The sequence below is a fragment of the Streptomyces azureus genome, from assembly GCF_001270025.1.
Lineage (GTDB): Bacteria > Actinomycetota > Actinomycetes > Streptomycetales > Streptomycetaceae > Streptomyces > Streptomyces azureus.
The window spans coordinates 1-57,195 of record NZ_DF968198.1 but is presented as its reverse complement, the minus strand read 5'-3'; the positions used below and the strand labels follow the sequence as shown (position 1 = coordinate 57,195).

The 57,195-nt window shown below is 70.4% G+C and carries 49 protein-coding genes, 1 tRNA gene and 1 pseudogene (1 of these 51 only partly in view); 21 read left to right on the top strand and 30 right to left on the bottom strand.

Annotated elements, in window-relative coordinates:
• Window positions 1-295, bottom strand: partial view of a GNAT family N-acetyltransferase gene (locus AOQ53_RS03050; protein WP_059414738.1) — the start only. Its footprint begins 572 nt before the window's first position; 295 of the gene's 867 nt are visible here — the first part of the coding sequence; the start codon lies at window positions 293-295; the stop codon falls past the left edge of the window.
• Between the two features lie 553 nt (window positions 296-848).
• On the opposite strand from AOQ53_RS03050, the gene AOQ53_RS03045 reads away from it, so the two are divergent.
• On the top strand, window positions 849-2,381 hold the full coding sequence (locus tag AOQ53_RS03045; protein ID WP_236711537.1) for a globin domain-containing protein: 1,533 nt from the start codon (window positions 849-851) through the stop codon (window positions 2,379-2,381).
• 12 nt (window positions 2,382-2,393) lie between these two features.
• Here the strand turns inward: AOQ53_RS03045 and AOQ53_RS03040 are convergent, their stop codons facing one another.
• The 5 genes from AOQ53_RS03040 to AOQ53_RS03020 all read right to left on the bottom strand — a co-directional run bounded on the left by AOQ53_RS03040 (window position 2,394) and on the right by AOQ53_RS03020 (window position 6,207).
• Entirely contained in the window at window positions 2,394-2,876 is a 483-nt protein-coding gene (locus tag AOQ53_RS03040) for an NUDIX domain-containing protein (protein ID WP_059414736.1), read from the bottom strand.
• Window positions 2,877-3,009: 133 nt separating this feature from the next.
• Entirely contained in the window at window positions 3,010-3,915 is a 906-nt protein-coding gene (locus tag AOQ53_RS03035) for a LysR family transcriptional regulator (RefSeq protein WP_059414735.1), read from the bottom strand.
• Between the two features lie 196 nt (window positions 3,916-4,111).
• Window positions 4,112-5,335 carry a cystathionine gamma-lyase gene (locus AOQ53_RS03030; protein ID WP_236711536.1) on the bottom strand — a complete coding sequence of 408 codons (1,224 nt, stop codon included), beginning with the start codon at window positions 5,333-5,335 and terminating at the stop codon, window positions 4,112-4,114.
• A complete protein-coding gene (locus AOQ53_RS03025) occupies window positions 5,332-5,823 on the bottom strand; it encodes a low molecular weight protein-tyrosine-phosphatase (RefSeq protein ID WP_059414734.1) in 492 nt (163 codons plus the stop codon). Before AOQ53_RS03025 ends, AOQ53_RS03030 begins: the two co-directional genes overlap by 4 nt.
• 6 nt (window positions 5,824-5,829) lie before the next feature.
• Entirely contained in the window at window positions 5,830-6,207 is a 378-nt protein-coding gene (locus AOQ53_RS03020; RefSeq protein ID WP_059414733.1) for a phage holin family protein, read from the bottom strand.
• A 60-nt stretch (window positions 6,208-6,267) separates the two neighbouring features.
• Between AOQ53_RS03020 and AOQ53_RS03015 the strand changes: the two genes are divergently transcribed.
• The 4 genes from AOQ53_RS03015 (at window position 6,268) to AOQ53_RS03000 (ending at window position 8,551) form a co-directional block, all read left to right on the top strand.
• Entirely contained in the window at window positions 6,268-6,585 is a 318-nt protein-coding gene (locus AOQ53_RS03015) for a cupin domain-containing protein (protein ID WP_059414731.1), read from the top strand.
• Window positions 6,586-6,750: 165 nt separating this feature from the next.
• Window positions 6,751-6,963 carry a DUF5326 family protein gene (locus AOQ53_RS03010; protein WP_059414730.1) on the top strand — a complete coding sequence of 71 codons (213 nt, stop codon included), beginning with the start codon at window positions 6,751-6,753 and terminating at the stop codon, window positions 6,961-6,963.
• Window positions 6,964-7,303: 340 nt separating this feature from the next.
• Complete coding sequence (locus AOQ53_RS03005; RefSeq protein ID WP_059414728.1) at window positions 7,304-8,017, top strand: IclR family transcriptional regulator; 714 nt, start codon at window positions 7,304-7,306, stop codon at window positions 8,015-8,017.
• A 99-nt stretch (window positions 8,018-8,116) separates the two neighbouring features.
• Entirely contained in the window at window positions 8,117-8,551 is a 435-nt protein-coding gene (locus AOQ53_RS03000; RefSeq protein ID WP_031115219.1) for an SsgA family sporulation/cell division regulator, read from the top strand.
• Between the two features lie 107 nt (window positions 8,552-8,658).
• On the opposite strand, the gene AOQ53_RS02995 is transcribed toward AOQ53_RS03000, so the two are convergent.
• Window positions 8,659-10,347, bottom strand: a complete 1,689-nt coding sequence (locus AOQ53_RS02995) for a YibE/F family protein (protein WP_063888857.1) — start codon at window positions 10,345-10,347, stop codon at window positions 8,659-8,661.
• Window positions 10,348-10,601: 254 nt separating this feature from the next.
• Here AOQ53_RS02995 and thiC point away from each other — a divergent pair, with 254 nt between their 5' ends.
• Window positions 10,602-12,386: a phosphomethylpyrimidine synthase ThiC gene (gene thiC, locus AOQ53_RS02990; protein ID WP_059414726.1), complete on the top strand. Its 1,785-nt coding sequence runs from the start codon at window positions 10,602-10,604 to the stop codon at window positions 12,384-12,386.
• Between the two features lie 91 nt (window positions 12,387-12,477).
• Here thiC and AOQ53_RS02985 read toward each other — a convergent pair whose 3' ends face one another.
• From AOQ53_RS02985 to AOQ53_RS02975, 3 genes are all read right to left on the bottom strand, one after another.
• Window positions 12,478-13,338: a hypothetical protein gene (locus AOQ53_RS02985; RefSeq protein WP_059414725.1), complete on the bottom strand. Its 861-nt coding sequence runs from the start codon at window positions 13,336-13,338 to the stop codon at window positions 12,478-12,480.
• Between the two features lie 183 nt (window positions 13,339-13,521).
• Window positions 13,522-14,613 (bottom strand): metallophosphoesterase family protein, encoded by a 1,092-nt coding sequence (locus tag AOQ53_RS02980; protein WP_099054514.1) that lies wholly within the window; start codon window positions 14,611-14,613, stop codon window positions 13,522-13,524.
• A 280-nt stretch (window positions 14,614-14,893) separates the two neighbouring features.
• A complete protein-coding gene (locus AOQ53_RS02975) occupies window positions 14,894-16,006 on the bottom strand; it encodes a LacI family DNA-binding transcriptional regulator (protein ID WP_078945115.1) in 1,113 nt (370 codons plus the stop codon).
• Between the two features lie 431 nt (window positions 16,007-16,437).
• On the opposite strand from AOQ53_RS02975, the gene hisC reads away from it, so the two are divergent.
• Window positions 16,438-17,517, top strand: a complete 1,080-nt coding sequence (gene hisC, locus AOQ53_RS02970; protein WP_059414719.1) for a histidinol-phosphate transaminase — start codon at window positions 16,438-16,440, stop codon at window positions 17,515-17,517.
• Window positions 17,518-17,553: 36 nt separating this feature from the next.
• Here hisC and AOQ53_RS02965 read toward each other — a convergent pair whose 3' ends face one another.
• Complete coding sequence (locus AOQ53_RS02965) at window positions 17,554-17,955, bottom strand: cyclophilin-like fold protein (protein WP_059414718.1); 402 nt, start codon at window positions 17,953-17,955, stop codon at window positions 17,554-17,556.
• Window positions 17,956-18,086: 131 nt separating this feature from the next.
• Here AOQ53_RS02965 and AOQ53_RS02960 point away from each other — a divergent pair, with 131 nt between their 5' ends.
• From AOQ53_RS02960 to AOQ53_RS02945, 4 genes are all read left to right on the top strand, one after another.
• The gene (locus tag AOQ53_RS02960; RefSeq protein ID WP_059414716.1) at window positions 18,087-19,595 is read left to right on the top strand and encodes a cytochrome ubiquinol oxidase subunit I; all 1,509 of its coding nucleotides are present in this window, start codon (window positions 18,087-18,089) and stop codon (window positions 19,593-19,595) included.
• A 20-nt stretch (window positions 19,596-19,615) separates the two neighbouring features.
• Window positions 19,616-20,620, top strand: a complete 1,005-nt coding sequence (gene cydB, locus AOQ53_RS02955) for a cytochrome d ubiquinol oxidase subunit II (protein WP_059414714.1) — start codon at window positions 19,616-19,618, stop codon at window positions 20,618-20,620.
• 12 nt (window positions 20,621-20,632) lie between these two features.
• Window positions 20,633-24,166, top strand: coding sequence for a thiol reductant ABC exporter subunit CydD (cydD, locus tag AOQ53_RS02950; protein WP_059414713.1), 3,534 nt, complete (start codon window positions 20,633-20,635; stop codon window positions 24,164-24,166).
• Between the two features lie 104 nt (window positions 24,167-24,270).
• A complete protein-coding gene (locus AOQ53_RS02945) occupies window positions 24,271-25,329 on the top strand; it encodes a M23 family metallopeptidase (RefSeq protein ID WP_059414711.1) in 1,059 nt (352 codons plus the stop codon).
• Between the two features lie 69 nt (window positions 25,330-25,398).
• On the opposite strand, the gene AOQ53_RS02940 is transcribed toward AOQ53_RS02945, so the two are convergent.
• The 4 genes and pseudogenes from AOQ53_RS02940 to AOQ53_RS02930 form a co-directional block, all read right to left on the bottom strand.
• Complete coding sequence (locus AOQ53_RS02940; RefSeq protein ID WP_078945114.1) at window positions 25,399-26,286, bottom strand: Cof-type HAD-IIB family hydrolase; 888 nt, start codon at window positions 26,284-26,286, stop codon at window positions 25,399-25,401.
• A 152-nt stretch (window positions 26,287-26,438) separates the two neighbouring features.
• On the bottom strand, window positions 26,439-27,341 hold the full coding sequence (locus tag AOQ53_RS02935; RefSeq protein WP_059414708.1) for an LLM class flavin-dependent oxidoreductase: 903 nt from the start codon (window positions 27,339-27,341) through the stop codon (window positions 26,439-26,441).
• A gap of 39 nt (window positions 27,342-27,380) precedes the next feature.
• Window positions 27,381-27,732, bottom strand: a pseudogene (locus AOQ53_RS42610) (RNA 2'-phosphotransferase); the annotation flags it as partial.
• 128 nt (window positions 27,733-27,860) lie between these two features.
• Window positions 27,861-29,618 (bottom strand): SDR family oxidoreductase, encoded by a 1,758-nt coding sequence (locus tag AOQ53_RS02930; RefSeq protein WP_059414707.1) that lies wholly within the window; start codon window positions 29,616-29,618, stop codon window positions 27,861-27,863.
• A gap of 213 nt (window positions 29,619-29,831) precedes the next feature.
• Between AOQ53_RS02930 and AOQ53_RS02925 the strand changes: the two genes are divergently transcribed.
• The 6 genes from AOQ53_RS02925 to AOQ53_RS44045 all read left to right on the top strand — a co-directional run bounded on the left by AOQ53_RS02925 (window position 29,832) and on the right by AOQ53_RS44045 (window position 34,099).
• Window positions 29,832-30,800, top strand: coding sequence for an ABC transporter ATP-binding protein (locus AOQ53_RS02925; protein ID WP_059414705.1), 969 nt, complete (start codon window positions 29,832-29,834; stop codon window positions 30,798-30,800).
• Complete coding sequence (locus tag AOQ53_RS02920) at window positions 30,790-31,707, top strand: hypothetical protein (RefSeq protein WP_059414703.1); 918 nt, start codon at window positions 30,790-30,792, stop codon at window positions 31,705-31,707. Before AOQ53_RS02925 ends, AOQ53_RS02920 begins: the two co-directional genes overlap by 11 nt.
• Entirely contained in the window at window positions 31,704-32,615 is a 912-nt protein-coding gene (locus tag AOQ53_RS02915) for an ABC transporter ATP-binding protein (RefSeq protein WP_059414701.1), read from the top strand. The genes AOQ53_RS02920 and AOQ53_RS02915 overlap by 4 nt, the downstream gene beginning before the upstream one ends.
• 9 nt (window positions 32,616-32,624) lie before the next feature.
• Window positions 32,625-33,344, top strand: a complete 720-nt coding sequence (locus AOQ53_RS02910; protein WP_059414699.1) for an ABC transporter permease subunit — start codon at window positions 32,625-32,627, stop codon at window positions 33,342-33,344.
• 100 nt (window positions 33,345-33,444) lie between these two features.
• On the top strand, window positions 33,445-33,726 hold the full coding sequence (locus AOQ53_RS02905) for an SGM_3592 family protein (RefSeq protein WP_078945118.1): 282 nt from the start codon (window positions 33,445-33,447) through the stop codon (window positions 33,724-33,726).
• A gap of 269 nt (window positions 33,727-33,995) precedes the next feature.
• Window positions 33,996-34,099, top strand: a tRNA-OTHER gene (locus AOQ53_RS44045).
• A 37-nt stretch (window positions 34,100-34,136) separates the two neighbouring features.
• On the opposite strand, the gene AOQ53_RS02900 is transcribed toward AOQ53_RS44045, so the two are convergent.
• The 9 genes from AOQ53_RS02900 to AOQ53_RS02860 all read right to left on the bottom strand — a co-directional run bounded on the left by AOQ53_RS02900 (window position 34,137) and on the right by AOQ53_RS02860 (window position 43,963).
• A complete protein-coding gene (locus AOQ53_RS02900; protein ID WP_059414697.1) occupies window positions 34,137-34,943 on the bottom strand; it encodes an HAD family hydrolase in 807 nt (268 codons plus the stop codon).
• A complete protein-coding gene (gene serS / locus AOQ53_RS02895) occupies window positions 34,940-36,217 on the bottom strand; it encodes a serine--tRNA ligase (RefSeq protein WP_059414695.1) in 1,278 nt (425 codons plus the stop codon). The genes AOQ53_RS02900 and serS overlap by 4 nt, the downstream gene beginning before the upstream one ends.
• Before the next feature lie 542 nt (window positions 36,218-36,759).
• Window positions 36,760-37,692 (bottom strand): prephenate dehydratase, encoded by a 933-nt coding sequence (gene pheA / locus AOQ53_RS02890; protein ID WP_059414693.1) that lies wholly within the window; start codon window positions 37,690-37,692, stop codon window positions 36,760-36,762.
• Window positions 37,693-37,753: 61 nt separating this feature from the next.
• On the bottom strand, window positions 37,754-39,043 hold the full coding sequence (efeB, locus tag AOQ53_RS02885) for an iron uptake transporter deferrochelatase/peroxidase subunit (RefSeq protein WP_059414692.1): 1,290 nt from the start codon (window positions 39,041-39,043) through the stop codon (window positions 37,754-37,756).
• A gap of 6 nt (window positions 39,044-39,049) precedes the next feature.
• Entirely contained in the window at window positions 39,050-41,026 is a 1,977-nt protein-coding gene (locus AOQ53_RS02880; RefSeq protein WP_059414690.1) for a copper resistance CopC/CopD family protein, read from the bottom strand.
• Between the two features lie 13 nt (window positions 41,027-41,039).
• The gene (locus AOQ53_RS02875) at window positions 41,040-41,522 is read right to left on the bottom strand and encodes a copper chaperone PCu(A)C (RefSeq protein ID WP_059414688.1); all 483 of its coding nucleotides are present in this window, start codon (window positions 41,520-41,522) and stop codon (window positions 41,040-41,042) included.
• Window positions 41,519-42,172: an SCO family protein gene (locus AOQ53_RS02870; RefSeq protein ID WP_059414687.1), complete on the bottom strand. Its 654-nt coding sequence runs from the start codon at window positions 42,170-42,172 to the stop codon at window positions 41,519-41,521. The genes AOQ53_RS02875 and AOQ53_RS02870 overlap by 4 nt, the downstream gene beginning before the upstream one ends.
• Window positions 42,173-42,264: 92 nt before the next feature.
• Window positions 42,265-43,005, bottom strand: a complete 741-nt coding sequence (locus AOQ53_RS02865) for a YcnI family copper-binding membrane protein (protein WP_059414685.1) — start codon at window positions 43,003-43,005, stop codon at window positions 42,265-42,267.
• Between the two features lie 142 nt (window positions 43,006-43,147).
• The gene (locus AOQ53_RS02860) at window positions 43,148-43,963 is read right to left on the bottom strand and encodes a hypothetical protein (RefSeq protein WP_059414683.1); all 816 of its coding nucleotides are present in this window, start codon (window positions 43,961-43,963) and stop codon (window positions 43,148-43,150) included.
• A 225-nt stretch (window positions 43,964-44,188) separates the two neighbouring features.
• Between AOQ53_RS02860 and AOQ53_RS02855 the strand changes: the two genes are divergently transcribed.
• Window positions 44,189-44,659 carry an ATP-binding protein gene (locus tag AOQ53_RS02855; RefSeq protein ID WP_059414681.1) on the top strand — a complete coding sequence of 157 codons (471 nt, stop codon included), beginning with the start codon at window positions 44,189-44,191 and terminating at the stop codon, window positions 44,657-44,659.
• 80 nt (window positions 44,660-44,739) lie between these two features.
• Here AOQ53_RS02855 and AOQ53_RS02850 read toward each other — a convergent pair whose 3' ends face one another.
• Entirely contained in the window at window positions 44,740-47,733 is a 2,994-nt protein-coding gene (locus tag AOQ53_RS02850) for a glycine--tRNA ligase (RefSeq protein ID WP_059414679.1), read from the bottom strand.
• Between the two features lie 173 nt (window positions 47,734-47,906).
• On the opposite strand from AOQ53_RS02850, the gene AOQ53_RS02845 reads away from it, so the two are divergent.
• Window positions 47,907-48,788: an intradiol ring-cleavage dioxygenase gene (locus AOQ53_RS02845; RefSeq protein WP_059414677.1), complete on the top strand. Its 882-nt coding sequence runs from the start codon at window positions 47,907-47,909 to the stop codon at window positions 48,786-48,788.
• A 33-nt stretch (window positions 48,789-48,821) separates the two neighbouring features.
• Here the strand turns inward: AOQ53_RS02845 and AOQ53_RS02840 are convergent, their stop codons facing one another.
• Window positions 48,822-50,288: an aminopeptidase P family protein gene (locus tag AOQ53_RS02840; RefSeq protein ID WP_059414675.1), complete on the bottom strand. Its 1,467-nt coding sequence runs from the start codon at window positions 50,286-50,288 to the stop codon at window positions 48,822-48,824.
• Between the two features lie 76 nt (window positions 50,289-50,364).
• Window positions 50,365-51,882, bottom strand: a complete 1,518-nt coding sequence (locus tag AOQ53_RS02835; protein ID WP_078945113.1) for a PP2C family protein-serine/threonine phosphatase — start codon at window positions 51,880-51,882, stop codon at window positions 50,365-50,367.
• Between the two features lie 502 nt (window positions 51,883-52,384).
• Here AOQ53_RS02835 and AOQ53_RS02830 point away from each other — a divergent pair.
• Together AOQ53_RS02830 and AOQ53_RS02825 are read left to right on the top strand one after the other, a co-directional pair.
• Window positions 52,385-53,050 carry a bifunctional DNA primase/polymerase gene (locus tag AOQ53_RS02830; RefSeq protein WP_059414672.1) on the top strand — a complete coding sequence of 222 codons (666 nt, stop codon included), beginning with the start codon at window positions 52,385-52,387 and terminating at the stop codon, window positions 53,048-53,050.
• A gap of 55 nt (window positions 53,051-53,105) precedes the next feature.
• Window positions 53,106-53,741: a hypothetical protein gene (locus tag AOQ53_RS02825; protein ID WP_059414670.1), complete on the top strand. Its 636-nt coding sequence runs from the start codon at window positions 53,106-53,108 to the stop codon at window positions 53,739-53,741.
• 245 nt (window positions 53,742-53,986) lie between these two features.
• Here the strand turns inward: AOQ53_RS02825 and AOQ53_RS02820 are convergent, their stop codons facing one another.
• From AOQ53_RS02820 to AOQ53_RS02810, 3 genes are all read right to left on the bottom strand, one after another.
• Complete coding sequence (locus tag AOQ53_RS02820) at window positions 53,987-54,952, bottom strand: DUF5926 family protein (protein ID WP_059414669.1); 966 nt, start codon at window positions 54,950-54,952, stop codon at window positions 53,987-53,989.
• 140 nt (window positions 54,953-55,092) lie between these two features.
• Window positions 55,093-55,731 (bottom strand): ATP-binding protein, encoded by a 639-nt coding sequence (locus AOQ53_RS02815; RefSeq protein WP_059414667.1) that lies wholly within the window; start codon window positions 55,729-55,731, stop codon window positions 55,093-55,095.
• A 191-nt stretch (window positions 55,732-55,922) separates the two neighbouring features.
• Window positions 55,923-56,750, bottom strand: coding sequence for a glycerophosphodiester phosphodiesterase (locus AOQ53_RS02810; RefSeq protein WP_059414664.1), 828 nt, complete (start codon window positions 56,748-56,750; stop codon window positions 55,923-55,925).
• Between the last annotated feature and the right edge of the window lie 445 nt (window positions 56,751-57,195).

Genomic DNA, 57,195 nt, shown 5'->3' with positions numbered 1-57,195 from the left:
CGTGGCGCATCAGTCGGCGTCCCACCCCCTTTCGGGCGTGCCGTTCGGCGACGAGGACCATGCCGATCGCCGCGAGGGCGGGGCGCTCCTGCGGTCCGTACTCGGTGACGACACAGGCGCTCACGAGGCCGCCGTCGGGGTCGTCGATGCCATAGCCCTTTCCGGCCGTGAGGAGGAAGCCCCACTTGTGCTCCTCCCGTGGCCACCCCCGGTCCTCGGACAAGTCGGCGCAGGCGGCGAGGTCGCGGAACGTCAGACGGCGGATGGGCAGAGAGGCAAGGGAAGGAGTCGGCACGCAGGTCAGGCTGTCCGACCGGAGCCCCTGGCGTCCACCTCTTTCCCTAGAGCCATACGAGATTTTGGCCAGTTGTAGCCGGCTGCACAGAGCGTGGACAGACCCCGGACGTTTCACGTGAAACACAGGTGCGTCGCCCGATATTGACCGTATTGGTGATCGCGCCGTGCCCTCATTCGTGACGGGGCAAGGGGGGACTTGTGTGCACAGCGGTGGCCGGTAGGGTCGACTCCGGTTCACGTCCGGGGCGGGTGACCTGTTCTGTGCGGGCCGCGTACAGGGCAATGCAGCCTAACGGGACGGAGAGATCGAAGACCCGCGTTTCCGGTTATGCGACTGAGGCTCCCAGGCGAGTGGGAAGCTCAGGTGGGAGTACTGCGGTCAATGTCACACTCTCGCCTTACTTGTCCGTACAGAGCCGGAACACGGGTTGAATGTGGCCGCATTGGCCGCGACACGGATGGGAACGCAGTCCGTCCACGGGGGAAAGCAGGCACCTTCCCACTGGGGAAGTGCGCAGACCGACCGAAAGATGCTCGAGGCGAGGCACACCATGGACGCTCCGACCACCACGTCGGCCGACAACGGCACTTCTGGCGGCGGGGGCGGCTGGTTCACGCCCCGCACCAAGCCGACGGCGACGCCCGGAAACGAGCCCGAGACGCCGGACGGCCGTCGCCCGGCTGTGATACGCCCGGTGGGACGGCAGACGGCCGACCCGGAAACGCCGGCAGACGGCACAACTGCTCCACCCGCCTCGCCGGCAGACAGCGCGAGCACCGGTGTGCCGGACCAGGAGCGCGAGTCCCCGTACGCGATACCCGTGCCCGGCCCCATGGCCGCGCCCTTTGCCCCCTCGTCGGAGCCCGTCGCCTCCACCACGGCTTCCCCCGCCGAGCCGCGTGTTCCTCCTCAGCAGCCCGCACCGGTGCCGCCCCCAGGACCAGCAGCCCCCGCCCCGGCCATGGAAGAGTCCCCGGACGCCGTCCTCATTCGCCGCGCCATGGCAGAGGTCACGCCCGTGGCCGACAAGGTCACCTCGTACTTCTACGCCCTGCTCTTCGTCCGCCACCCGGACCTGCGCTCGCTCTTCCCGCCCGCGATGGACACCCAGCGTGACCGGTTGCTCCGGGCACTGCTCACGGCCGCCGAGCACATCGACAACACCGATGTCCTGGTCGACTACCTGCAGAACCTCGGCCGGGGCCACCGGAAGTACGGAACGCGTGCCGAGCACTACCCGGCCGTCGGCGAATGCCTGATCGGAGCGCTCAGCAAGTATGCCGCCGCGGTCTGGGACGAGGAGATGGAGGCGGCCTGGATACGGACGTACACCACGATCTCGCAGATCATGATCGATGCGGCGGCCGCCGACGAACTGCGTGCTCCGGCCTGGTGGTACGCCGAGATCGTCACGCACGACCTCAGGACCCCGGACGTCGCGGTCGTCACCGTCCGCCCCGACCAGCCCTACCCGTTCCTCGCCGGGCAGTACACGAGCCTGGAGACCCCCTGGTGGCCCCGGATATGGCGGCACTACTCCTTCGCCGCGGCGCCCCGCTCCGACGGCCTGCTGTCGTTCCATGTGAAGGCCGTCCCGGCGGGCTGGGTCTCCAACGCCCTGGTGCACCGTGCCCGGCCCGGGGACATCGTCCGGCTCGGCCCGCCCGCCGGCTCCATGACCGTGGACCACACCACCGACAGCGGGCTGCTCTGCCTGGGCGGCGGCACCGGCATAGCGCCCATCAAGGCGCTGGTCGAGGACGTCGCCGAGCACGGGGAACGCCGGCCCGTCGAGGTCTTCTACGGGGCCCGCACCGACCACGACCTGTACGACATCGACACCATGCTCCGCCTCCAGCAGAGCCACCCCTGGCTCTCGGTCCGGGCGATCATCGACCAGCAAGCTCACCAGCAGCTTCCGGACGCGGTACGCGCCTACGGGCCGTGGAACGAGTACGACGCCTACCTGTCGGGCCCGCCCGGAATGATCCGCAGCGGTGTGGACGCCCTGCGCGACATCGGCATCCCGTCGGAGCGCATACGGCACGACTCCGTGGAGGAACTGGTCGCGGCCGGCTCCTGAGCCCCTCCGGTGTCAGCCCAGGTCGGGAGCGTGCATGGCGAGTACGCCCTCGATGTTGCCGTCCAGGTAGTGCCGCAGCGACAGCGGAACGAGATGGACGGAGGCGATTCCGACCCGGGTGAAGGGCACACGGACGATCTCGTACTCGCCGACCGGCTCGTCCACCTCGGGGCCGTGGCGGAGCGAGGGATCCATGGACTCCAGGCGGCAGACGAAGAAGTGCTGCACCTTCACACCGGTCGCACCGCCGTCGTCCCCGATGTGCTCCACGGTGTCCACGAAGCAGGGCACCACGTCGGTGATCTTCGCACCGAGCTCCTCGTACACCTCGCGGTGCAGGGCGTCGACAACGGTTGAATCGCTGGGCTCGAGCCCGCCGCCGGGAGTGAGCCAGTAGGGATCCATGCCCGGCTTGGTGCGCTTGATCAGGATCAGGTCGTCACCGTCCAGCAGAACGGCACGGGCGGTGCGCTTGACCACAGGTCGGACGGTCATGGGTGAAATGTGGCCCGGCTGGTTCCACGTGAAACATCGCGAAACGTCACCGGCCGAGCTCCCAGAGTGAGCCACTGTCCGGGCAGCCGGCATCCGCGCCCGCGCAACCCGGCACCCGCCCTCGGGCGCCTCCTCAGCACCAGGCGCCAGCCGCCCGCTGCAACCACTCGTGTGCCCGCGCGATATGGGGCATCGCGAGCGTCCCGGTCCGCACCACCAGGAAGTACGTGCGCAGCGGCGGCACCGCCGGCTCGTGGAGGGCGACGACGTCACCTCGCTGCAACGCGGCCGCACACAGATAGCGGGGCAGCACCGCCAAGCCCGCGCCCGCGACCGCACATGCCAGAACCGCACGCAGGTCCGGGACGACGACAGTGCCCGGGGCAGCCGGACGCGAGTCGAAGACGGAGGCCCAGTAGCGGGAGACGAAGGGCAGTGACTCGTGCACCTCCACCACAGGTACCTGCTCCAGGGCCGGTTCCGGCTTGCGGTCCGGCTGCCCGGCGCCGATCTGTTCGGCCCAGCGCGGGGCGGCGACCAGAACGTGTTCCTCGTCGCAGAGCGCAGTCGCCGTGAGCAGGGCACCGCGTGGACGGGCCGTGCTGATGGCCAGATCATGATGCCCGGCGGAAAGCCCTTCCAGCGTTTCCTCGGCGTTCCCGAAGGAGGCGCGCAGGGCGAAGCCCTGGCCGTCCTCGCCGGTCAGCTCCGTGAGGGCGGGCAGGGCTCGTTCCGCGGTGAACTCCGGAGGCCCGGCGAGGTGCAGGGTCCGTAAGGAAGAGTCGTCGTCGAGGCCGGTTTCGGTGATCTCCACCAGGGCGTCGAGATGCGGTGCGGCCTTGTGGGCGAGTTCGTCGCCGATGCTCGTCGGGGTCACGCCGCGGGCCTGCCGCAGGAACAGGGGGCGGCCCAGCTGCCGTTCCAGGGTGCGTATCTGCGAGGTGACGGCCGGCTGGGAGAGGCCGAGCAGGGCGGCGGCGCGGGTGAATGAGCCGGCCCGGTGCACGGTCACGAAGGTCCGCAGCAAGGCCAGATCCACACCGCTCTCCCCTCGTCGGCCCCGCTCCCCGGCCCTCGACCGCGCTCAACTATAAATAAGTCGATAGGTCTCTGTCGCTACTGTGATTGGACACTGACAGAGAGTCAACTAGCCTTGGTCGCGCGGTTCTTGCGCGCGGAACCGGGGGACGGTCCGAGCCACGAGGGGGGAGGCTCGGACCGTCCGTGGGGGATGGTCAGGCCGACGCGCCCAGCGCACGCAGCACATCCGCCACCAGATCCTCAGAGTCCTCGGCGCCCACCGACAGGCGGATGAAGCCCTCCGGCACCGCGTCGCCGCCCCAGCGCCCGCGCCGTTCGGCCGTGGACCGCACTCCGCCAAAGCTCGTCGCGTCGTCCACGAGCCGCAGGGCGTCGAGAAAACGGTCGGCACGCGCGCGCGTGGGCAGCGTGAACGACACCACGCACCCATAGCGTCGCATCTGCTGCGCAGCGATCTTGTGCGCGGGATCGTCGGGAAGCCCGGGGTAGCGCAGCCCGGTCACCTCGGGCCGCTCACGCAGCGCCTCGGCGACCGCCAGGGCCGTCGCGCTCTGCCGGTCGACCCGCAGCTGGAGCGTCGCGATCGAACGGTGCGCGAGCCAGGCCTCCATCGGCCCGGGAATCGCACCGACGATCTTGCGCCAGCGGCGTACGACGGCCATGGCCTCGGGGTCCCGGCCGACGACGTAGCCCAGGAGGATGTCGCCGTGACCGGTGAGCTGCTTGGTGCCGCTGGCCACCGCGAAGTCGGCGCCGAGCTCCAGGGGACGCTGGCCGAGCGGCGTCGCGAGGGTGTTGTCGACGGCCACCAGGGCGCCCCGCGCGTGCGCCGCCTCCGCGAGCCGCCTGATGTCACACACGTCGAGGCCGGGATTCGACGGGGTCTCGATCCACAGCAGCTTCGCGCCGTCGAGGACGTCGAGCTGGGCGTCACCCCCGGTGGGGGCGGTGCGCACCTCGATGCCGTAGGCCTCCAGCTGGGCGCGCGCCAGGGGCAGCGCCTGGTAGCCGTCGTCGGGCAGGACACACACGTCCCCGGCACGCAGCTGGGAGAAGAGCACCGCCGAGACCGCGGCCATGCCGGAGGCGAACACGAGCGTCTCGACGCCGTCCCGGCCGGGTGCCTCCAGCTCGCCGACGGCGCGCTCCAGCAGCGTCCAGGTCGGGTTCTCGTCACGGCCGTAGGTGTAGGGGCCGGTGGGCTCGCCCGGCAGGTGGTAGTGGGCGGCGAACACGGGCCCGGGCAGGGTGGGCTCGTACTTGGCAGGCTCGGGCAGCCCGGCCCGCACCGCGCGCGTGCCGTCACCGGCGCCCGCCGCCACCGGGTCGGTCTCGCGCCCCGCCCGGCCCGCGGCACCGGCTGCCGGACCGGCGTCGTCCGTCACCCCGAGGGCGTCGCCCGTCGCGGATTCACTCATGCCGCCTGTCCCTCCACGTCCTCACGCACCGCGGCGAGCAGACCGGCGCTCGCCGACTCCACCATCTCAAGGCACTCCTCGAAGCCCTCGGCGCCTCCGTAGTAGGGGTCCGGTACGTCGAGGTCGTCGCCTGCGGCGGGGTCGTACGAACGCAGCAGGCGCACCTTCTGCGCGTCCTGTTCCGTGGGCGCCAGGCGACGCAGCGCCCTGAGGTGGCCGCCGTCGAGGGCGACGACCAGGTCGAGGCGGGAGAACCACGACGGCTGGAACTGCCGGGCCGTGTGGCCGGTGGCGTAGCCGTTCTCCGTGAGGACGGCCGCCGTGCGCGGATCGGCGCCGTCGCCCTCGTGCCAGCCGACCGTGCCGGCGCTGTCGACCTCGACCAGGCCGTCGAGACCGGCCTCCGCCAGGCGCGCGCGGAAGACGATCTCGGCCATCGGGGAACGGCAGATATTGCCCGTGCAGACGAAGCAGACGCGGTACGTCATGCGCGCTCAGTCCTTGTCGGGCAGGACGACGTTCAGGGCCCAGGAAACGACGGAGATGACCAGGCCGCCCAGGACGGCCGTCCAGAAGCCCTCCACGTGGAAGCTGAGGTCGAACTGGTCGGCCAGCCACGAGGTGAGCAGCAGCATCAGCGCGTTGACGACCAGGGTGAACAGGCCGAGCGTCAGGATCAACAGCGGGAGGCTGAGGAGCTTGACGACCGGCTTGACCAGGAAGTTCACCAGGCCGAAGATCAGCGCGACGGTGATCAGGGTGCCGATCTTCTTACCCGTGCTGTCACCGGTCAGCGTGATCTTGTCGAGCAGCCATACGGCGACCGCCAGGGCACCCGCGTTGGCGATCGTCTTGACTAGGAAATTCATCATGTGTCTGATCGTGGCAGACCTGATCGGACATGGGCACAAGAGGCAGGGGCGGACAAGGCGATGAAGGCATTCCGGCTGGACGAACTGGAGGCGGAGCGCGCCGCCAACGAGGGCGCCTACCTGCAGTTTCTGCGGGAGCAGAACATGTCGGTCGGCCTGTACGCCCTCGATGCGGGCGACCAGGATCCACAGAAGCCGCACAATCAGGACGAGGTCTACTTCGTTGTGAGCGGCCGTGCCGCGATCACCGTGGGCCTGGAGACGACGCAGGTGGCACGCGGCAGCGTGATCTACGTACCGGCCGGCGTCGCGCACAAGTTCCACCACATCACCGAGGACCTGAGGGTGCTGGTGGTCTTCTCTCCGCCCGAGAGGTGACGGTCCGCCTCCGGGTTCCCTAGGGGTTCGGTCAGGGGGAGACAAGGGGCGCGAGGCCCCCGCCGGGGCCCCTCCCGGGCCTAGCATCGAGTGCAGGACATCAGAGATCCGGAAGTACCGACAGGACCCGGCACTCGAACGGGCGGAGAGGTAAGGACGAGGGCGATGCGAGAGATCTTCACGGGACTGCCGTGGTGGGTGAAGTGGATCGCGGTGCCGGTCATCGCCCTGGTCGTGTTCGGCGGGCTGATCGCCAGCGTGGTCGGGTTCGTGATCGGACTGCTTTTCAAGGTGCTGGTCTTCGTGGCGCTGGTCGGTGGACTGATCTACGTCGTACGTAAGTTCATGTCGAACTCCTCGTCGCGCAGCGACTGGTGAGACCGGTGGGAAACCGGTGGGGGTAGCGGGAAACACCCGGCGTCACCGGTTCCCTCGGCCGGGGGAAGTTTCCCTTCCGGGCCGTCTGCGTGCGGTGGCAGACGAATAGAGTCCGGAACTCGACGCGGGGACATCCCCGCGAGCGGCGTACACCCCACCCGTGTCCATCGGCACGGTCTACCCCCTCGCGCTTCGGGAGTGACCCTTGGCCCCGGCTGACACCGCACGTGTCCACCTGCACACCGTCCCCGCGCAACCTCGCTCGGCGCCCCCCTCCGAGCAGTCGCCTCCCCCCACGCCACCCCCTCCGGCCACCCTCATCGGGTCCGTGCAGCGCGCGATGCGCCTGCTGGAGACCGTCGCGGCGCACGAATACGGCGCCCCCGCCAAGCAACTGGCCCGGGAGACGGGGCTGGCCCTGCCCACCACCTACCACCTGCTGCGCACCCTCGTGCACGAGGGCTATCTGTGCCGGGACAAGGGCCTCTTCTTCCTCGGCGAGGCCGCCGAGCGACTGAGCAGCAGCGGGGCGCGGCAGAAACGTCGCAGCACGGTCGTCGACGCCCTCGCGCACTGGCGGGACACGCTCGGTGTGCCCGTGTACTACGCGGTGTACCGCGAGGGCGAGATCGAGCTCATGTGCGTCTCCGACACCCCGGCCAATCCCGCGGTCGAGGAGTGGGCCGACTTCCGGGAGACCGGGCACGCGCACGCCATCGGGCAGTGCCTGCTGTCCCAGCTGGACGAGGAGGCCCGCCGGGACCACCTCGACCGCTATCCGGTGCAGGCCCTCACGCCGTACACCGTGCGCGACAACCACAGCCTGCTGCGCCGTCTGGAGCGAGTACGGCGGATGGAACCTGTGACCGAGCGTCAGGAGTACGCCCTGGGCGTCGTCTGCGCGGCGATTCCGCTCACGCTCGGCACCACGGCCGCCGCGATGGCCATCTCCCTGCCCGCCCACCAGGAGCACCGGCTGCTCCCGGCGGCCCGGCAGTTGCAGAGCGAGATCGGGAGTCTGCTCGGATCGCTCGCGCTCTCTATCAGTATGTGAAAACTCACTCCTTGTGATCTGCTGTGTACGTTCAGCAAGATTCCACCAAGTGTCAGAGGTTCGTTCCCGGCCAGTCCACGGCGAATGACGGGGTTAGCGATGCGAGAGTCCGTACAGGCAGAGGTCATGATGAGCTTTCTCGTGTCCGAGGAGCTCTCCTTCCGCATTCCGGTGGAGTTGCGCTATGAGACCAGTGATCCCTATGCCGTCAGGCTGACCTTCCACTTGCCCGGTGATGCCCCGGTGACGTGGGCTTTCGGCCGGGAGCTGCTGATCGACGGGGTCGGCCGACCGTGCGGGGAGGGCGATGTGCGGGTCACGCCCGTCGAACCGGACGCGCTGGGCGAGGTCCTGATCCGGCTTCAGGTGGGCAGTGACCAGGCGCTGTTCCGGTCGTCGACGGCACCGCTGGTCGCCTTCCTCGACCGCACCGACAAGCTGGTGCCGCTGGGCCAGGAGGGCTCGCTCGCCGACTTCGACGCCCATCTCGACGAGGCCCTGGACCGCATCCTGGCGGAACAGGGCGCCGGTTGAGACATCCGTCGGGCGGCATGGTGGAGGAACGCTTCACCGGATGCCCCCGAGCTGTGCAGGAACGCTTCTCTGTACGACGGGACAGAGGGCTTCGGGGTGCGAGAGCCTCAGCGCTTGCGGCGCCGGCCCTTTCCCCCGCGTGCCGGGGCCGCGGCGGCCTCCACGGCGGGCTGCGCTCCCGGGCGGTCGGCCGAGACCACCAGCGCGGCCAGGGCCGTGGTGACCGGCACCGAGGCCACCAGGCCGATCGAACCGATCAGCGTGCGCACGATCTCCTCCGCGACCAGCTCGCTGTTGGCTACCGTCCCGACACTGCTCTGCGCGATGGAGAACAGCAGGAGCAGGGGCAGGGCGGCACCCGCGTAGGCGAGGACGAGCGTGTTGACGACCGAGGCGATGTGGTCGCGGCCGATCCGGATACCCGCGCGGTAGAGGCCGCGCCAGCCCATGGACGGGTTGGCCTCGTGCAGCTCCCAGACCGCAGAGGTCTGCGTGACCGTCACGTCGTCGAGCACACCCAGCGATCCGATGATGACGCCGGCGAGCAGCAGACCGCTCATGTCGATCGTCGGGTAGAGGCCGTGGATCAGACCGGTGTTGTCGTCGGTGTTGCCGGTGAGCGCAGCCCAGCCGATGAACAGCGAGCCGAGAACGCCGATCAGCAGCAGTGAGATGAGGGTGCCGAGCACCGCCACGGATGTCCGGGCCGACAGGCCGTGACACAGATACAGGGCGATGAGCATGATGGCGCTCGCGCCGACCACCGCCACGAGCAGCGGGTTCGAGCCCTGAAGGATCGCGGGCAGGATGAAGAGGTTCAGCACCATGAAGCTGATGGCCAGCGCTACCAGGGCCATGACACCGCGCAGCCGCCCGACGACCACGACGGCGAGGGCGAAGATGCCGGCGAGCAGCGCCAGGGGCAGGCGGCGGTTGATGTCGGTGACGGAGTACTGGAGGTCCTTCGGCGCGGAGGGCTCGTAGGCGACCACGACCTCCTGGCCCTCGTGCAACTGACGGGACTGGTCCGGCTGGACGATCTCGGTGAAGGTACGGCCCTTGTCCTTGCCGCTGTCGACCCGGATCGTCGCCCGCTTGCAGGTGCCGTTCTCCTGCTGCACGGCGGAGGAGCCCTCGGCAGTGGACGTGTCGCCGGTCGGGGGGACACCCGAGGCGCCGGCCTCCTTGCAGCTCACCTCCACGACCTTGGTGACCGAGGCCTGCTGCGTCTGCCGGTCGAAGCCCACTCCGGTGCGCTCGTGCGGCGGGGCGCCACCCGGCCACAGCACGGCGAGACCGATCAGCACGGCGGCGGCGAAGGGGATCAGGACCGCCGCGATGACCTTGCGCAGGTGCATGGAGACGGGCGTGGCAGGACCGTGGCTGTGACTGTGCGAGTGCCCGCCACCGGGTGCGGGGCCGTTTCCGTGACCGTGCCCGTCGCCGCCACCGTGACCATCGCCCCCACCGTGCCCGTGGCCGCCGCCGGGACCGTGGCCCTCGCCGTGTCCGTCGCCGCCACCGTTCCCGTGGCCTCCGCCGGGCCTGTCACCCTCTCCGGGGCCGGGAGCGTGCCAGCCTCCGGAGCCGGGACCGTACGCACCGGACGGGCCGGACGGGCCGGCACCCTGCCCGTTCTCGGGGCCGGTCCTGTGCCCGTGCGACTGTCCCCGGGCAGGGCCGAGCCCGCCGGGGGCGGCGAAATCGTGCTCGTGCCCACGGCCGTTGCCGTTGCCGGCGCCGGATCCGCGGGGCGGTTCGGGCGGTGGGTAAGGAGGACGCTGCGTCGTGGTCACCGACCGATCATCGCAAGAACGAGGGGGGCCCTCTGTTCACCGCGCCAGAATTGCCGCTAGCGTGGAGGCACCTTTTGTACACGCGGGAGCTCGGAGCACCGGGCTGAGAGGGCGCTGACCTCCGTCCCAGCGATGTTTCACATGAAACATCACCGAAGTCGAGTGATGTTTCACACGGAACGTCGGCAGACGGAAGCCGCTGCGTCGACCGCCGAACCTGTTACCGGGTAATGCCGGCGTAGGGAGTAGGTCTCATGACCAACAAGGACGCACGCACGCCTGCCTCCGTTCAGGACGCACAGTCCGAGGAGGCCGGAAAGTCCATCGGCTGGCACAAGGCGTACGTCGAGGGCACCCGCCCCGACCTGCGCGTGCCGGTCCGTCAGGTGCATCTCACCAACGGGCAGTCGGTCACGCTGTACGACACGTCGGGCCCGTACACCGACCCGCTCGTCGACACCGACGTCCGCAGGGGCCTGCCGCCGCTGCGCGAGAACTGGATCATCGCCCGTGGGGACACCGAGGAGTACGCGGGCCGACCCGTCCGTCCCGAGGACGACGGCATCAAGCACACCTCGCCGCGCGGCGGACTGCGCAACCTCGACGCCGTCTTCCCAGGACGGCCGCGCCAGCCGCGCCGCGGGAGGGACGGCAAGGCGGTCACGCAGCTCGCGTACGCCCGCCGCGGCGAGATCACGCCCGAGATGGAGTACGTGGCCATCCGAGAGAACGTTTCGCCCGAGGTGGTCCGCGACGAGATCGCGGCGGGCCGGGCGGTGCTGCCGGCCAACGTCAACCACCCGGAGATCGAGCCGATGATCATCGGCAAGCGGTTCCTGGTGAAGGTCAACGCCAACATCGGCAACTCGGCGGTGACCTCCTCCATCGAGGAGGAGGTCGAGAAGATGACCTGGGCGACCCGCTGGGGCGCCGACACGGTCATGGACCTGTCCACCGGCCGCAACATCCACACCACGCGCGAGTGGGTGCTGCGCAACTCCCCCGTCCCCATCGGCACCGTGCCGCTCTACCAGGCCCTGGAGAAGGTCGACGGCCGGGCCGAGGAGCTGACCTGGGACATCTACAAGGACACGGTCATCGAACAGGCCGAGCAGGGCGTGGACTACATGACGGTCCACGCGGGTGTCCGCCTGGCGTACGTACCGCTGACGGCCAACCGCAAGACCGGCATCGTCTCGCGCGGGGGCTCGATCATGGCCGCCTGGTGCCTCGCGCACCACAAGGAGTCGTTCCTGTACGAGAACTTCGAGGAGCTCTGCGAGATCCTCGCCGCGTACGACGTCACGTACTCCCTCGGCGACGGCCTGCGGCCGGGCTCGATCGCGGATGCCAACGACGAGGCGCAGTTCGCGGAACTGCGGACTCTCGGGGAACTCAACCGGATCGCGAAGCGTTTCAACGTACAGACCATGATCGAAGGCCCGGGCCACGTCCCGATGCACAAGATCAAGGAGAACATCGACCTTCAGCAGGAGATCTGCGATGAAGCTCCCTTCTATACGCTCGGCCCGCTGACCACGGACGTCGCGCCGGCGTACGACCACATCACCTCCGGCATCGGTGCCGCGATGATCGCCTGGTGGGGCACGGCGATGCTGTGTTACGTCACGCCCAAGGAGCACTTGGGCCTGCCGAACCGTGACGACGTCAAGACCGGCGTGATCACCTACAAAATCGCCGCCCACGCGGCGGATCTCGCCAAGGGACACCCGGGTGCCCAGGAGTGGGACGACGCGCTGTCCGACGCCCGTTTCGAGTTCCGGTGGGAGGACCAGTTCAACCTCGCCCTCGACCCGGACACGGCACGGGAGTTCCACGACGAGACCCTGCCGGCGGAGCCCGCCAAGACGGCTCACTTCTGCTCGATGTGCGGTCCCAAGTTCTGCAGCATGAAGATCTCGCAGGACATCCGCCGTGAACACGGCGGCACACAGGCCGAGATCGAGGACGGCATGGCCCAGAAGTCGAAGGAGTTCGCGGCGAGCGGGAACCGCGTGTACCTGCCCATCGCGGACTGATCCGTCCGCACACAGGCCGAGGGCCGGGGATCGGTGGTCCCTGGTCCCCTGGCCCGCGGGGGCGAATCGGCCTGCGGCACTGACCCGATGGCTACTCCGGCTGGTGTTCCGGTCCTCCGAAGTCCGGGCTGGTGTAGTCCGGGCTGCTGAAGCTCGGCCGTGAGCCGCGGTTGCCGTCCTCCGGGCTGGTGAAACCCGGGCGGTCGTAGCCGAGGTGCGGAATGCGGCTGACCGGTGTGGACGGGGAGGTGTGGTGCAGCGCGGCGGCCGAGCTCGGGCCGACGAGGGCCTCCCGGAGGAACGGCAGGATGCCGCGTTCCAGCAGGGCCTCGCGCCAGGCCTCCCTGGCCCGGTCCACTTCACCTTGCAGTTCGCCGTGCGGGCCGCCCTCGGCCGTCGGCTTGTTGCGCAGGGCGGTGATCAGCAGTCCCACCGCGGCGACGAGGATCGCGACCGCGGTCACGGCGCCGAACACCCAACCCGTGGTGAGCATGGTGCGGGCGAACGCCTGCTCGGGGTTGAGCATCTGGAGGATGTAGCCGACGAGCAGGAAGATCGCCGCGGCGGTTCCGGCCAGGACGGGCGCGAGGACGACGGCGACGGCGCCCGCGCCGGCGGTCTCGGCGACCTCGCCCAGGGTGGCGGCGAGGCCCGCCGCGCCCGCGTCCGGCTCGGAGGAGCCGGATTCGCGCACGGCCGGTTGGCGGGACGGCGCCGGCTGGCGCGTTTCCTCACGGACTTTGACGTAGTGCTGGTATTCGGTCGACGCGGCCGCCGTGATGAGCGCGGTGGCGTTCAGCGCCATGGTGCGCAGTTGTTCGGGGTTGAGCCGCTGTCCGACAGCGGCCAGTTCCGGACGGTGTGGTGCGGAGCGCAGCGCCTCATCGAGGATCCGCTCGTAGTCCTGGCGGTCCTCGCTCAGCAGGTGCTGCGGAACGCTGTTCATGTGCATCCCCCGATGCTCCGTAGGGCTTGGGGCTCGGCATGCTGACGAGCCGTCGGGCAGAAACGGAGGGGAGCCTGCTACGGATAAGCCGATGGTAGAGCCGTGAAGGTGGGCGGTGACAGGGGGTTTACCGAAATTGGCCCTTCACCGGTCCGGTCCTGAGACGGGAAACGCCTGCCCGGTGAACGTTCACGTACCCAGCGGCAGTTGCTGGACCAGCAGCTTTCCGGCCATGGTCACGCCGCCGTCCATGGCGATGGCGAGTCCGTCGGCGTAGACGTGCGGTCCCTCGACCACGGGGTCGGAGTTGTCCTCGTCGTCCTCGGAGCCGACCTCGCCCAGCAGATAGGGAATCGGGCTGTGACCGTGAACGATGCGGGTGCCCCCGTACGTATCGAGCAAAGAGCGTACGGCGTTCGCGCCGCCCTCGTCGCGGAAGGAGAACCGCTTGGTGAACTTGCGGAACAGGTCCCAGACCTCGTCCGCGTCGTTGCGCGTGAGCGTCTCGCGGACGGTGTCGTTGACCTCCTCGATGGAGCGGCCGTAGTCGAGGTAGGCGGTGGTGTCGGAGTGGACGAGCAGGTGGCCGTCGACCTCCTCGACGGCGTCCAGACGGGCCATCCACTGCAGGTGGTGGTCCTGGAGGCGGTCCATGTCGGTCTTCTGGCCGCCGTTGAGCAGCCAGGCCGCCTGGAAAGTGGCGGTGCCCGCGCCGGAGTTGACGGGGGTGTCGCCGAACCGCTTGGCGCCGAGCAGCAGCAGCTCGTGGTTGCCCATGAGCGCCTTGCAGTAGCCGCCCGCCGCGGCGGCCTCGGCGGACAGCCGCATCACCAGGTCGATGACGCCGATGCCGTCCGGGCCGCGGTCGGTGAAGTCGCCGAGGAACCACAGCCGGGCGGTGCCCGCGCACCAGTTGCCGGCGGCGTCGAGGAGGCCCTTCTCCTGGAGGGCGGCCACCAGCTCGTCGAGGTAGCCGTGCACGTCGCCCACGACGTACAGCGGGCCCTGCCCGGTGTCGTCCTGCGGCGCTGCGGCGGCCTCGGGATCGACCGTCACCTGGACGGTGTCGCCCCGGTTGATCACGGGCAGATCGCGCTCGGTCGGCGTGTACCCCTCGGGGTAGGTCTCCTCGGGCGGCGGGGCGACCTCGCCGGGGTGGGCGCTGTGGGCGTACGGACCGGCCTCGTGGACGTACGCGGGCACCCGGAAGTCGCGCAACGTCGCCGTCCGCTCCACCTCGGGTCCCTGACCGGCCCCCTGAGTCATCGACCCCTCCACCATCGCGCCGCATCTGCACCGCATCGGACTGCCTGGTCGTAGCGGCCCGTCGGTGTCGTGGGCCCATCATAGGAATGCGGATCGCGCCATGTGATGACCCAGGGGTGGTGAATCAGAGCAAGAGTCCAGTTCACCGCGGCTTTCGCCCCGATTGGGCCGGGCTTTGACCACCGTGTGACCGTCCTCGCTTTCCTTCTCTTCGCGAGAACGATCCCTTCTCTCCGGGGGACCGGCCCTGTTTCTCCCCAGGAGTGCGCACTTCCCTTTACCCGGGTGTACCGGCCTACGTCTCCTCGGCTGACCGAGGCGGGCTGACCGTCGTGCGCGGCGGGCGCCGCTGGGAGGACGTGCGCACGATCAGCTCCGTCGGTATCACCTGCTCCACCGGACGGTCCGAATCCGCTCCCTCGATGGCGTCGATGAGGAGCTGCACGACCGCTGTGCCGATGCGTCGCGGTTTCAGGGAGAGCGTGGTGATGGGCGGCTCGGTGTTGGCGTACACGGTGGACTCGCTGCAACAGACCAGCAGCAGGTCTTCCGGTACGCGCAGGCCGTAGCGGCGGGCGGCGGCGAGCAGGTCGGTGCCGTTCGGGTCGAACAGCCCGTAGACCGCGTCGGGCCGGTCGGGGCGGGCCAGGAGCCGGTCGGCGGCGACCGCGCCCGCGCACGGATCGTGCGCCGGATAGGCCTCGTACACCGGATCCTGGCCTACGCGCTCGCACCAGCGCAGGTATGCGGTGGTCGACAGGTGGGTGTACGTGTCGGTCGTCGTGCCGGTCAGCAGGCCGATGCGGCGGGCTCCTGCGTCGGCCAGGTGGTCGAGGATGCCGAGGACGGCGGCCTCGTGGTCGTTGTCGACCCAGGCCGTGACCGGCAGCGAGCCGGCCGGGCGGCCGTCGGAGACGACCGGCAGACCCTGCCGGACGAGTTCGCTGACCACCGGGTCCTGGTCGGAGGGGTCGATGACGACCGTGCCGTCCAGGGCGACGTTCGACCACACGTCGTGGCGGGAGGTCGCGGGCAGGATCACGAGGGCGTAGCCGCGGGCGAGCGCGGCGGAGGTGGCGGCTCGCGCCATCTCGGCGAAGTAGGCGAACTCGGTGAAGGTGAAAGGTTCATCCCCGTACGTCGTCACGGTCAGGCCGATGAGTCCCGACTTGCCGGTACGGAGGGTCCGGGCGGCGGCCGAGGGGCGGTAGCCCAGACGGTCGGCGACCTCGCGGACATGGCGCCGGGTGGCGTCCGGGAGCCGGCCCTTGCCGTTGAGGGCGTCGGAGACGGTCGTGATGGACACTCCGGCGGCGGCGGCCACGTCTCTGATACCCGCCCGACCCGACCGACTGCCTCGACGTGAGGTTTCCGCGCGGCTCACCTGGTGCTTCCCTGCTGCTGTCATGGCGAGCCGATAGTAGGGCTCATGCGGTGGGGTAGTGCGGACGCATATGCACGCGTTGACAGGCACGTTTCTGCATGATCATTTAACCTCAATTGCTTGGGAAACCAAGGGCGTTGGGCGCTTCCATGCCAGTAGGTGTCTTGTCGGCGCGCACGGGCCTGCCAAGTGGCCGATGTTGCGAAGAGGTCTCAACTCACCTGCACGGGGGATGCGCGCCACGGCGTGCACCACCGGCGCGTAGATATATGTGCGGCGCGCCCCTGGATTCGTACGCCTTCGTACGGCGATGCCCCTGATGCCGGTGGGATGTACGGGGTCGGTGTTCGTCGCTCCGTCGTGGCTATACGCAGCGGGGCCGAATCCTCATAAGGTGAGGAGTATTGGATGTCGGCGGCGGTCATGGGCCGCCGGTCTTCGCGAGGAGGACTGCGGTGAGCGAGACGAGCCCCAAGCTGCGCGCCGAGCTGGAGGGGATCCCCACCTACAAGCCGGGCAAGCCGGCGGCGGCGGGCGGGCCGGTGGCCTACAAGCTGTCCTCCAACGAGAACCCCTATCCGCCGCTGCCGGGCGTGCTGGAGACGGTGACGGCGGCCGCCTGCAACTTCAACCGCTACCCGGACATGGCGTGTACGGGGCTGATGAACGAGCTGTCCGAGCGGTTCGGCGTGCCCCTCTCCCACGTGTCCACCGGTACCGGGTCGGTCGGTGTCGCCCAACAGCTGATCCAGGCCACGTCCGGCCCCGGCGACGAGGTCATCTACGCCTGGCGGTCCTTCGAGGCGTACCCGATCATCACGCAGATCAGCGGCGCTACCTCGGTGCAGGTGCCGCTGACGTCCGGTGATGTGCACGACCTCGACGCGATGGCGGACGCGATCACCGACCGGACCCGGCTGATCTTCGTCTGCAACCCCAACAACCCGACGGGAACGGTCGTGCGGCGGGCGGAGCTGGAGCGCTTCCTCGACCGGGTGCCCGGTGATGTGCTGGTGGTGCTCGACGAGGCCTACCGCGAGTTCATCCGCGATCCCGAGGTGCCGGACGGTGTCGAGCTCTACCGCGACCGGCCCAACGTCTGTGTCCTGCGGACATTCTCCAAGGCGTACGGCCTCGCCGGTCTGCGCGTCGGCTTCGCCATCGCCCACGAGCCGGTGGCCGCGGCGCTGCGCAAGACGGCGGTTCCGTTCGGGGTGAGCCAGCTCGCGCAGGAAGCGGCGATCGCCTCGTTGCTTGCCGAGGACGAGCTGCTCGGCCGGGTCGGCTCGCTGGTGTGTGAGCGCACGCGCGTGGTCGACGGGCTGCGCGCCCAGGGCTGGACGGTGCCCGAGACCCAGGCCAACTTCGTGTGGCTGCGGCTGGGGGAGCGCACGGTCCCGTTCGCGGAGGCGTGCGAGCAGGCGGGCGTGATGATCCGGCCGTTCCCGGGTGAGGGTGTGCGGGTCACGGTCGGGGAGACCGAGGCGAACGACATCTTCCTGAAGGTGGCGGAAGGGTTTCGCAAGGACCTCTAGGAGCTGGGAGGGGCCCGTTGTCCGAGCCGTCCGGCGCTAGTCGTCGGCCGGTTCCACGCGTATCGGGTCGCCGTCGCGCACGGTCGTGAGCAGGCGGGGGTCGCCGTCGACGCGGCCCAGGACGTTGCACGGGCTCGCAAGGCGGTACTTGTCGCCCTGCGAGATGGGCGTGGGGCCGTAGCGGAGGGCAAGGGCGCCGCCGTCGGTCCAGAAGGCGACCGTGCCCGGTTCCACGACCTGCCGGGCGTCTGTTTCACGTGAAACCGGCAGTCCTGTGTCGAAGAACACCTCTTCGTCCCAGGTGCGGACGGTCGAGACGAAGGGCAGCGTCTTGGCGAGTGCCTGACTGGTCGGGGTGTCGTCGAGGGTCGCGGTGAGGTGGCCTTCGGGCCAGGAGATCCGTGTATGGAGCGGTGCCCGTGTCTGCCCGCCGCTGATTCAACATTATGTTGAAGTTCACGCCAAGAGGTTGACCCGGGGCCGGGGCCCCCTCAACGGCTCGAAAGTCCGTGCTGCATAATGGCTTGTGAATGTGAACGCTTTCACAAGCGTATGTAAGGAGCGGCGACGTGGACCTCGCTTTGGCGCCGGAGACCCTGGCGCGATGGCAGTTCGGCATCACCACCGTCTACCACTTTCTGTTCGTCCCCCTGACGATCTCGCTGGCCGCCCTCACGGCCGGGCTGCAGACCGCGTGGGTGCGGACGGAGAAGGAGAAGTACCTCCGGGCGACGAAGTTCTGGGGCAAGCTCTTCCTGATCAACATCGCGATGGGTGTGGTCACCGGCATCGTGCAGGAGTTCCAGTTCGGCATGAACTGGTCCGACTACTCACGCTTCGTCGGTGACGTCTTCGGCGCGCCGCTCGCCTTCGAGGCCCTGATCGCCTTCTTCTTCGAGTCCACCTTCATCGGCCTGTGGATCTTCGGCTGGGACAAGCTGCCCAAGAAGATCCACCTGGCCTGCATATGGATGGTCTCGATCGGCACGATCCTGTCGGCGTACTTCATCCTCGCGGCCAACTCCTGGATGCAGCACCCGGTCGGCTACCGCATCAACGAGGCCAAGGGGCGGGCCGAGCTCACCGACTTCTGGCTGGTGCTGACCCAGAACACCGCGCTCGCCCAGGTCTTCCACACGCTCACCGCGGCTTTCCTGACCGGTGGCGCCTTCATGGTCGGCATCGCCGCCTTCCACCTGGTCCGCAAGAAGCACGTCCCTGTGATGAAGACCTCGCTGCGGCTGGGCCTCGTCACCGTCGTCGTCGGCGGTCTGCTCACCGCGGTCAGCGGTGACGTCCTCGGCAAGATCATGTACCAGCAGCAGCCGATGAAGATGGCCGCGGCCGAGGCACTGTGGGACGGCGAGAAGCCGGCGCCCTTCTCGGTCTTCGCCATCGGTGACGTGGACAAGGGGCACAACAAGGTCGCCATCGAGATACCCGGTCTGCTGTCCTTCCTCGCCAAGGACGACTTCACCTCGTATGTGCCCGGCATCAACGACGTCAACAAGGCCGAGCAGGAGAAGTACGGGCCCGGCGACTACCGGCCCAACATCCCCGTCGCCTACTGGGGCTTCCGCTGGATGATCGGCTTCGGCATGACGTCGTTCGCCATCGGCCTGGCCGGACTGTGGCTGACCCGCAAGAAGTTCATGCTGCCCCAGCATCTGCGAGTGGGCGAGGACGAGGTGCCGCATCTCGTGCTGCTGCCGAAGAAGGCTCTCGGTCCGACCCTCACCAAGTGGTACTGGCGCATCGCGATCCTCACTCTGGGCTTCCCGCTGATCGCCAGCTCCTGGGGCTGGATCTTCACCGAGATGGGCCGCCAGCCGTGGGTCGTCTACGGCGTGCTCCAGACCCGTCACGCGGTCTCCCCCGGTGTCTCCCAGGCCGAGGTCATCACCTCGATGATCGTCTTCACCACGCTGTACGCGATCCTCGCCGTCGTCGAGGTCAAGCTGCTGGTCAAGTACGTCAAGGCGGGCCCGCCGGAGCTCACCGAGGCCGACCTCAATCCGCCCACGAAGATCGGCGGCGACTCCCGTGACGCCGACAAGCCGATGGCCTTCTCGTACTAGGCCGAGGGAGCTGCACAGTCATGGAACTGCACGACGTCTGGTTCGTCCTGATCGCCGTCCTGTGGACCGGCTACTTCTTCCTGGAGGGCTTCGACTTCGGAGTCGGTGTGCTCACGAAGCTGCTCGCCCGCAACCGGCCCGAGAAGCGGGTGCTGATCAACACCATCGGCCCTGTCTGGGACGGCAACGAGGTATGGCTGCTCTCGGCGGGCGGCGCGACCTTCGCCGCCTTCCCCGAGTGGTACGCCACGCTCTTCTCCGGTTTCTACCTGCCGCTGTTGCTCATCCTGGTCTGCCTCATCGTCCGGGGTGTGGCCTTCGAGTACCGCGCCAAGCGGCCCGAGGAGAACTGGCAGCGCAACTGGGAGACAGCGATCTTCTGGACCTCGCTGATCCCCGCGTTCCTGTGGGGTGTGGCCTTCGGCAACATCGTGCACGGCGTGAAGATCGACCAGGACTTCAACTACGCCGGCGGCGTCCTGGACCTGCTCAACCCGTATGCGCTCCTGGGCGGCCTCGTCACGCTGGCCCTGTTCACCTTCCACGGGACGGTGTTCGTCGGGCTCAAGACCGTCGGGGAGATCCGGGAGCGGGCGCGGAAGCTGGCGCTGCGCGTCGGCCTGGTGACCGCCCTGCTGGCCCTCGCCTTCCTGCTGTGGACGCAGTCCGACCAGGGCGACGGGGCGTCGCTCGTCGCGCTGGTCGCGGCCGTGGCGTCGCTCGTCGTGGCGCTGGTCGCGGCGCGGGCGAGGCGTGAGGGCTGGGCGTTCGCCCTGTCGGGGCTCACCATCGTGGCCACGGTGGCGATGCTCTTCCTGACGTTGTTCCCGAACGTCATGCCGTCGACGCTGAACCCGGACTGGAGCCTGACGGTCACCAACGCCTCGTCCAGCCCGTACACGCTGAAGATCATGACCTGGTGCGCGGCGATCGCCGCTCCGGTCGTGATGCTTTACCAGGGCTGGACGTACTGGGTGTTCCGCAAGCGGATCGGTACGCAGCACATCGCCGAGACCGTGCACTGAGGTGTGTTTCACGTGAAACCAATCGATCCGCGTCTGCTCCGGTACGCCCGTGCCACCCGGGTCTTCCTGGTGGCGGTCATCGCCCTGGGGGCGATCGGGGCGGGACTGGTCATCGCCCAGGCGATGCTCATCGCCGAGGTGGTGGTCGGCGCGTTCCAGCACCGCATGGCGGTGTCCGAACTCGGCACTCCCCTGCTGCTCCTGGCCGCCGTCGCGGTCGGCCGGGCGCTGGTCGGCTGGCTCACCGAGCTCGCCGCGCACCGGGCGAGCGCGGCGGTGAAGTCCGAGCTGCGGGGGCGGTTGCTGGAGCGTGCCGCTCAGCTGGGGCCGGGCTGGCTGAGCGGACAGCGGACCGGTTCGCTGGTCGCTCTGGCCACCCGGGGTGTCGATGCCCTCGACGACTACTTCTCGCGGTATCTGCCGCAGTTGGGTCTCGCGGTGATTGTGCCTGTGGCGGTGCTGGCGCGGATCGTCACCGAGGACTGGGTCTCCGCGGCCATCATCGTGGGCACCCTGCCGCTCATCCCGGTCTTCATGGTGCTGATCGGCTGGGCCACCCAGTCGAGGATGGATCGTCAGTGGCGGCTGCTGTCGCGGTTGTCCGGGCACTTCCTGGACGTCGTCGCGGGGCTGCCGACGCTGAAGGTCTTCGGGCGGGCCAAGGCGCAGGCCGAGTCGATCCGGCGGATCACCGGCGAGTACCGGCAGGCGACCATGCGGACGCTGCGGATCGCCTTCATCTCGTCCTTCGCGCTGGAGCTGCTCGCGACGATCTCGGTGGCCCTGGTCGCCGTGACGATCGGCATGCGGCTGGTGCACGGCGAGATGGACCTGTACATCGGCCTGGTCATCCTGATCCTGGCGCCGGAGGCGTATCTGCCGTTGCGGCAGGTCGGGGCGCAGTACCACGCGGCGGCGGAGGGACTGGCCGCGGCGGAGGAGATTTTCGAGGTACTGGAGACGCCTGTTACGGCGTCCGGTTCCGGGGCCGTGCCGGTGGGTGCGCTGGCTTTCGAGGGAGTGACCGTTCGCTACCCGGGGCGGTCGGCGGACGCCGTGTCGGACGTGTCCTTCACTGTCGAGCCCGGGGAGACGGTCGCGCTGGTCGGGCCGAGCGGTGCCGGCAAATCGACGCTGCTGCACGTCCTGCTCGGGTTCGTGCCACCAGCCGAGGGGCGAGTGCGGGTCGGGGGAGTCGACCTCGCCGACGTGGACCCGGAGCAGTGGCGGTCCCGGATCGCGTGGGTGCCGCAGCGGCCGCATCTGTACGCCGGGACGATCGCCGAGAACGTACGGCTGGCGCGGCCCGAGGCCGACGACGACGCCGTACGGCGGGCGCTGCGGGACGCAGGGGCGCTGGAGTTCGTGGACGCGCTGCCCGAGGGTGTGGACACCGTGCTCGGCGAGGACGGAGCCGGGCTGTCCGCCGGGCAGCGGCAGCGGCTGGCGCTGGCCCGGGCGTTCCTCGCGGACCGGCCCGTGCTGCTGCTCGACGAGCCGACGGCCGCGCTGGACGGGGCCACCGAGGCCGAGGTCGTGACGGCGGTACGGCGGCTGGCGGCGGGGCGGACGGTGCTGCTGGTGGTGCACCGGCCGGCGCTGCTGGGCGTGGCCGACCGGGTGGTGTGGCTGGCGGAGCCCGAGGCCCCGGTGCCTGTCGCGTCTTCCCCGGTGCCTGTCACATCCTCCGCGGTGCCTGTCGCGTCCGTCGTGGTCCGGAATCCCGGAACGGTTTCCGCTGAGGACGAGTTGCCCGCCGCGGCCTCTCCGACCGAGCCCGGCGGCCGGCCCGCTTCGGGCGGGGTCCTCGCACGCGTTCGCGCCATGTCTGGTGCCCGGCGAGGGCGCCTGGGCCTCGCGCTGCTGCTCGGGAGTCTCGCACTGGGGAGTGCCGTAGGGCTCATGGCCACCTCCGGGTGGCTGATCTCGCGGGCCTCGCAGCAGCCGCCCGTGCTGTATCTGATGGTGGCCGTGACGGCGACGCGGGCCTTCGGGATCGGGCGGGCCGTCTTCCGGTACGCCGAGCGGCTGGTCTCGCACGACGCCGTGCTGCGGATGCTGGCGGACACCAGGGTCGCGGTGTTCCGCAGGCTGGAGCGGCTGGCGCCCGCCGGGCTGCGCCGGACCCGCCGGGGTGATCTGCTGTCCCGGCTGGTCGCTGACGTGGACGCGTTGCAGGACTACTGGCTGCGGTGGCTGCTGCCGGCCGGGGCGGCCGTGGTCGTGTCAGCCGCGTCCGTCGGGTTCACGGCGTGGCTGCTGCCCGAGGCCGGGGCCGTGCTCGCGGCCGGGCTGCTGGCGGCGGGAGGGGGCGTGCCACTCGTCACGGGTGCCGTCGCGCGGCGGGCCGAGCACCGGCTGGCGCCCGCCCGCGGGGTGCTCGCGACGCGGGTGGCCGATCTGCTCACAGGAACCGCGGAGCTGACCGTCGCAGGTGCCCTCCCCGCGCGGACCGCCCAGGCACGCGAGGCCGACGGGATGCTCACCCGGATCGCCTCGCGCGCCGCCACCGCCACGGCACTCGGCGACGGGCTCACCGCGCTGATCTCCGGCCTGACCGTCACGGCCGCCGCCTTGGTCGGCGCGCAGGCGGTCGCGGCCGGGCGGCTGGACGGAGTGACCATGGCCGTCGTCGTCCTCACCCCGCTGGCCGCCTTCGAGGCCGTGCTCGGGCTGCCGCTCGCCGTGCAGTACCGGCAGCGGGTACGCCGGAGCGCCGAGCGGGTGTACGAGGTGCTGGACGCTCCGGAGCCCGTGGCGGAGCCCGAGCACCCCCGGCAGGCGCCCGCGTCGCCGTTCCCGGTCGCCGTCAAGGGGCTGGCCGCGCGGTACGCGGGGCAGAACCGGGACGCGCTCGCCGGGCTGGATCTGACCCTCGAAGAGGGCCGCCGGGTCGCCGTGGTCGGACCGTCCGGCTCCGGCAAGACGACGCTGGCGCAGGTGCTGCTGCGCTTCCTCGACGCGGACGCGGGTTCCTACACGCTGGCGGGTGTGGACGCGTACGCGCTGCACGGCGACGACGTACGACAGCTCGTCGGGCTGTGCGCGCAGGACGCGCACCTCTTCGACAGCTCGCTGCGCGAGAACCTGCTGCTCGCCAAGAAGGACGCCACCGAGGACGAACTGCGTGCCGCGCTCGGCCGGGCCCGGCTGCTGGACTGGGCAAGCGGCCTGCCCGACGGGCTCGACACTCTGGTCGGCGAGCACGGGGCGCGGCTGTCGGGAGGGCAGCGACAGCGGCTCGCGCTGGCCCGGGCACTGCTCGCCGACTTCCCCGTCCTGGTGCTCGACGAGCCCGCCGAACACCTGGACCTGCCGACCGCGGACGCGCTCACCGCCGACCTGCTGGCCGCCACCGAGGGCCGTACGACGCTGCTCATCACGCACCGGCTGGCGGGTCTGGAGGCGGTGGACGAGGTGATCGTGCTGGACCAGGGACGTGTCGTGCAGCGCGGGGCGTACGCGGAGCTGGTGGCCGTGGACGGGCCGTTGCGGGAGATGGCGGAGCGGGAGGCGGCGTCGGAGTCGTTGGTGGCCGTGCCTTAGCGGGGCCACAACCGGCGCCGCACTGAGCCGTTCGGGGCAACCGGTCCCCCAGCCGTACGATGTGAACAGGGTCGGGTCGGCCGGTCTGGGTGACGATCACTGACATGAGCTCATATCGCCGCCACCGGCTGCTCGTTCCGGTTCTCCTGTGCGCCCTGGCGGTCCTCGCGGCCCGGCCGACGGCGGCGCACAAGGACCCCGGGAACGGCACTGGCGGGGACTCGGGTCTCAGCGCCGAGGTGGCGCGGCTGTACGAGGAGGCCGCGGTGGCGACGCAGCAGTACGAGGCCGGGCGCGAGGAGGCCGAGGAGCAACGGGCCAGAGCCCAGCGGGCCGAGGAACTCCTGGACGGTCAGCGGCGGCACATCGCGGCCCTGCACGAGGACCTCGGCAGGATCGCCCGCGCCCAGTACCGCTCCAGCGGTGGCCTGCCGGTGGCCGCGCAGATGATCCTCGCCGATGGCCCAGACGACCTGATGCGAGGTCAGCACGCGTTCTCACAGACCAATCTCGCCGTGAACAACGCGATCTCCAGGAGCCACCGGGCCGAGGCACGACTCGCCGCGGACGAGGCCAAGGCCGCGTCCCACTGGCAGGCACTGGAGAAGCGGAACAAGCAACTCGCCGACCTCAAGGCCGACATCGAACAGAAGCTGGAAACGGCACGCTCGCAGCTCCAGGGGCAGGCGGACGCCTCGGCCGCAGCCGGGGCGTGCCGTGGGGCCGTGCGGCTCGACCAGCCGGAGACGCCCTTCACGAGCGCGTGGGTCGCGCCCGTGCGGACGTACGAGCTGTCCGCGTCCTACGGCAGCGGCGGTGCGCGGTGGTCCAGCAGGCACACCGGGCAGGACTTCGCGGTGCCGATCGGCACGCCGGTGCGGGCCGTGGGCGAGGGCCGGGTGGAGAAGGTGTCCTGCGGGGGGCCCTTCGGCATCGAGATCGTGCTCAGGCACGCGGGCGGCTACTACACGCAGTACGCCCACCTCGCGTCCGTCGCGGTCGACCAGGGGGAGCACGTCAGCCCCGGCCAGTGGATCGGCCAGTCGGGCAGCACGGGCAACTCCACCGGACCGCACCTGCACTTCGAGGCCAGAGTCACGCCGGAGATGGGCTCCTCCGTGAACCCGGTGTCATGGCTGGCGGCGCGAGGGGTGTCGCTCTGACCCCGGCGAGAGCCGCACACAGACGAACCACAGCCACGGCCGAGCCGCAGGCCGTAGCCGCCGCGACAGCTACGGCAGTTCCGTGAGCAGCTGCTCGATCACGACCGCCACCCCGTCCTCGTTGTTCGCGACCGTCCGTCCCGAGGCCGCGGCGATCACGTCCGGGTGGGCGTTGCCCATCGCGTAGGACCGGCCCGCCCAGGTCAGCATCTCGACGTCGTTCGGCATGTCGCCGAAGGCGACGACCTGCTCGTGTGAGATGCCGCGCTCGGCGCAGCACAGGGCGAGCGTGCTGGCCTTGGACACACCGGGACCGCTGATCTCGAGCAGGGCGCTGGGGCTGGAGCGGGTCACGTTGGCGCGGTCGCCGATGGCGAGCCGGGCCAGGGTCAGGAAGGCGTCGGGATCCATCTCGGGGTGGTAGGCCAGGATCTTCAACACCGGCTCCGCGGCCGCGCGGTGACCCGGCGACAGCAGCTCCTCCGCCGGGGCGAGGCTGTCGGGGATCTCCATGTGCAGCTTCGGGTAGGCCGGCTCCTGGTAGAAGCCGTACGTCTGCTCCACCGCGTACACCGTGCCCGGAGCCGCATCACGCAGCAGGCGTACGGCGTCCAGCGCGTTCGCCCGCTCCAGCTCCCTCACCTTCACGAATCGGTGGGAGCCGGGGCCGCCGTGCAGGTCGACCACGGCGGCGCCGTTGCCGCAGATCGCCAGGCCGTGGCCGTGCACGTGGTCGCTCACGACGTCCATCCAGCGGGCCGGGCGGCCCGTGACGAAGAAGACCTCGATACCCGCCTCTTCGGCGGCGGCCAGCGCGGCCACCGTGCGCGGGGACACCGACTTGTCGTCGCGCAGCAGGGTGCCGTCGAGGTCGGTGGCGATCAGCCGCGGAGGGAGGGTATCGGCCGCGGTCTCGGGCTGTCGGGTCGCTGAGGTCACCCGGCCATTGTCCCGCATATGCCTGCACGGGCGTGCGGGAGTCCGCACAGGTGAGTGGATACCGCCCTCACCAGGAGCTTCCCGTTCGCCTCCCGCAGGACGCCTCAGCGCAGCCGCGCCGGAGCAGCCTGACGTCTCAGCGTAACTCCACCGGAGCCGCCCGAGGTCTCTCAGCGCAACTGCGCCGACGCCTCCATGGCGATCTGCTCGAACGCCTTCTCGTCCGCCGCGAAGGGCGAGTCGGGGATGGGCCAGTGGATCACGATCTCCGTGAAGCCCAGTTCCATGTGCCGGCCGGCGAAGTCGACGAAGGCGTCCAGGGACTGGAGCGGGCCGACGCGGTCCGGGGTGAATCCGGTGAGCAGGACCCTGTCGAGGTCGGTCATGTCCCGGTCGATCTCGGCACAGGTGTCGGCGAGCTTCTCCGCCTGGCCGCGAATGGCCTGAATCGACTGTTCAGGAGTGCCGTTCTCGTACAGCTTGGGGTCGCCGGTGGTCACCCACGCCTGCCCGTACCGGGCGGCGAGCCGCATCCCGCGCGGGCCGGTCGCGGCCACCGCGAACGGCAGCCTGGGGCGCTGCACACAGCCGGGGATGTTCCGTGCCTCGTGGGCCGAGTAGAAGTCGCCCTCGTACGACACCGCGTCCTCACTGAGCAGCCGGTCGAGCAGCGGAACGAACTCGGCGAAACGATCGGCACGCTCGCGCGGGGTCCACGGCTCCTGGCCGAGCGCGGTGGCGTCGAAGCCGGAGCCGCCCGCTCCTATGCCGAGAGTGACCCGCCCGCCGGAGATGTCGTCGAGGGAGATCAGCTCCTTGGCGAGGGTCACCGGGTGCCGGAAGTTCGGCGAGGTCACCAGGGTGCCCAGCCGCAGCCGGTCGGTGACGGTCGCGGCGGCGGTGAGGGTCGGTACGGCGCCGAACCAGGGGCCGTCCCGGAAGCTGCGCCAGGACAGGTGATCGTAGGTGTACGCCGTGTGGAAGCCGAGCTGTTCGGCGCGTGTCCAGGACGTACGGCCGCCTTCCTGCCAGCGGCGGTAGGGGAGGATCACGGTGCTCAGACGCAGACTCATGGCATCGAGCCTAAGGGAGCGCTGCGGGTGACCCGTGTTTCACGTGAAACAGTCACCGTGAGCGGCTCGTCCCGCACAGCACCTCAGCGAGGCCCGGGAAGGCGCAGATAGTACAGCCTGGGTCAGGCACACACCGTTCGCGACTCACATGGAAGACATGGCCGTCACAGTGCGTGGCGGCCGCGACCACGGTCAGCACGACAGGCCTGCCACGGCAGGCGCCGACGTGGGTCGCCGCCTCCCGGTCGGGTGAGAGATGCACGGCATGTCGGTTCATCGGCGTGAGCCCCTCGGCCCGGATCGGGTCCAGGTCGCGGGCGACGGTGCCGTGGTAGAGGTACGCGGACGGGGCCGCCGTCGGCAGCTCGAGGTCGACCTCGAGCTGCGGCCCTGGCCGAAGAGACCTGAATCACGCGATCGAGTTTCCCTCTGGAGGTTTGATCCACAGCCAAGTGGTGTTATCCACAGCGGAATTGGCGATTCTGTGGACAACTGGCCTTCCTATCAAGTGCCTTGGGGTCACATCGGCGGCTTCACTCGCGCGATCCCTCGCAGTACCCCCGGCGCCAACCGCGACAGCCAGCGCGCGCCCCGCGCCTCCGGCGTGACCGGGACCACCGCGTCATTGCGTTCCACCGCCCGCAGGATCGCGGCGGCGACCTTCTCCGGCGGGTAGTTCCGCAGCCCGTACAGGCGGGCGGCGCGCTGCTGGAGCCGTTTCTCCTCGTCGGCGTCGACCCCGGCGAAGTGCGCTGTGGACGTGATGGCGGTGTTGACGAAGCCGGGGCAGACCGCCGTCACACCGATCCCCTGCCCGGCGAGTTCCGCACGCAGACACTCACTGAGCATCAGCACGGCCGCCTTGGATGTGCTGTACGCGGGCAGCGCCCGGGACGGCTGGTACGCCGCCGCCGAGGCCACGTTCACGATGTGGCCGCCCTGCCCGCGCTCGGCCATCCGTCGGCCGAAGAGCCGGCAGCCGTGAATCACACCCCACAGGTTGACGTCGAGGACCTTCTTCCAGTCCTCCGGCGTGGTGTCGAAGAAGGAACCGGACAGTCCGATCCCGGCGTTGTTCACCAGGACGTCCACCATCCCGTACTGGGTGGTGACCTTCTCGGCGAGTTTCTCCATGGCCTGCTCGTCGGAGACGTCGACCGTCTCCGCCCAGGCCTCGGGAGCGCCCGCCAGGCGGGACGACTCGGCGGTGCGGGCCGCCGCCTCCGCGTTCCGGTCGACGGCCACCACGCGCGCGCCGGCCCCGGCGAACGCCAGCGCCGTCGCCCGCCCGATGCCACTGCCCGCCCCTGTGACCAGCACGAGCTGCCCGCCGAACCGCTCGGCGTGCCTGCCGCTCGCCACCACCGGGGACCGGCCGCTCTCGCTGGATGTCACGAACTCCTCGATCCATGAAGCCAGCTGATCCGGACGGGTCCGTGGGAGCCAGTGCCCCGCCTGAACGGTCCTGCGGGTCAGCTGCGGAACCCACTGCTCCAGTCCGTCGTGGAGCCGCTCCGACAGGAACCGGTCCTCCAGGGGCGTCACGATCTGCACGGGCGCGTGGGCGTACGCGTCCGTGCGCGGCCTGCGCAGCCGGGGCCGTACATTGTCCCGGTACAGCCAGGCCCCGTGTGCCGCGTCCGACGGCAGGGACGAGGTCGGGTAGTCACCCCGGGGCACCTTCTCGACGCGCTCCAGCACCCGGGGCCAGCGCTTGCCGAGCGGGCCGCGCCAGGCCAGCTCGGGCAGCACGGGCGTCTGTAGCAGGTACACGTACCAGGACCTGGCGCCCTGCCCGAGGAGCTGGCCGACCCGGCGCGGGGTGGGCCGCTTCACACGGTTGTTGATCCAGTGGCCGAAGTGGTCCAGGGACGGCCCGGACATGGAGGTGAAGGAGGCGATGCGGCCCTCGGTGCGCCGGACGGTGGTGAATTCCCAGGCCTGCACCGAGCCCCAGTCGTGCCCGACCAGATGCACCGGCCGGTCCGGGCTGACCGCGTCCGCGACGGCCAGGAAGTCGTCCGTCAGCTTCTCCAGCGTGAACCCGCCCCGCAGCGGCCGCGGTGCCGCAGATCGCCCGTGTCCGCGGACGTCGTACGCCACCACGTGGAAGCGCCCGGCGAGACGCGCGGCGACCTCGGACCACACCTCTTTGCTGTCGGGGTAGCCGTGCACCAGGACGACCGTCGGCCGCTCCGGATCACCCAGCTCGGCCACGCACAGCTCGACTTCGCCGGTCCGCACCCAGCGCTCCCGCGCGCCCGTGAGCAACGTCATCCGGCGAATCTGGCAGTTGTTAGAGTTGTCGTCAATAGGGTGCCTCGGCGTGGTCACCGGAGTCCTCCCGGCGTCGTCCCCAGCGCGCTCCCGGCCGTGGTAACTCCCAAGAACCAGGTCCCCTAAGGGCCCGTACTACTCCAGGCTGACCTTAAGACAGCTCTGCGGAGTGACGACCGCCACGATCGCGGCCCCTACCGTCGAAGCGTGACTGTGATCGCGACCGAAAGCCTGAGCAAGCGGTTCCCCAGGGTGACCGCGCTTGACCGGCTCTCCGTGGACGTCGGGCCCGGTGTGACCGGGCTCGTCGGAGCCAACGGAGCCGGCAAGTCCACACTGATCAAGATCCTGCTGGGTCTGTCCCCCGCCACCGAGGGCCGCGCCGAAGTGCTCGGCCTCGACGTCGCCACCAAGGGCGCCGACATCCGCGAGCGGGTCGGCTACATGCCCGAGCACGACTGTCTGCCACCGGACGTATCGGCCACCGAGTTCGTCGTCCACATGGCGCGCATGTCCGGCCTGCCGCCCACCGCCGCGCGCGAGCGCACCGCCGACACTCTGCGCCACGTCGGCCTGTACGAGGAGCGCTACCGCCCCATCGGCGGCTACTCGACCGGTATGAAGCAGCGCGTGAAGCTCGCCCAGGCCCTCGTCCACGACCCGCAGCTGGTCTTCCTCGACGAGCCGACCAACGGCCTCGACCCGGTCGGCCGCGACGAGATGCTCGGCCTGATCCGCCGGATCCACACCGACTTCGGCATCTCGGTCCTGGTCACCTCGCACCTGCTGGGCGAACTGGAACGCACCTGCGACCACGTCGTCGTCATCGACGGCGGCAAGCTCCTGCGCTCCAGCTCCACCACGGACTTCACCCAGACCACGACAACCCTCGCGATCGAGGTCACCGACACCGACGAGCACCCGGACGGCACCCGCGCGATGCGCGAAGCGCTGCACGCGCGCGGGGTGAGCGTCGAGGACGGCAGCGGCCTGCCGGGCGCCGGACACATCCTGCTGCTCACCGCCCAGGGCGAGGAGACGTACGACCTGGTCCGGGACGTGATCGCGGACCTCGGACTCGGCCTGGTGCGCATGGAGCAGCGCCGGCACCACATCTCCGAGGTCTTCACGACCAGCGACCAGCACGAGCAGCGGAAGGAGGCGGTCGGCCATGGCGGTTGAGCACTCCACGGGGACACCCGCCCCGGCACCGGGTGACCAGACCCGCATCCACAACATCGGCTACCGCAGCTACGACGGCCCCCGGCTGGGCCGCGCCTACGCCCGCCGCTCCCTGTACTCGCAGTCCCTGCGCGGCTCCTACGGCCTCGGCCGCTCGGTCAAGTCCAAAGTGCTGCCGATGCTGCTGTTCGTGGTGATGTGCGTGCCCGCGGCCATCATGGTCGCCGTCGCGGTCGCCACCAAGGCCAACGCCCTGCCCGTGGACTACACGCGCTACGCGATCGTCATGCAGGCGGTCATCAGCCTGTACGTCGCCTCGCAGGCGCCCCAGTCCGTCTCGCGCGACCTGCGCTTCAAGACCGTGCCGCTGTACTTCTCGCGGCCGATCGAGACCGCCGACTACGTCCGCGCCAAGTTCGCGGCGCTGGCCTCGGCGCTGTTCATCCTCACCGCCGGTCCCCTGCTCGTGCTCTACGTGGGCGCGCTGCTGGCCAAGCTCGACTTCGCCGACCAGACCAAGGGATTCGCACAAGGACTGGTCTCCGTGGCACTGCTCTCACTGCTGTTCGCCGGCATCGGCCTGGTCATCGCGTCCTTCACCCCGCGCCGCGGCTTCGGCATCGCGGCCGTGATCGCCGTGCTGACCATCACCTACGGCGCGGTCTCCACCCTCCAGGCCATCGCCGACGCCCAGGGCAGCAGCGACGCCGTGCCGTGGATCGGGCTGTTCTCGCCGATCACGCTCATCGACGGCGTGCAGTCCGCGTTCCTGGGCGCGACCTCCGCCTTCCCCGGCGGGGTGGGCCCGAGCAACGCGGAGGGCGTCGTCTACGTCCTCCTCGCCCTGGGCCTGATCGCGGCGAGCTACGGCCTCCTGATGCGCCGCTACAAGAAGGTGGGACTGTGACCACGCTCTCCATCGACCACGTCTCCCGCTGGTTCGGCAACGTGGTCGCCGTCAATGACATCACCATGACCGTCGGCCCCGGCGTCACCGGCCTGCTCGGCCCCAACGGTGCCGGAAAGTCCACCCTCATCAACATGATGGGCGGCTTCCTGGCCCCCTCCACCGGCACGGTCACCCTCGACGGCCGGCCGGTGTGGCGCAACGAGCAGATCTACCAGCACATCGGCGTCGTCCCCGAACGGGAGGCGATGTACGACTTCCTCACCGGGCAGGAGTTCGTCCTCGCCAACGCCGAGCTGCACGGCCTGGGCGCCAAGGCGGCCCAGAAGGCGCTCGCCACGGTCGAGATGGAGTACGCGCAGGACCGTAAGATCCAGACGTACTCCAAGGGCATGCGCCAGCGCGTGAAGATGGCCTCCGCCCTGGTCCACGACCCGTCCCTGCTCCTGCTGGACGAGCCCTTCAACGGCATGGACCCGCGCCAGCGCATGCAGCTCATGGACCTGCTGCGGCGCATGGGCGACGAGGGCCGCACGGTGCTGTTCTCGTCCCACATCCTCGAAGAGGTCGAGCAACTCGCCTGGCACATCGAGGTCGTCGTCGCCGGCCGGCACGCCGCCAGCGGCGACTTCCGCAAGATCCGACGCCTGATGACCGACCGGCCGCACCGCTACCTGGTGCGTTCCAGCGACGACCGCGCCCTCGCGGCCGCGCTGATCGCCGACCCGTCGACGTCCGGCATCGAGGTCGACCTCGCCGAGGGCGCGCTGCGCATCCAGGCCGTCGACTTCGGCCGCTTCACGGCTCTGCTGCCGCGGGTGGCCAGGGACCACGGCATCCGGCTGCTCACGGTCTCGCCGTCCGACGAGTCCCTCGAGTCCGTCTTCTCGTACCTCGTCGCGGCGTAGGAGGCCCTGATGTACGACCCCACAGTCGCCCGGCTCACCTACCGGGCCCTGCTCGGCCGGCGCCGGGCCCTCATCCTCGGAGCCCTGCCGCTGCTGCTCATCGCCATCTCGGTGGTGGTGCGCTTCCTCGCCGGGGCGGACGACCAGACGGCGGCGAATCTGCTCGGCGGCCTCGCCCTCGCCACGATGGTGCCGATCATCGGCGTCATCGCCGGGACCGGCGCGATCGGGCCGGAGATCGACGACGGCTCGGTGGTGTACCTGCTGTCCAAGCCGATCAAACGGCCGACGATCATCTTCACCAAGCTGATCGTCGCGATCGCCGTGACGATGGTGTTCTCCGCGGTGCCGACGCTCATCGCGGGCTTCATCCTGAACGGCAACGGCCAGCAGATCGCCGTGGCCTACACGGTGGCGGCACTCGTCGCGTCCATCGCCTACGCGGCCCTGTTCCTGCTGCTCGGCACGGTCTCCCGGCACGCGGTGGTGTTCGGGCTCGTCTACGCGCTGGTCTGGGAGGCCCTGTTCGGCTCCCTGGTGCCGGGCGCGCGCACGCTGAGCGTCCAGCAGTGGGCGCTGGCCGTGGCCCAGAAGGTGTCCGGCGCCGACATGGTGACCTCGGACGTCGGCCTCACCACGGCGATGGTCCTGTTGGTGGCCGTCACGGCTCTGGCCACCTGGTACGCCGGTCAGAAGCTGCGTTCGCTGACACTCGCCGGCGAGGAGTGACGTGCCCCGGCCTTGACGGGGGCTTCACCTCTGTCAGGGCACACTGGGCAAACAGGGTGTAGTGAAAGCACGGGAGTTGGACGGCTGGGAGGGGACGGGGATGGCGGGCGAGAGGGCTCAGTACGACGACCACAGGCAGTCTGCGTCCGGGTCCGGGGACGTGTCCGGATCCGGGGACGACGCCCGGGACGACCTCGACGGCGTCGTCCTGGACGAGGACTTCATACGCTCCGCCGAAACCTCCGAGCCGTCCGCCCGCGCCCGGATGCTCGCCGAGCGCTGGCGCCGCGAGGAGCCCGAGCCACAGCCCTGGCGCTCCGACGAGCCACCTGCGGGCTGGTTCTTCAGCAAGGCCCGCAGGCGCAGGTGGCGCCGGCGCTAGCCGGTCCGGCCGCCGATTTATTCAGTGGCGCCCAATTCGTCCGGCGGGGCAGAGTAGTTGTCGTCCCTGCCGGGCGAGAAGTCCGGCGCCACTTCTGGGAGAGGAGCCGGACGATGTCCATGCACGGCAGTACGTCCAGCTCCCTTCAGGGCAGCCCGCGGCGGGCTCCGGAGTAGTCGCTACCTCTCCGTAGAACCCGCCCCGTAAGGGGAGCTGTCCGGGGCGGCCGCTTCGAGCACGCGAATCGCACTCGCGTGGGCCGCCCACCCGGAGGATTGGCCGAGTGGTAAGGCACTGGCTCGCGCTGTGTTCGATCAAAAGCGAGTCATGGTCGGGCTGGAAGCCCGCGCACGTTCGATCCGTGCATCCTCCGCCGAGCACCGCCGGGCACTGAGCGACAGGCCCGAGGTTCAGCCCAGCAACCGCTCCAGCACCACCGCGATCCCGTCCTCCTCGTTCGAGGACGTCACTTCGTCGGCCACCGCCTTCAGCTCCTCGTGGGCGTCCGCCATCGCGACACCGTAGGAGGCCCAGGCGAACATCGGTATGTCGTTGGGCATGTCGCCGAAGGCGATCGTGTCGGCCGCCTTCACCTTGAGCCGACGGGCCGCCAGGGACAGGCCGGTCGCCTTGGACAGGCCCAGGGGCAGGAGTTCGACGATGCCCTTGCCCGCCATGACGACGGTGACGAAACCGCCGGCGGTGCGCGTGGCCACCTCGCACAGCTCGTCGTCCGACAGCGTGGGGTGCTGGATGTACAGCTTGTTCAGGGGGGCAGCCCACACGTCCGACGCGTCCGTGAACGGCGTCGCGGGCAGGTTGCCGTGGACCGCGTAGCCGGGGCCCACCAGCACCTCGCCGTCCAGGCCGTCGCGGCTCGCCGCCAGATACAGCGGGCCGACCTCCGCCTCGATCTTGGCCAGCGCCACCCCGGCCAGCTGCCGGTCCAGCGTCACCGACGTCAGCAGCCGGTGGGCGCCGGCGTCGTACACCTGCGCGCCCTGGCCGCAGACGGCCAGCCCCTGGTAGCCGAGGTCGTCGAGGATGTGCCGGGTCCACGGGGCCGCGCGGCCGGTGACGACGATGTGCGCGGCGCCCGCCGCGGTGGCCGCGGCGAGCGCGTCACGGGTGCGGGACGACACCGACTCGTCGGAACGCAGCAGCGTCCCGTCGAGGTCGGTCGCGATGAGCTGGTACGGGAAACCGGCGGTGGTCACTTGGCCACCGGCTCCAGGACCTCCCGGCCGCCCAGGTACGGACGCAGCACCTCGGGCACCCGCACCGAACCGTCGGCCTGCTGGTGGTTCTCCAGGATCGCCACGATCGTGCGCGGCACGGCGCACAGCGTGCCGTTGAGCGTGGCCAGCGGGCGGACCTGCTTGCCCTCACGGACGCGGATCGACAGGCGGCGGGACTGGAACTCGGTGCAGTCCGAGGTCGAGGTCAGCTCGCGGTACTTGCCCTGGGTCGGGATCCACGCCTCGCAGTCGAACTTGCGGGACGCCGAGGCGCCCAGGTCGGCGCTCGCCACGTCGATCACGCGGTACGGCAGCTCCAGCGAGGTCAGCCACTGCTTCTCCCACTCCAGCAGCCGCTGGTGCTCGGCCTGCGAGTCCTCCGGAGCGACGTAGGAGAACATCTCGACCTTGTCGAACTGGTGCACGCGGAAGATGCCCCGGGTGTCCTTGCCGTGCGAGCCGGCCTCGCGGCGGAAGCAGGGCGAGAAGCCCGCGTAGCGCAGAGGCAGCTTCTCGGCGTCGAGGATTTCGTCCATGTGGTACGCCGCGAGCGGCACCTCGGACGTGCCGACCAGGTAGAGGTCGTCGTCGGCGAGGTGGTAGACGTCCTGGGCGGCCTGGCCGAGGAAGCCCGTGCCCGCCATGGACTGGGGGCGGACCAGGGCCGGGGTCAGCATCGGCGTGAATCCGGCCGCGGTGGCCTGGGCCATCGCCGCGTTCACCAGGGCGAGCTCCAGCAGGGCGCCCACGCCCGTCAGGAAGTAGAAGCGCGAACCGGAGACCTTGGCACCCCGCTCGACGTCGATCGCGCCGAGGATCTGGCCGAGTGCCAGGTGGTCCTTGGGCTCGAAGCCCTCGGCGGCGAAGTCGCGGATCGTGCCGTGCGTCTCCAGCGTGACGAAGTCCTCCTCGCCGCCCACGGGCACGTCCGGGTGGACGAGATTGCCGAGCCTGAGGAGCAGCTCCTGGGTCTCGGTGGCGGCCCCGTCGCGGTCCGCGTCGGCGGCCTTGACGTCGGCGGCGAGCTGGCCCGCCTTCTTCAGCAGCTCGGCCTTCTCGTCTCCGGAGGCCTTGGGGATGAGCTTGCCGAGCGCCTTCTGCTCGGCGCGCAGCTCGTCGAAGCGGACGCCGGACGACCTGCGCCGCTCGTCGGCGGACAGGAGGGAGTCGACGAGCGCGACGTCCTCTCCACGGGCGCGCTGCGACGCGCGCACACGGTCGGGGTCCTCACGGAGCAGGCGAAGGTCAATCACGTGCTCAAGGCTACCGGTGTGGGATGACCGCCCACGACTCACTATTGCGGCTGTGGCTTACGTACCGTTATGGGGGAATTGCGCGGAGTGTCAATAAACCGACCACCTCTCCCCGGAACGAGGCATCCGCAGGGCGCTGTATTGACTCGAATCCCTTGCGGGGAGGGGGACTTGGGGCTCGGTTGTCCACAGGGGTTCACACTCGCCGAAGAGTTATCCACAGGCTGTGTGGAAGATCTGTGGACTCCGGAATTGATCACTCCGGAAGGCCCGTCCGCGCCGAAGAATTCCCGATACAAACCTGCTCTACCCTCACTTTCGAGTGGAAATAGGTCACTCCAAAGAGTTACGCAAGGGAAAACGGTGGACGAAGGGTGACCTGCCCGCCGATGGACACATCAGGGGCCTGTAGGGCGATTTGTCGACGGACTCATGCTTCGTTGTCGACTTGTCCCCAGGTCGAGAAGCGGACCTGTGGATAACTTCTGTGGATAACGACAATCACCAGGTACGACCAGCCTGAAGCCCGCCGGGAACCGGTTCTAGAACCGGCCGTCCTGGCACCGCGCCACCCAGTCCGCCGCCGCCACGAACTCGTCGTCCGACGTACCCAGCCGCGGCGGCTGGACTTCCACCGGCTGCATGTCCGCGCGCGGGTAGGAACCGAGGTAGCGCACCTGGAGGCAGATCCGCTTGAGGCCCATCAGGGCCTCGGCCACCCGGCGGTCGGAGATATGGCCCTCGGCGTCGACGCAGAAGCAGTAGTTGCCGATGCCCGCGCCGGTGGGCCGGGACTGGAGCAGCATCAGGTTGATGCCGCGGGTGGCGAACTCGCCCAGCAGGTCGCGCAGGCCGCCGGGGTGGTCGTCGCGCTGCCACAGCACGACGGAGGTCTTGTCCGCGCCGGTCGGCGCGGCGGGCCGGGCGGGCCGGCCCACCAGCACGAACCGCGTCTGGGCGTTCTCCGCGTCGTGGATCTCGGTCTCCAGGGCTTCGAGGCCGTAGCGGGCGGCCGCGAACTCGCCGGCGAAGGCGGCGTCGTACTGGCCCTCCTGGACCAGCCGGGCGGCGTCCGCGTTCGAGGCGGCCGACTCCCAGTGGGCGTCCGGGAGGTTCTTCTTGAGCCAGTTGCGCACCTGCGGCTGGGCGGCCGGATGGGCGGAGACCGTCTTGATGTCCGACAGCTTCGTGCCCGGGCGGACCAGCAGCGCGAAGGTGATCGACAGCAGCACCTCGCGGTAGATCATCAGCGGCGCGCCGGCGACCAGCTCGTCGAGGGTGGTGGTGATGCCGCCCTCGACGGAGTTCTCGATCGGCACGAACGCGGCCTCGGCCTCGCCGGTTCGTACCGCGTCGAGCGCGGACTGGACGGACACGTACGGGATGAGCTCCCGGGTGGCGGCCTCGGGAAGCGTGCGCAGGGCGACTTCGGTGAAGGTGCCCTCGGGGCCGAGATACGCATAGCTCGCTGGCATGACCTCACCCTAATGGGCTCGCGGAAGCGCTATCCCCCACAACCCGCACAGAGCCCAACCGTCACCCCTCCAGCAACTTCTGTCCCACGTACTCGCCCTCGGCGGCCCCACCGGGCACCGCGAACAGCCCGCTCGACTCGTGCCGGATGAACTGCGACAGGGCGTCGCCGCGGTCGAGCTTGCGCTGCACCGGCACGAAGCCGCGCAGCGGATCGGCCTGCCAGCAGATGAAGAGCAGACCCGCGTCGGGGACCCCGTCGGGGTCGATGCCGTCGTGGAAGGAGAACGGGCGGCGGAGCATCGCGGCGCCGCCGTTCTGGTCGGGCCGCGTGATCCGGGCGTGGGCGTTGATCGGGACGACGAGGTTGCCCTTGGCGTCCGTCTTCTCCAGGTCCATCGCGGTCGTCTCGGTGCCGCCGGACAGCGCCGCCCCGTCGGACTTGCGGCGGCCGATCACGTCTTCCTGCGCCTTGACGGAGAGCTTCTCCCAGTCGTCGAGGAGCATGCGGATCCGGCGTACGACGGCGTAGGAGCCGTTCGCCATCCAGGCCGGTTCGCCCTTCTCCGGCACGAAGATCCGCTGCTCGAAGTCGGCCTCGCTCGGCTTCGGATTGCGGGTGCCGTCGATCTGGCCCATCAGGTTGCGGGCCGTCATGGGGTGGGCGGTGGCGCCCGGCGAGCGGTTGAAGCCGTTCATCTGCCAGCGGACCCGGGCCGCCGAGCCCGCGTCCTTCTGGATCGCGCGCAGGGCGTGGAAGGCCACGAGGGCGTCGTTGGCGCCGATCTGCACCCACAGGTCGCCGTTGCTGCGCTTCTTGTCGATGTGGTCGGAGGAGAACTCGGGCAGCGGGTCCAGGGCGGTCGGCCGCTGCTTCTCCAGGCCGGTTCTGCCGAAGAAGCTGTGGCCGAAGCCGAACGTGATGGTCAGCGACGAGGGGCCGGCGTCGCGGGCCACGTCGGTGTCCTCGTGCGGGCTTGGCTCGCCCGCCATCAGCCGCCGGGCCGTCTCCGACCAGCGGCGCAGCAGGGCGGCGGCTTCCTTGCGGCCGGCGCCCGCCGTCAGGTCGAAGGCGACGAGGTGACCGCGGGCCTGGAGGCCGTCGGTGATGCCGGGCTGATGTTTCCCGTGAAACATCGCCCGGTCGGTGCCGAGCGAGGTGAGGGGAGCGGCGGCCTCGCTGGGTGCGGCGGCGTATCCGACGGCCGCGCCTGCCGTGCCGAGCACGAGCCCGGTGGCACCGGCGGTGCCGAGCAGATGTCGCCGTGAGATGCCCTCGTCGGCCGGGACCGCCTCGGTCTGCGCCGGGGCGGTGCGGGGAGTGCGGGCTTCCGGAATGGACTGGTCAGCCATGGTGGTTCAGCCGATCTGCGCGTTCTTGGAGACGGTCACCTCGTCGATGTCGGAGGTCCGCACGGTCACGTCGACCTTCCAGTCGCCGGCCATGGGGATCTGCACTCCGTTCGCCGACCAGTGTCCGGTTGCGATGTGGTCCGGGACGACGGGCAGCGGCCCGATGTCCTTGGCTTTCAGGGTGAAGTCGACCTTGACCTCGGGGATGTCGAAGGCCCGGCCGTCGGGCCGCTCGACGTAGATGTGCATCTCGTTGCCGCCCACGCGTGCGGGGTCGAGGTCGACGGTGACGATGCCCTTGCCGTTCTCGCCGCCGGTGTCGAAGGGCATGTTCAGGGTCAGGGCCCCGGACGCGCCCGTGTCGGGTGAGGTGGACGCGGAGGACGAGGTGGCGGCCTTGGCGTCCTGCTCCGTGCGTCCCGGCTCGGTCTGCGTGAGGACGGTGGTGACGGCGAGCAGGACGACCGCGATGCCGGCCTCGGCCAGCACGGAGCGGCGCAGGCCGAAGCGGTTCGGGTCGGCGTCCCGCAGCCGCTTCTGCCGGGCGGCGTCCCGGGCGGCCCGCTGCCGGGCGAGCTGCGCGGCCCGCTCGGTGTCGGCGGGCCCGGGATCGGGCTGCTCGCCGGCGTCGGTGTCGGCCTCGGTGCCCGTGTCGGTCCGGTCATCGCCGGTCATGTCGGGTTCCGCGTCACCGGAGGCGTCAGCCCCTGCTCCGACGCGCGCCTTCTCCCGCTCCGCGCAGGCCGGCACCGTCTCGGCCAGCCGTCCCGTCCACCGGCGTGAGATCCACGCGACGCCGACCAGGACGGCCACCAGGGCGATCTTGGCGAGGAGCAGCTGTCCGTAGCGGGTGTCGGTGAAGGCCGACCAGGAGCCGAGCTGGCGCCAGGACTGGTACGTGCCGGTGGCGATCAGTGCGAGGACGCTGCCGAAGGCGACGCGGGAGAAGCGGCGTACGGCCGACGCGTCGACGGGCGCGTCGGCGGGTGCCCGGTACAGGGCGACCAGCAGCGCGCCCAGCCCGCCGAGCCACGCGGCGACGGCGAGCAGATGGACGACATCGACCGGCATGGCGATGCCCGCCTGGAGTCCGACCGAGGCGTGCTCGGACATCGCCCAGCTCGCGGCGAGCCCGGCCGCCACGACGACGCCGCCGATGGCGAGTCCGAAGGTCAGGTCCCGCTTCTCCTGGGGGTCCTCGCGCTTGTCGTAAGCACCGAACAGCACGGCGATGAACAGCGCCGCCGCGGCGAGCAGCAGCAGCCGGGACACCAGGGCCGCGCCGGTCTTGGTCTGGAGCACCTGCCCGAGCAGGGACAGGTCGAAGATGTCGGCGACCTTCCCGGAGCCGGTGAAGGAGCCGCGCAGGAGCAGCAGGGCGAGGGTCGCGGCGGTGAGCGTGAGCCACCCGGAGACGACGAACCGCTGCACGGGCCGCACTCCGGAGCCGCGCGGCCAGCAGGCGAGTACGAAGGCGGCGCCGCCGGCCATCACGATGAACCCGGCGTAGGAGACGTACCGTCCGAAGCCGTACAGCCAGCCGACCACGCCGTCGTCGGTCGCCTGATCGGAGACCGTCACGGATGTCTTGGACGGGGCGCCGATGGAGAAGGTGTAGGCACCGGCGACGGGGTGGCTGTCCGCGGACACCACCTGGTAGGCGACCGTGTAGGTGCCGTCGGGCAGGCCGGAGTGGAGCCGCACGGCGTACGTCGTGCCGCTGACGTTGGACGGCTCGCCCGCGTCGACGCGCTTGCCCTCGGGGTCGAGCACGCGCAGCGAGTCGTCGGACATCGCGACCTGCTCGGAGAAGGTGAGCGAGATCCGGGCCGGGGCCTTGTCGACCACCGCCCCCTGCGCGGGGTCGCTGCCGGTCACCGCGGCGTGTGCGGAGGCCGGAGCGGCGCCGGCGAGGAGTGCACAGGCCGCGGCCAGGAGCAGCAGCACCACGGTCCGGACTCGGGGGGCGATGGTCTGAGTCACAGTGGTCCCTCCCTCAGTGTCCGGTCTTCGGGCGGTAGGTCGCCGCCTTCACCGGCATCTCGACCTCGACCGGGCCGGAGTGGGCGAAGTGGAGCTCGACGGAGACCGTCTGACCTTCCTTCGGCTGGCGCTTCAGCTGCTCGAACATCAGGTGGTTGCCGCCGCTCTTCAGCACGAGTTCGCCGTGGGCGGGGACCTTCAGGCCCTTGACCTCCTGCATGGCTGAACCGACGGTCTCGTGCACGGTGACCTGCCCGGCGACGTCGCTGGTGACCGAGGTCAGTTCGTCGGCGGAACCGCCCTTGTTGGTGATGGTGAAGAAGCCGGCCGCCATCTCGTCGGAGACGGGCTGAGGCATGTACGCGGAGCCCACGGAGAGTTCCGCCTTGCCGCTCCCGGAACCGGAGTCCCCGGATTCCGAGTCCGAGCCGCCGCAGCCCGCCAGGGCCAGTGCTCCGGCTATGACGAGGGCCGCCGGGCCGAGTCGCCGCCTCACGGGTTCTCCCCCTTGGCGATCTTGGGGAGGTCCTTGGTGTAGTCGTCGACGGTGGCGTCCTCGCCGTAGAGCACGTAGCCGCCGTCGGTCTTCGGGGAGAAGGCGATGACCTGGGTGCCGTGCTCGGAGATGATCTTGCCGTTCTTGTCCTTGCGCGGCGGATCGATGGAGATGCCGAGGGTGCGCGCGCCGGCCTGGATGGTCGGGAAGTCGCCGGTGAGGCCGATGAACTGCGGGTCGATTCCCTTGAGCCACTTGCCGAGCTCGGCGGGCTTGTCGCGGTCCGGGTCGGTGGTGACGAACACGACGCGCAGTTCGTCCTGCTCGGCCTTGGGCAGCTGCTTCTTGGCCACGGCGATGTTGCTCATCGTCGACGGGCACACGTCGGGGCAGTGGGTGTAGCCGAAGTAGATCAGCGTGGGCTTGCCCTCGGTCTCCTTGCGGAGGTCGTACTTCTTGCCCTGCGTGTCGGTGAGGACCAGGTCCGGCTTCTCGAACGGCTTGTCGAGGACGGTGGCGGCCTTCTCGGTACCGGCCTGCTCCGACACGACGGCGACAGGCTTGTCGCTGTCGTTGCCGCTGCCGCAGGCGGTGAGAGTCAGGGAGGCCGCGGCGAGCAGAGCGGCCGCGGCGAAGGTCTTGGTGCGCATAGAAAAATGTCCCAGATGTCGGTGATCCGGCGCGCACCGGGTTCCCCGCCCGAGGGCGGGAACCCGGCGCGCGCCGTGCAGCGGAAGCGGCCTCAGGCGTTGGTGCGCCGACGCCCGGCCAGCACGCCGTAGGCGACGCCCGCCGCGCCGACCACGATGCCGACGACGCCCAGGACGCGGGCGGTGGTGTCGGTGCTGTCGGAGGAGGCGCTGTCGGCGGCGGTGTCGGCGGAGGCCTTCTCGGCCGGCTTGGCGTCGGAGGCGCCGTCGCCCGAGGAGGCGTGGTGCCCGTCCTCGGAGGCGGCGGACAGCTCCAGCACCGGGGCCGGGTTGTCGGGCTCCTCCTGGCCCTCCTGAGGCACCTCGATCCAGCGGACGACCTCCTTGTTGGAGTACGTCTGGAGGGCCTTGAAGACCAGCTGGTCGGTGTCCTCGGGCAGTTGACCGATCGAGACCGGGAACTTCTCGAAGTAGCCGGGCTCGATGCCCTTGCCGTCGGCGGTCCAGGTGACCTTGGTGACGGCCTCGGAGATCTTCTCGCCGTGCATCTCCAGCGGCTTGTCCAGCTTGGACTTGGTGACGTCGATCTTCCAGCCGGGCATCGGCTCCGGCATCACCGAGGCCAGCGGGTGGTCGGTGGGGAAGGTTACCTCCAGCTTGGTGGTCGAGGCGTCGTCCCGCTCGTTGGGGACCTTGAAGTCGACGACCGCGTAACCGCCCTTGGCGGCGGCGCCCTCGGGCTGCACGGTGACGTGCGCGAAGGCGGGGGCGGACAGGGCGAGAACGGTGACACCGGCGGCGGCACCGGCCGCGGCGATACGGGAAGCCTTCATGGAAGGAGCACTCCGCTGTGAGTCGGGTCGGAATGGGGAAGAGGAATACGCGCACGCGCGCGTGCCGCGCGACGGCGACCCTCCTCCGAGTCGTCCGAATCATCCGGATCGTACGAAAAGGCGGAGTGGTGGTCGCGTCGCGTCAGGCGGCGAGGGCGAGTGCGGATGCGCGAACCGTGGCGGTCGGCGGGCCACGCCGGATCACCGTGTGCTGGAGTGCGGTCGTGCGCGGCATCGCAGGCGCGGGCCGCACGGCGTGCACGGGGCGCCGACATGCCTCCGGCGCTCCCGGCAGCCCGGCGCGCAGGGCGCGAACCAGCGCGAGCGCGGCCCGCAGGGAACGCACGAGCGCCCCTTCCGCGACCCCCTGCGCCGACAGTTCGGTCAGCCGCAGCAGAGCCAGGTCGCCGTGGCGCAGCAGCCAGCCGGCGGCGATCGCCGCGAGCACGTGACCGAGCAGCATCGGCAGGGACGGCCACAGCGAGGCCGACGCCCCGGCGTCCGCCGGGAGATGCGTGTGCGCCCCCGTGGGCGGTTGAATCCGGGCGTCGGTGAGGATCTTGTGCGCCTGTGCCGGGCTGATCGCCGCCGCTGTCGTGCCGCACACGAGCCGCGCGGCCTGCTGGATCAGCGCGGCGTCGCTCGCGCCCGCCGGCACCGAGGACGTCGCGGCGGCCGTGCCGTGCTGACCGAGTCCGAACAGTGTGTGCAACACCGTCTGACCGGCGGCGAGCAGCGCCGTGATCCCCGGCAGCGAGCGCACGCGCCCGGCGAACGGTGCCGCCACCGCGACCACCCCGAGGAATCCGGCGCCCAGCGTCCACAGCGGAATGCCGTCGCACGAGGCGAGCGCGTGACCTGCCCCGGCCAGCACGACACAGACCGCGGCGAACACCGCGGCCCGCAGGATCCGGAGCGTGAGTCCGGAGCGCGTCGCGCACGCGTGGGGGGCAGTCATGGCGGGCTCATCATCGCACTGGCCACCCAGGCCTCGTGCGGCAGGTCCGCAAGATGCCGTACGACCGGAACGTCACTCTCTGGCCCCGCTCGCACCCCCACATACACCGATCAGGGCTAGGGGCGCATCCGCCGTATGGGCGGCATCACGTCAACTTCACGCTTACATGCGGGGACTCAGGGCAATACGTAACGGTATGTCGAGCCGCGGCCAGGAGGCTGGAGCATGAGCATCTGGTGGTCACTCCATCTGCGGCGCGAAGCTGCGAGCGTGCCGCTCGCCAGGCGCCTTCTGATCGGCACGATGGAGACCGCGGGCGTCGATCCCGATATCTCCTACGACCTTTCCGTCGCCCTCAGTGAGGCCTGCGCGAACGCCGTGGAGCACGGCGGGGACACCGCGTGCGGCGGTCCCGGTTCGGAGGCGTACCGGGTCACGGCGTACCTCGACGGCGAGAAGTGCCGGATCGAGGTCGCCGACGCGGGCCCGGGGTTCCCCGCGGCTTCCGCCGGCCGGTCCCGCCCGCCGATCCGGCCCGCGCACTCCGACGCGGAGAACGGCAGAGGGCTGTGTCTCATCGAGCAGCTCGCCGACCATGTCCACATCGGCAACAAGCCCGGACGGGGCGGGGCTGTGGTGAGCTTCGACAAGGTCCTCAAGTGGCGCGAGGACGCAGCGCCGCTGATGGCGGTCTGACCTCTGCCGATGCCCGATCGGCTCGGGGGTGGTGTTTCACGTGAAACGTCCGCCCCCTGAACGTCCGCGCTTTCGACGTCCTATAGCGCGCCCCAGTCCAGCGTCGTACGCGCCAGCCCCGCCACCTGACTGAGCAGCGCCAGCCGGGCCGCGCGGACCGCCGGGTCGGGGTCCATCACCAGCACCTCGTCGAAGAAGGCGCTGATCGCGTCCACCAGCGGGGCGGAGACCTCGATCAGCGCGCCGAGGTCCTCCTCGCGGCCGTGGAGGGCCTGGCGTACGGCGTCGGCGCTCTCGGCGAGACGCAGCTCGGCGGGCGCGGTCAGCAGGGACGGATCCGCCGCCTCCACGCCGCCCTCGGGAAGGATGCGCATGACCCGCTGGAACGCGGCAGCGAGCGCTTCCAACGCCTCCGTGCCGATGTGCCGCTCCAGCGTGGCCAGGGTGCGGTCACCGTGGGAGGGCCGGTCGGCCCACACCAGGACGGCCTGAACGAGCCGATGCTCGTGCCCGGCGTCCGTGAGCTGCTGCTCGTAGCGCCGGGTGATCAGCTCGGCGGCCTCGGCGACCCGCTCGGCGGGCACCTCGACCCCCTGTGCGGCATACCGCACGGCGGCCGCGCGCAACCCTTCACTCACCCGCACCCCGGCCACGGCAGGCAGACTCCGCAGCACGTTGAGCAGCCCGATCGCGGCCCGGCGCACCCCGTACGGATCGGAACTCCCGGTCGGCGCGGCCCCGATCACGAACATGCCCGTCACCAGGTCGAACCGGTCGGCGAGCGACAGCACGGCCCCCGCGTCCCCGGCCGGCAGGGCACCGCCGGCGGAGCGCGGCAGCTCCATCTCCGCCAGCGCCCGGGCGACCTCGGCGGACTCGCCGGCCCGGCGGGCGTACTCCTCGGCCATCACCCCGGCCAGGCCGGAGAACTCGATCACCATCTGCGACGCCAGGTCGAACTTCGCCAGCGCACCGGCGCGCCGGACGACGTCCACGGCCTCCTCGGTGAGCCCGGCGCGTCCGGCCAGGTCGAGGGCGAGGGAGGCGATGCGGTCGGCGCGGGCGGCGACCGTACCGAGCCGGTCCTCGAAGGTCAGCTTGTCCAGCCGGCGCCGGAACTCCGCCGGCGGCACCTTCAGATCCGCACGCCAGAAGAACGCGGCGTCCTCGTAACGGGCCCGCAGCACCGCCTCGTTGCCCGCCCGCACCACGTCGTCGTCGCACAGGGCGTTGGCGAAGGTGACGAAGTGCGGCATCAGCCGCTCGCCGTCCAGCACCGGCAGATAGCGCTGGTGCTTGCGCATAACGGTGGTCAGGACGCTCGCGGGCAGTTCCAGATAGCGCTCGTCGAACGACCCCCGCACGGCGTACGGGAACTCCAGGATGTCGGTGATCTCGTCGATCAGATCGGCCTGGCCCTCCACGTCGATCCGGCCGCCCACCTCGGCCGCCGCCTCCAGGACACCGCGGACCACCGCGCCGCGCCGGGCGTCCCGGTCGAGCAGGATGCCGTGCATGTGCAGGAAGTGCGGGTAGCCCTCGGCCGAGGTCACGCGGACGACCGGGTAGGGAGCCTGACGCTGCACCCGCGTCGTGTCGCCCGCGGCGAGCGAGGAGACCACCACGGGCAGGGGAGTACGGCCCAGCAGCGCGAGCAGCCAGCGCACGGGCCGTGAGAACGACAGACCCGGGTCGCTCCACCGCATGTTGCGGCCGGCCCGCAGCCCCGACACGACCTCGGCCAGCAGATCGCTGAGCACCTCGACGGCCGGACGGCCCTCCTCGTGCCGGGTGACGGCCACGTACTCGACACCCTTGACGTTGACGATCCGCACGTCCGTCGGCTCGGCCCCCTGACTGCGGGCGAAGCCCAGCAGGGCAGGCGTCGGAGCGCCGTCCTTGAAGGCGGCGGCGACCTTGGGGCCGCGCACCGTCCGCATGGTGTCCCGCTCACGCGGCTGCACGCCGTCGACCGTGATCACGATGCGCCGCGGCGTGGCCATCACGGTGATCGCGCCGTGCCCCAGCCGGGTCGCGGCCAGCTTGGCGGTGACCGACTCGCGCACCGCCTCGGTGGTGGCGGGGACGTCGGCGTACGGCAGTTCCTCCACGCCGATCTCGAACAGCAGCGTCTCGACGCCGGGCACCTTGGGCAGCGCGGCCCGCTGGGCCGGGGCCGGGGCGGCCGCCACCCCGAGCGGATGCTCCAGCGCGGCCCGCCGCCGCTCCCACAGCTTGGCCGACTCGTGGGTCAGGCCGCGCATCAGCGCGAACGCCTTGGCCCGCTCGGTGGTGCTGATCGCGCCGCGCGCGTCGAGCACGTTGAAGGTGTGGCTGCACTTGAGCACGTACGTGTACGCCGGGACCGGCAGCTCCAGGTCGAGCAGGCGCCGGGCCTCGGCCGCGTACGCCTCGAAGAGCCGGTGGTTGGTGTCGAGGTCGGCGTCGTCGAGGTAGTAGCGGCTCATCTCGTACTCGTTCTGCCCGAACACCTCGCCGTACGTGATGCCCGGCGCGTAGACGATGTCCTTGAAGTGGGCCACGCCCTGAAGGTTCATCAGGATGCGTTCCAGGCCGTACGTGATCTCCACCGACACCGGGTCCAGGGCGACACCGCCGACCTGCTGGAAGTAGGTGAACTGGGTGATCTCCATGCCGTCCAGCCAGACCTCCCAGCCCAGCCCCCAGGCGCCGAGCGCGGGCGAGGCCCAGTTGTCCTCGACGAACCGCACGTCGTGCGCGCCCAGGTCGACACCGAGCGCCTCCAGGCTGCCCAGGTACAGCTCCTGCGGGTTGCCCGGGTCGGGCTTGAGGATGACCTGGAACTGGGTGTGGGTCTGGAGCCGGTTGGGGTTCTCGCCGTAGCGGGAGTCGTCCGGCCGCACACTCGGCTCGACGTAGGCGACGCTCCACGGCTCGGGACCGAGCACCCGCAGCGCCGTGGCCGGGTTGGCCGTGCCCGCTCCGACCTCGGTGTTCAACGGCTGCGTGATCATGCAGCCGTTGTCGCTCCAGTACTTCTGCAGGGTGAGGATGGCGTCCTGCATGGTCAGCGCCGTCTGGACGTTCTTCATGGTGATCGCGCCTGTTCCCCGAGTCGGACCGGCAAGGTCGGCCATGATCTCACACGCCAACTACCGTTGACCTGCGGTTTTTTGACGCTGTCCGGATGGTGCCGGTCGATTCACAGCCGGCTCCCAGCCGGGCCTCACGCAGCTGACGGGTGGCCTCCCTAAGTTCCCCGTTCATGACGGGAAACCACAGGAACACCTCCATCACCCGCCGCCGCGCCCTCGCGGTCACGGGCGGCACGGTCGTCGCGGGCGGCCTGGCCGCAGTCGGCTACCGGTCGGCCTTCGCGGACACGACGACCACGACGACGGCCACGGCCACGTCCTCCACGAGCACCGGCACCTGCATGCAGTTGATGTCGAGCGTCACCGAGGGGCCGTACTACCTGGACGGCGCGCTCGTCCGCAAGGACATCACCGAGGGCAAGAGCGGCGTCCCGCTCACCCTCCGCCTCACCGTCGTCGACGCCACCGACGGCTGCACCCCGGTCCCCGGCGCGGCCGTGGAGATCTGGCACTGCGACGCCTGGGGCTACTACTCCGGCTACACCACCGCCAACCCCGGCGGCTCGGCCCCCGCCGAGAGCGAGGACGACTCCACCGCCGACGACCACACGTACCTGCGCGGCTACCAGATCGCCAACGCCAACGGAGTCGTCAAGTTCGAGACGATCATCCCGGGCTGGTACACCCCGCGCACCTGCCACATCCACCTCAAGGTCCACACCGGCGGCGAGAAGGAGGACGGCACCTACGAGGGCGGCAAGGTCAACTTCACCGGCCAGCTGTTCTTCCCCGACGAGGTCGCCGGGTCGGTCTTCGCCCTGGAGCCGTACAGCAAGCACAGCGGCAGCTACACCAAGCTCGACGACGACATGGTCTACGACGGCAGCGGCGCGGCCGGCGGCCTGCTCACGCTCGAACCGGCGCACAAGAAGGACGCGTCCAGGGGCTACAAGGGATTCCTCACCCTGGGCATCGACCCGGATGCGGAGAACACGGGCGCGGGCAGCGGCGGCGGCACACCGCCGAGCGGCGCCCCCGCTCCCTCGCCCTGAGGCGGGCGCGGCGACGGAGCGGGGTACCGAAGCTCAGCCCTTGACGCAGGCCATCCACGCCTCAACCTCGTCCGCCCGACGAGGCAACGCCGCACTCAGATTCCTGTTGCCGTCCTCCGTCACGAGGATGTCGTCCTCGATCCGCACACCGATACCCCGGTACTCCTCCGGCACCGTCAGATCGTCGGCCTGGAAGTACAGCCCCGGCTCGACGGTCAGGCACATCCCCGGCTCCAGCACACCGTCGACATACGTCTCGGTCCGCGCGGCAGCGCAGTCGTGCACGTCCATCCCGAGCATGTGCCCGGTCCCGTGCAACGTCCACCGCCGCTGAAGCCCAAGCTCCAGCACCCGCTCCACCGGCCCCTCGACCAGCCCCCACTCGACCAGCTTCTCGGCCAGCACACGCTGCGCGGCGTCGTGGAAGTCCCGGTACTTCGCCCCGGGCTGCACCGCGGCGATCCCGGCCTCCTGGGCCTCGTACACGGCGTCGTAGATCTTCCGCTGGATCTCGCTGAACCGGCCGTTGATCGGCAGGGTGCGCGTGACGTCGGCGGTGTAGTACGTGTGCGTCTCCACACCCGCGTCGAGCAGCAGCAGATCGCCCGGCCGCACGGGCCCGTCGTTCCGCACCCAGTGCAGCGTGCAGGCGTGCGGTCCGGCCGCGGCGATCGTGCCGTAGCCGACGTCGTTGCCCTCCACGCGCGCGCGGAGGAAGAACGTGCCCTCGATGTACCGCTCGGAGGTCGCCTCGACCTTGTCGAGGACCTTCACCACGTCCTCGAAGCCGCGCACCGTCGAGTCGACGGCCTTCTGGAGCTCGCCGATCTCGAACTCGTCCTTGACCAGCCGCGCCTCGGAGAGGAAGACCCGCAGCTCCTCGTCGCGCTCGGCGGTGATCTTGTCGGTCAGCGCGGCCTCGACGCCGGCGTCGTAGCCGCGCACGACCCGCACCGGGCCGGTGGCCTCGCGCAGCGCCCCGGCCAGCTCGCGCACGTCGGAGGCGGGGATGCCGTACAGCTTCTCCGCCTCGGTGAGGGAGTGGCGGCGGCCGACCCACAGCTCGCCCTGGCCGTCCAGCCAGAACTCGCCGTTCTCCCGGTTCGAACGCGGCAGGAGGTAGATCGTCGCCTCGTGGCCCTCGCCCTTGGGCTCCAGGACCAGGACGCCGTCCTCGGTCTGGTTGCCGGTGAGGTAGGCGTACTCGACGGAGGCGCGGAAGGCGTACTCGGTGTCGTTCGAGCGGGTCTTCAGGTTGCCCGCGGGGATCACCAGCCGCTCGCCCGGGAAGCGCGCGGACAGCGCGGCCCGGCGGGCGGCGGTCTCGGCGGCTTGGGAGACGGGCCGGAGGTCACGCAGCTCGGTGTCCGCCCAGCCGCTCTTCATGTTCTCGGCAAGCTCGTCGGACACGCCGGGGTACAGTCCGTTCTTCCGCTGCTTGATCGGCTCTTCTTCGGCAGTCTCCGGGGTGTCCGAAGGCTCTTCTGCCACGGCGGTCATCCTCCTCGATACGGCGCTGGACCGCCCTCCACTGTACGGCGGCGCGGAAGCGGCCTCAGGGCGATGACGAGGAGCGTTACTCGAACCGAACCGCCAGCAGGACGACATCCTCCGCACCGTCCGCAGCGTCCAGCCCGTCCGGCAGCACGCTCCGCAGAACGTGGTCGGCGAGGGCGCCGGGGTCGCGCCGCAGCGCCCGGGGCGCCCCGGCCGCCGCCGCGTGCAGCCGGGCGAAGGCGCGGTCGGTGGTCTCGCCGGTGCGGTGCAGCAGCCCGTCGGTGTACAGCAGTACCGTCTCTCCGGGCTCGGCGAGGATCTCCACGCTCGGCGCCTCCCAGCAGGCGAGCATGCCCAGCGGGGCGGAGACCGACGTCTCCACGAACTCGGTGCGGCGCTGGCCGAGCAGCAGCGGCGGGCTGTGCCCGGCACCGGCCAGCGTGATCTTGCGGGCGGCCGGTTCGCAGTAGCCGAACAGGGCGGTGGCCGAGCGGGCCGGCTCGGTCAGCCGCATGAGCAGCTCCAGGTCGGACAGGACGGCGACCGGGTCCTCCCCCTCCATCACGGCGTACGCGCGCAGGGACGCCCGCAGCCGCCCCATCGCGGCGACCGCGCTGGGCCCCGCCCCGGTGACGGACCCGACGGCGAGGCCGAGGGCGGCATCGGGCAGCGGCAGAGCGTCGTACCAGTCGCCGCCGCCGCGCGGGCCGGTGCGGTGCCGGGCGGCGAGCTGGACACCGGCCACCCGCGGCAGCCGCGCGGGCAGCAGCTCGTCCGACATGGTCGCCATGGACGCGCGCGTGCGCTCCAGTTCGAGGAGCCGGGCGAGGTGTTCGGCGGCGTACCGGGCGTACAGGCCGACGAGGTGGTGCTGCCGCTCGTTCGGTTCGGCGGGTTCGTCGTAGAGCCACACGACGGCCCCGAGGCGGCCGGCGGACTCGGTGGTCAGGGGGAGGGCGTAGCTGGCGGCGTAGCCGAGGCGGGCCGCGACCTCGCGGTGGCGGGGGTCGAGCCCCTCCTCGGCGAACAGGTCGGGCTCGGCGATGCCGTCCTCGCCGCCGGGCGGTCCGTCGAGGAACCGGCCGTAGGACAGGGCGCTGCGCGGCACGGTCTCGATGTGGCCGAGGTCGGCGCGGGCCAGGCCCAGGCCGATGGTGGTGTCCGGGCCCAGGCCGTCGCCGGGTTCCAGGACGACGAGGCCGCGGCGGGCCCCCACCAAGGCGGCGCCGGCCCGCAGCAGTTCCTGGAGCGCGTCGTCGAGCGCGGACGTGCGGGTCAGGCGTTCGGTCAGCTCGTGGAGGGTGGTGAGGTCGGAGACCCAGCCGGCGAGACGGTCCTGGAGTACCGCGCCCGGTGGGGCCGGGGGGTGCGCCGGGGCTGACGAGGAGGTACCACCCGCCGCGGCGGGCGCGACAGTGTGTGCGGGTGCCGGAACCGTTGAATCGATTCCAGCCACTTTCGGAGGGTGCGGGGCGTTCATGGCGTCCGGCTTTCCGACCAGCGCGTACTGCTCAAAAGCATCGCAAACCCCCATGTCATTCTGCGCCGCTAGCAGTGTCTCCACATGTACACGCACTCGAGAGGAGATGTCCAGCATTGTCCTGCTGGGATTCCTGGTGTCCGTGAGGTTTGAGAGAACAGGTCTCCTTCCTCTTGCGTAAATGCAAAGTTGTCTTAAAACTGCCGCAAGGGACGGCTTATTGCGGTCGACTGGGCTTGCTCGACGGAGCGTCACAACGGTCGCGATGGGTACGTACTCGGTGAAGGCCAGGGGTGGTTGCGAACTACCCGGAACCTGGTGACGGACCCGGGCGTCTTAGCCACCGACGACCGTGCCCCATCCTCCCGTGGCGGAGGCGGAGAGAAATACGCGCGACGGCAAACGCCATACTTCGCCACCCCTACGCCACGCCCGTGCTTTTGACAGACGCAGTATGGGCGGGACGGCCGCGGAGGCAGCCAATGCTCGACCCATAGGGGTTCCCCTTGCGCACGGCAGGGGTGTGATGAGCCAACAGGTACGCACAGTGAAGTGATCGACACATGATGTGATGTGGACCACGGTGTTGCCGGCGTGCAACGGAAAGGAACGAGCGCTCATGCGCGAGATCCTCGGAAGGCGACGCAGGCTCCTGTCCCAGCGCAGCGACGGGAGGCCTGAGCTGATCGACGCGGCCCTGACCTACGCGACGGAATGGCAGTGGCCCGTACTCCCGGGCGTGGCGGCGGACCCCGAGCGGCGGAACCGCTGCGGCTGCCCGGACCCCGAATGCACGGTTCCCGGCGCGCACCCCTTCGACCCCGGCCTGCTCGCGGCCACCACGGACGGGCGCATGGTGCGCTGGTGGTGGGGCAACCGGCCCACGGCACCGATCGTCCTGGCCACCGGCGGCAAGGCGCCCTGCGCGGTCTCCCTGCCCGCCCTGCCGGCGGCCCGCGCCCTCGACGCGCTCGACAGCATGGGCATCCGACTCGGCCCGGTCGTCGCGTCCCCCGCCCGCTGGGCGATCCTCGTGAAGCCGTACTCCATGGAGCAGCTCGGCGAACTGCTCTACGCCAAGGACTTCGTGCCCGGCTCCCTCCGCTTCCATGGTGAGGGCGGCTACCTGGCGCTGCCGCCGTCCGAGACGGGCCAGGGCGAGATCCGCTGGGAGCGGGCGCCGCTGCCCGGCTCGGCCTCGCCGTGGGTGCCCGATGTGGAGGCCGTGGTGGACGCCGTGGTCGAGGCGCTCACTCGTACGGGTGTGAGCGCGCCCGAATTGTAGGGCTGTAGGGCGCGCCGAGCCCGGAGTCCGCCTCGGCGCGTTATGTTCCGGGGCCATGCCTCGTCATTCCCGGGGCGGCCCCCGGGACCCCCGAAAGGTCCGACTGCTCGCCCTCGCGGCCGCCGTGGCGGCGTGCGCGCTCGCACTGCCGCTAGCGGTGCCGTCCGTGGGGTCCCCGGATGCGGGGGACGCGACACATTCCGGGGGTTCGGCGGACGGTGCCGGCGTACGCGGCGGTTCCGTGTCCGGTTCCGGACAGGACGGCGTACGTCCCTCCCGACCGTCCGCGGACGGCAAGGCGCCTTCCGCCGCGGCCGGCCTCCCCGCGCCAGGCCCGGGCCTGTCGACCGCCGCGCGCTGCGGTCCCGAACTCTCCTCCCCCGACGGCATCGAAGCGCAGACCTGTGTCGTGACGCAGGCCGCGGACATCTGGGCGCGGACCTACTACCGGAATGCGACCGGCGGGGCGCTGGACGCCGTACTGAGCCTGATGGGGCCCGGTGCCCGGACCGTGCGCATCACCTGCGCGGTGGCTGCCGAGGACGAGCCGGGGACGTGTGAGACGCCCCGCGAACCCGCGCGCGGGGACCTGGCGGCGTACACGGCGGTCGCGGAGTTCGCCCGGCGGGCCGGCCAGGGGCCGCTGCTGCTGCGCTCGGGGAGCAACTCGCCTATGCAAGCGGGTAGTTGACGAGCCGGCGCGTTCCGTGAACGGTCGCGCGCAGAGAAAGACCCGGTTGCTGGCGACGGGGGATGCACCAGCAACCGGGCTACAGGAACGGTAACAAGAGATCGGCGGTTCGCAAATTCGATCTCGCCCTTTCCAGTCACCGACTGGCTTGTCCCGGCAGGGAGTTGTGAAGGAATTTCGCCTTTCCGGAGTGCGAGGGCCCGGCCGCCCGGTCGAGCGGCCGGTCCGGACCCTGTGACGAGCCCTCAGCTGAGCGTGACCTGCCGGTTGGTGAGGCCGCCCCGCGCGCGGCGCTCGTCCGCCGTGAGCGGCGCGTCCGTGGCCAGGGCGGCGGCGAGGCGCTCGGCGAACTCCGCCGCCGGCTTCTCCACATCCTCGGCCGTGACTCCGCTCGGCAGGTCCCAGACCGGCACGGTGAGCCCGTGAGCGCGGAAGGAGCCCACCAGACGGGTGCCCTCGCCCAGGCTCGACCGGCCCGCGGCGTGCAGCCGCGCGAGAGCGTCCAGAAGCTGCTCCTCGGGGTGGGGCATGACCCATCGCAAATGGTTCTTCTCGGGCGTCTCGCACCAGTAGGCGGCGTTCACTCCCTGGAGCTTGACGGTCGGGATGGCCGCGGCGTTGGCCCGCTCCAGGGAGGCGGTGACCTCCGGCGTGGCGTTCTCCGGGTCCGGCACCCAGAACTCGAAGCCGCTGTGCACTTCTGGCTCGAAGGCGCCCTCAGGGTCCAGCAGATCCTGGAGCCGCGGACCGTCGGCCGGGGCGCGGCGGCCCTGCACCGGTGTGCCGGGCTCGGCTTCAAGGGCGCGCTGGAGGATGTCGGCGAGGTCGCGGCTGATGTCGCCCGACGAGGTGTCGTTCTGGAGGCCGAGCATGACCGAGCCGTCGTCGCGGCGCAGGGCGGGCCAGGCCATGGGCAGGACCGTGGCCAGCGTGACCGCCGGGACGCCTTCGGGGAGGCCGTCCTTGAGCGTCAGCCCGACCGTGGCCGCCGGGACCAGCTCGCGCAGGGCCACCCAGTCGCACTCGCCGGGCAGGCCCTCGAAGGGGCGGTGCACCAGCTCGGTCGCGGCGTGGGCCGCGGCCCGGCCGTGACAGGCCTTGTACCGTCGGCCGCTGCCGCAGGGGCAGGGTTCACGAGCGCTGACGACCGGGATCTCTCCGTCCGTGATCTGCGGGCGCTTGGCCTTCGTCTGGGGTCGCTTCTTGGCCATCGATGAGTCTCCCGGTTACGGCTCTTCTCGTACGGTCGCGAGCCTAGCCGTTCGCACCTCGGGCGACGGGGGCCTGTGGACAACACGGGTCCCGTGGACAACAGCGATCCCGTGGAGAAGGGGGGCGGGCCGTCGCCGGTTCATTCCATGTCGTCGAAGGCGTCCGCGAAGTCCAGCCCCGGTATCTGGGACACCGCCGGGGCCGTGACGCGTGTCGCGAAGTCGTCGCGGCGGTGGCCGGCGTCCGGGTCGTACACGTCGGAGTGGACGACGACCCACACGGTGACCTCGCCGCGGATGTCGTCCCGGATACCCCAGTCGTCGGCCAGCGCGGCGATGATGTTCAGCCCGCGGCCGCCGTGCGCCGTGACCGACGGGGTCGCCGGGGCGGGCCGGGTCGGGCCGCCGCCGTCCGTGACCTCGACGATGAGCCGGCCGGACGGGTCCACGCGCCACGCGGCACGGACGTCACCGTCGCCGGAGAGCGCGTCGCCCAGGGGTCTGCCGTGTTTGCACGCGTTGCTCAAAAGTTCGGAAAGGATCAGTACGGCGTCGTCGATGACCGATTCCGCTACGCCACCTCTGCGCAACTGCGCACGCATCCGGTGTCTCGCTTCCCCCACGCCCGCAGGGCCATGGGGTACGGCCATGCTCGACGACGCGGGCACGTCCTGTGCCACCACCAACGCCACCCCCGAGACCTCCTTCGCCCCACGCCACGGTGTGGATGCCCCATTGGCCTGTACCGGAAACCGGCCAATCCACGTCCTGTGACGCATTCACCACGATCGAATACGGACCGAACGCGCCGGAGCACCCCCTGTAATCACATGGCTGGATTTCGTCGGTGTGGCCGAGACGCGAGGATCCCGTCCGGCGGCGGGTGAGGTCAAGAGGTGTGCATGGGTCTGCTGGGGCTCGTGTGGTCGGGGTCGGTGGGACTCATGTGGTCGGCGTCGGCCCGGTACCTTCAGCGGCCGAGTTGGTCGAGCACCGCGCGCGGGCGGTTGGTGATGATGGCGTCGACGCCGAGGCCGACGCAGAGATCCACGTCCTGGGGCTCGTTCACGGTCCACACGTGCACCTGGTGGCCGGCCCGCTTCAGGCGCTCCACGTAGAGGGGGTGGTTGCGCACGATCCGGATGGACGGGCCCGCGATCCGCACGCCCGGGGGGAGGCGTCCGTCGCGCAGCCGGGGCGAGACGAACTGCGTCAGGTGGACCGTCGGCAGTGTCGGCGAGGCGGCGCGTACGCGGTGCAGCGAGCGGGCCGAGAAGCTCATGACCCGCACCTCGGACTCCTCGGCGGTGGCCGGGGCGTCGAGGCCGAACCGCTTCAGCAGGACCAGCAACCGCTCCTCGACCTGCCCCGCCCAGCGCGTGGGGTGTTTGGTCTCGATGGCCAGTTCCACCCGGCGTCCGGCGTCGGCGACGAGTCCGAGCAGTCGCTCGAGGGTGAGGACGGACGTCGCCTCGCGGTCCTCCGGGCGGTGCTCCCAGTCGGGGTCCTCGTCGCGCCCCTTGTAAGCCTCGCCCGTCTTCCAGGAGCCGAAGTCCAGGGCGGCGAGGTCGGCGAGCTCCAGGGCGGAGACCGCGCCGCGGCCGTTGGACGTACGGTTGATCCGGCGGTCGTGTACGCACACCAGGTGGCCGTCGGCGGTGAGACGCACATCGCACTCGAGGGCGTCCGCGCCGTCCTCGATCGCCTTGGTGTACGCGGCCAGGGTGTGTTCCGGGGCGTCCTCGGAGGCACCGCGGTGGGCGACGACTTGAATCACATGCTGCCGTGCGTGGGTCACCGCGTCATGGTGCCACCGTGCGCGGGTACGCGTCTGGTCGGACGGACCCGACGGATCCAGAGGTCCGGACGGAGGCACTGTAATTGCATCCTTTTCGTCAGTAATGACCTATATAAAGAATGGCCCCGGACCCACAGCCACCGCTTATGGTGCTCTGACGGCCAGTGGGAAAAGCTGACGGCAGACAAAGGGACAAGCACAGCTGTATCGCGCCGGACCGTCGCCGGTGTGAAAAAGCGTGACCGAGTGCGACCCAGGAAACAGCCGTGGATCGAGGAGAGAAGCTGTGAGCACCGAGAACGAGGGCACCGCGGTACCACCCGCCCCGTCCGCACCCCCCGTGCCGGTGGACGCTCCCGCTGCTCCGGCCCCCCAGGGACAGCCGCCGCAGGGACAGGCGCCCCAGGGACAGGCACCTCAGGGACCGGGACCGTACGCGCAGGAC

Coding starts and splice junctions, on each gene's coding strand:
- AOQ53_RS03025 (WP_059414734.1), bottom strand. CDS start 5,823: ATGACGTACCGCGTCTGCTTCGTCTGCACGGGCAATATCTGCCGTTCC.
- AOQ53_RS02865 (WP_059414685.1), bottom strand. CDS start 43,005: ATGAAGGCTTCCCGTATCGCCGCGGCCGGTGCCGCCGCCGGTGTCACC.
- AOQ53_RS02940 (WP_078945114.1), bottom strand. CDS start 26,286: ATGCGGGACAATGGCCGGGTGACCTCAGCGACCCGACAGCCCGAGACC.
- AOQ53_RS02850 (WP_059414679.1), bottom strand. CDS start 47,733: ATGAAGAACGTCCAGACGGCGCTGACCATGCAGGACGCCATCCTCACC.
- AOQ53_RS02985 (WP_059414725.1), bottom strand. CDS start 13,338: ATGCACATGAACAGCGTTCCGCAGCACCTGCTGAGCGAGGACCGCCAG.
- AOQ53_RS03045 (WP_236711537.1), top strand. CDS start 849: ATGGACGCTCCGACCACCACGTCGGCCGACAACGGCACTTCTGGCGGC.
- AOQ53_RS03030 (WP_236711536.1), bottom strand. CDS start 5,335: ATGAGTGAATCCGCGACGGGCGACGCCCTCGGGGTGACGGACGACGCC.
- AOQ53_RS02845 (WP_059414677.1), top strand. CDS start 47,907: ATGACGGGAAACCACAGGAACACCTCCATCACCCGCCGCCGCGCCCTC.
- pheA (WP_059414693.1), bottom strand. CDS start 37,692: ATGCCAGCGAGCTATGCGTATCTCGGCCCCGAGGGCACCTTCACCGAA.
- AOQ53_RS02830 (WP_059414672.1), top strand. CDS start 52,385: ATGCGCGAGATCCTCGGAAGGCGACGCAGGCTCCTGTCCCAGCGCAGC.
- AOQ53_RS02855 (WP_059414681.1), top strand. CDS start 44,189: ATGAGCATCTGGTGGTCACTCCATCTGCGGCGCGAAGCTGCGAGCGTG.
- AOQ53_RS02825 (WP_059414670.1), top strand. CDS start 53,106: ATGCCTCGTCATTCCCGGGGCGGCCCCCGGGACCCCCGAAAGGTCCGA.
- AOQ53_RS02935 (WP_059414708.1), bottom strand. CDS start 27,341: ATGAGTCTGCGTCTGAGCACCGTGATCCTCCCCTACCGCCGCTGGCAG.
- AOQ53_RS02870 (WP_059414687.1), bottom strand. CDS start 42,172: ATGCGCACCAAGACCTTCGCCGCGGCCGCTCTGCTCGCCGCGGCCTCC.
- AOQ53_RS03040 (WP_059414736.1), bottom strand. CDS start 2,876: ATGACCGTCCGACCTGTGGTCAAGCGCACCGCCCGTGCCGTTCTGCTG.
- cydB (WP_059414714.1), top strand. CDS start 19,616: ATGGAACTGCACGACGTCTGGTTCGTCCTGATCGCCGTCCTGTGGACC.
- AOQ53_RS02975 (WP_078945115.1), bottom strand. CDS start 16,006: ATGACAGCAGCAGGGAAGCACCAGGTGAGCCGCGCGGAAACCTCACGT.
- AOQ53_RS02945 (WP_059414711.1), top strand. CDS start 24,271: ATGAGCTCATATCGCCGCCACCGGCTGCTCGTTCCGGTTCTCCTGTGC.
- AOQ53_RS02905 (WP_078945118.1), top strand. CDS start 33,445: ATGGCGGGCGAGAGGGCTCAGTACGACGACCACAGGCAGTCTGCGTCC.
- AOQ53_RS02910 (WP_059414699.1), top strand. CDS start 32,625: ATGTACGACCCCACAGTCGCCCGGCTCACCTACCGGGCCCTGCTCGGC.
- AOQ53_RS02930 (WP_059414707.1), bottom strand. CDS start 29,618: ATGACGTTGCTCACGGGCGCGCGGGAGCGCTGGGTGCGGACCGGCGAA.
- AOQ53_RS02835 (WP_078945113.1), bottom strand. CDS start 51,882: ATGCTGGACATCTCCTCTCGAGTGCGTGTACATGTGGAGACACTGCTA.
- efeB (WP_059414692.1), bottom strand. CDS start 39,043: ATGGCTGACCAGTCCATTCCGGAAGCCCGCACTCCCCGCACCGCCCCG.
- AOQ53_RS02980 (WP_099054514.1), bottom strand. CDS start 14,613: ATGGTGGAGGGGTCGATGACTCAGGGGGCCGGTCAGGGACCCGAGGTG.
- AOQ53_RS02815 (WP_059414667.1), bottom strand. CDS start 55,731: ATGCGTCACAGGACGTGGATTGGCCGGTTTCCGGTACAGGCCAATGGG.
- AOQ53_RS03000 (WP_031115219.1), top strand. CDS start 8,117: ATGCGAGAGTCCGTACAGGCAGAGGTCATGATGAGCTTTCTCGTGTCC.
- AOQ53_RS03010 (WP_059414730.1), top strand. CDS start 6,751: ATGCGAGAGATCTTCACGGGACTGCCGTGGTGGGTGAAGTGGATCGCG.
- AOQ53_RS03015 (WP_059414731.1), top strand. CDS start 6,268: ATGAAGGCATTCCGGCTGGACGAACTGGAGGCGGAGCGCGCCGCCAAC.
- thiC (WP_059414726.1), top strand. CDS start 10,602: ATGACCAACAAGGACGCACGCACGCCTGCCTCCGTTCAGGACGCACAG.
- AOQ53_RS03020 (WP_059414733.1), bottom strand. CDS start 6,207: ATGATGAATTTCCTAGTCAAGACGATCGCCAACGCGGGTGCCCTGGCG.
- AOQ53_RS02840 (WP_059414675.1), bottom strand. CDS start 50,288: ATGACCGCCGTGGCAGAAGAGCCTTCGGACACCCCGGAGACTGCCGAA.
- AOQ53_RS02820 (WP_059414669.1), bottom strand. CDS start 54,952: ATGGCCAAGAAGCGACCCCAGACGAAGGCCAAGCGCCCGCAGATCACG.
- AOQ53_RS03005 (WP_059414728.1), top strand. CDS start 7,304: ATGCGCCTGCTGGAGACCGTCGCGGCGCACGAATACGGCGCCCCCGCC.
- AOQ53_RS02920 (WP_059414703.1), top strand. CDS start 30,790: ATGGCGGTTGAGCACTCCACGGGGACACCCGCCCCGGCACCGGGTGAC.
- AOQ53_RS02860 (WP_059414683.1), bottom strand. CDS start 43,963: ATGACTGCCCCCCACGCGTGCGCGACGCGCTCCGGACTCACGCTCCGG.